A 56,935-nucleotide genomic window follows, 5' to 3' on the forward strand; every position below is an offset into this window, starting at 1 on the left:
GACGGTCCGGCGCACCTCAACTCGCCCCACGGTGAACCCTGGGGTGGTCGTCATGCTTCTGTTCTTCCTGCTGCTGACCCTGGTCTACGGAGTCGGGTTGCTCCGTACGGGCGATGCCCTGGTAGAAGCCAACAAGACCCGGGCGATCATTACCCTGGTCGCAAACGTGGGGGTGGCCCTCTACATTCTCGTGAGAATCGAGAGCACACGGCAGCGGACCATCCTCCTCGGCTGCCTCACCGTGGGTCTGGCATTCGCGTGTTCGGTCGGGCTACTCCAGAGTCTGACCTCGATCGATCTGCGATTCCTGTTCATGCCCCCGGGCTTCGTCGTGAACCTCGATCCGGAGTACCTGCAGTTCACCGAGCGGAGAGGCGCCGTGCGTGTTGTCGGTACCTCCGAGCACGCGATCGAATTCTCCGTTCTGGCGGCAGTGACCGTGCCGATGACCATCCACTTTGCGCGCTACGCCACGCATCGGAGCGCCCGCTGGGCTGCAGTCGCCACGTGCGGTGTGGCGTTGGTGTCCATGCCCGCCGCCATCTCCCGCACCGGCGTGCTCACTCTGCTCGCGTGCCTGCTCGTCTACATGTTCGCGTTCCAGGTTCGGCAGCTGATCCTGGCCGCCGTCGCCGGAGCGGCCGCGATCATGGGCTATGCCGTCGCCTTCCCGGAGACACTCGATGCGCTGTGGAGGACGATCACGGGTTCGGAGCAGGATGACAGTATCCTGACGCGGACAGCCGACTATGCCGCAGTGTCGCAGACCTTTCGCGAGAATCCTGTCTTCGGTGTCGGCCTCGGTGGAGCTCCTCCCAGCGCGTATCAATTGCTGGACAACGAGTGGCTACGGACGATCGTGCAGGGTGGTGTCGTAGGACTCGCCGCGATGATTCTGCTGACCGGAGGAGCAATCTTCGGCATCTCGGCGGGATTGCGCCGAGCCACATCACCCCGCGAACGCGATCAGGCCTACATGATGGGATCAGTGTTGGTGGGCATCCTGGTCTCCAGCACTACCTTCGACCTGTTCTTCTACCAGCAGGCAACCTTCATCTTCTTCATCGTGTTCGGCCTGCTGTGGTCCACCTTCAGCGTTTCGGTGCCGGAAATCGACTCGCCCGACCGACACGACGCAGAACGCGACATTTCCTCGCCCCAGGCGGACGACAGTGTTCGATAAGCGCCGGACAGCACGTTCCCTCGTCGCCCCGCTGCTCATGGCGGTGATTGTGCTCGCGGGATCGTGCATGCAAGGCTCCCCCGAGACGGCCGAACGTTCCGGCTCGCCGGCAGGAAGCCTGTGGTCCGACGAAACCGTCCCGGCGGTCTTCGGCGATCCCGCCGCTCCATCGATCGAAGTCGGCACCGAGTTCACGACGACGAGCGATGGAGTCGTCACCGCCGCGCGGTTCTATCAGGGACCGGAGGACACGGGCGCGGTCACCGCCACCTTGTGGTCGTCCGACGGCACCGCCCTGGGTACCGCCCCGATCACCGCCGGCCCGAGCGGCTGGCGGAACGTACCGTTCGACGCACCGATTCCGATACAAGCGCACGGGAGCTACGTGATCTCCTACCGCGCTTCGAATGGGCACTATCCGACGGAGCCGAACACCTTCGACCGGGGCGCAACCGTGAAGAGCGGATGGTTGACCGCGCGCGACGGACGGTTCACCTACGGCGAGGGAATCCCCGACCAGTCGGGAGACGGTGCCGCCTATTTCGTCGACGTCGTGTTCGAGCCGACGGGTCCGTCGCTGCGATCGGTCGACGGCGGTGAGGACTATTACGACACCTTCGAGAATTCGCTACCCACGTCGCCGGACTACTTTCCCCTCGCAGTATGGTTCGCGCGCGTGACTTCCCCCGAGGAGGCTGCCGCCGATCGGACCCTCGGACTCAATACCTATGTCGAACTGACCGAAGACAGCAACGTGCGGATGATTCGTGACAGCGGGATGTTCGCCCTTCCCAGCCGACCGGACCCGTTCGCGTCCGGTCAACTGACAACAGACGAGGCGGACATGTGGGCGGGTGCCGGAGATGCGCCGTGGACGGGTCGGATGCCTGACGATCGACCGATCTGCGTACCCGAACAAGCGAAGTGCGGTTACACGGTGATGTATGCGTTCAGGAGCAAGGTACCTTCGGGCGTCATGACTTTCACGAATTATGGCAAGGGCGTCACCTTCTGGGAACCCCGGGACGCAGCCGAGCGATTCGTCAACGACTTCCAGGATGTCGTATCCGCAGACAACTACTGGTTCACCGACGATACTATCTGCCAGGCCGACCAGGGCGGTGTCCTCACGACGGACGGGCAGGCCGACCTCTCCCCCGCGGAGTGTCAGCTGGCGGCCAATTACGGCGTGACAACACGATACGTCCGCTCCTTGGTCCAGCCGCGTGCGGCGATGCCGGTGTGGAACTTCGTGGAGGTGGGTCACCCCTTCGAGGAGGACACGGGCGGCACGATCACGGGCCCGCAGATTCGAGCCGCAGTCTGGAGCAGCATCATCAACGGCGCACGCGGCATCGTCTACTTCTCCCACAACTTCGGCGGGCCGTGCCTGTCGTACAACATCTTCCGGGACCGGTGCGGAGACGACATCCGCGACGACGTCAGGGCAGTCAACGATCAGATCAACCGACTGGCCCCAGTTCTCAATGCACCGTTCGTCGACGGATTTGCCAGATCCGACGGACCCGTCGATCTGGCTGTCAAGTATCACGAGGGAAGTCTCTACGTACTCGCCGGATCCACGCGGAACGAGGGCGGAGACGCCACGATCACCCTTGCATGCGGGAATGCGGACCAGGTGGAGGTCTTGGACGAAGGGCGGAGCATACCCGTCACCGGCAACACATTCCGCGACACATTCGACGACGGCAACGCCGTTCATCTTTATCGGATCGACCGGACTGCCGACTGCGACCTCCGGTAGCACCCTCATGAACCCTTCACCGATGCTCTCGACTGCTTTCGTCGCGCTCCCACGGCACGTTCGGATGCAGTGCACCCCGTCGGGCCACGAGCGCCACCGAGATGTACACCGCTGCATCCACAGCCGATCCAGGTCCCCGGATCGACCGCAGCACCGCGCGTGCGGTGGCCGGGCCGGTGCGGCGCACGCGGCTCCGGTCGGCGACGCGAGCTTCGGTGCCGCCCCGATGACTGCGACGCAGAATTGCGAGCAGACTTCCGACATCAGTGGGGGTCGTGACCACGGCCGGCTCCGTATGCACCACGGATTTCTCATCGGCGTCGAACAGAGAGTCGACGAAAAGATCGTCCCCCGTAAGATCCGGGAAGGATCCGAACCTCGCATGCCCCTCTCTGCTCAGGCCGTATACACCGGCACCCCACAGTATGGGCTCTCGCTGCGGAATCCGCTGCCGGGCACGGTAGTAGCTGCGGACCAGTGGACCGGAGCGGTCGAACGCGTAACGGAACTCGGGACGGGCGGCGAGCACGTCACCGCGGGCGAGTCGATCGAGGACGGCTAGTACCGCACCTGCCGAAATCCGGATGTCGGCGTCCAGGTACAGCCGAGGCCACATCGTGGCGATCCGGTCGCCGGTATTCAGTGCCGCGGTTTTGGACCCCTCCCGCAACTCGACGACGTGCACACCCGGGATACGTCGGGCCACCGCGGCGGTGTCGTCGGTACAGCCGTTGGGCACCACAATCAGCTCGATATATCCCTCGGTTGCAGCGTGGCTGAGCGGCAGGAGCGTCCGCTCGATCACCGCGGCTTCGTTGTACGCGGGAACGATCACTGCGCCGCGTCGGTGCGGTCCCGACAGTTGTTCAGCCATGTGAGGTCGCGTGCGGGAGATCTCGCCATTTCCTGCGGTTCAGCACAGCTGCGAGCGTACGTCGGCGCTCCCGGTCGTAGGAGCGCAGCGCTTCGGCCAGTGCCACAGCTCCGCGGAAAAGCACCGCGTACACGACTCCGTGGTGTCGTTTCACATATCGAATACGGTTCACGGCCATGAGCCGTGCGAGAGCAGGCGATGTCCCCGAGCCTCCCTGACGGTGTTGCACTACCGCCGACGGCTCGAACCGAACCAAATGACCGCTCTCGCGGATGCGACGGAAGTAGTCCGTCTCCTCGGAATAGAGAAAGAACTCCTCGTTCCAGGGGCCTACCTCGTGCGCCACCGGGGCTCGAATGAGCAAGGCGGCTCCGGTTGCCCAGTCCACATCGTGCGCTTCGAGGTAATCCGTTGGAAAGTAATCGATTTCGGAAAGCAAGGACGGCCTCTTACGAAGTCTGCGGCCGAGCAATGCGTCCCCGATCGCACGCGAGAGCGAGGGCTCGCGTCGAATCGAGTTGTAGACTGCGCCGTCCGCGTCGAGAATGAGCGGTACCACGGCCCCTATTCGGTCGTCGCCGCTGAGCGAGGTCCTCAAGCGGGTCACCGCTCCCGGGGCCAACGACAGATCAGGATTGAGTATCAGCACGGCCTCGCACGGCTCCACGAACGGCATCGCCGCATTGATGCCACCGGCATAGCCGAGATTCCCCCCGGCCTCGACCAACGTGATGTCGGTGTGCGAGCGCACTACATCGGTTGTGCCGTCGGACGACTGGTTGTCGACGACAACGACGCGGATCGACTGGTCGCGAGCAGCGATACGCAGGTCGTCGATCAGCCCGGGCAGGTCGGACGCACTGTTGTACGTCACAACCACCACGGCGACGGCAGCCCGCCGTCGGGGCCCCACGAAGGTGCCGCGTCCCGCACTCCTATCGGGATGCGCCATCGCTGCTTCGTGCTGGAGGGTCGGGTCTCGGCGCATCAGACGCAGCAATTCCGGCGGATCGTGCACGAGATAGCGACGGCTCAACCGTCGTGGCTCCAACATCAGTCGCCACGTCCACTCGAAGCCGTGGTCCGCCATCCACCTCGGCGCCCGGCTCACGCGGCCGGCGAGGAAGTCCACCACGGCACCGAACGCGAGCAGCACCCGCGCTCCGGTGTCCGGGCCGAATCGCGCAATCCAATTCTCCTGCAGAGGCTTTCCCAACCCTACAATCAGGATTTCCACCTCGGCCGAACGGATGTCGGCGGCGATTCCCGCCGACGTTCGAGAGTCGAGTATCTCGGATCGCGCCGGCGCCCAGGTACCCGCGATCTGCAGGGCGGGAAGGCGCGTCCTCAGCGTTGTGCGGAGGTGCTCGTGTGTCTCGGCGGTCCCGCCGAGAAACCCCACCCGCGTGCCGTGTTTCGCCGCGTACTCCAGAATCGGCCAGATCAGGTCGCTGCCCGAGAGCTTCGGCCAAGGCCGACCGCTGAGCGCCTCGGCTTTCCGGACGAGCGGCACTCCGTCGAGCAGTGTGAGCCAGCGCAGCCCCCTGGACGGCTCTCCGATGGAAACCGCCGGTGGACGGTCCGTCCAGAAGCTGTCGTGTTCGAAGTGATGGAGATGGTCGAGGTTGGCCGATGCCACGGCGAGCGGGTCCGGTAAGCGGAGCGCATCGACGATCAGGGCCATCGCGAGCTCTCGATCGACCAGATCGATCGGAACGGCCTCCACAACCATTCGAGGCCACGGCGTCGGGCATGGGTGCGCCGGACCGCGCAGGTCTCGCTGTCCGTGATCCCAACTCGTCCCACCCAACTCGCACCCCTCGAGGCGTCGTTGTTCCGTCGCATCCTACCCGAGCTGCATGTAGTTCGGGCCCGATACGTGCCTGCGCGACCAGGTCGGACGACGCGGTGACCTCGCCGGCACGTGCCGGCCTTGTCGCGTTCCGTCGGCTCGGTCGCAGTCCTGCCCTTACACCGGGCACGCGCTGAAAATCTCCGCTCGTCGACGAACGAGCGGTGGTAACCTTCGACCCGGTACCGGTTCCGGGTCGAGGTGATCGGTTGGAGGAGTTGCGGTGCGTGCATGTGCCACCCTCTCCCGGACATCACCGGAGCGTTCGGGATCCCCACCGGAGGATCGAGGTGGCCGTGTCGGATACCGACCCCGCACGGGATAGCGTCCATGTCGATTTGTCCGATCGCGCCCCCCGCGTCGGAGGTCGTCATCCCGGGACGAGCTCTTACTCCCTCCCTCGAAGTACCCGGATCTACATCGCGGGTCACCGGGGACTGGTGGGATCGGCGCTGTGGCGCCACTTCGCAAAGCGCGGATTCGAGAATCTGATCGGACGTGGTTCGGCCGAATTGGATCTGCGCGACGCCCGCGCTACCGCAGAGTTCTTCGAGGCGACCCGCCCGCAGGTGGTGATCGCCGCAGCAGCACGGGTCGGCGGGATCGAAGCGAACGCTCGTCGACCCGCAGACTTCATCTCCGATAATGTGCGGATACAGGTGAACCTGCTGGACAGCGCCGTCGCGAGTGGCGTGAAGCGATTCCTCTTCCTGGGGTCGAGCTGCATCTACCCCAAGTTCGCAGAACAGCCGATTCGCGAAGAGGCACTCTTCACAGGTCCCTTGGAGGAGACGAACGAAAGCTACGCGGTCGCGAAGCTCGCCGGGATCGCGCACGTCACCGCCATCCGCCGCCAGCACGGCCTGCCCTACATCAGCGCGATGCCCACGAACCTCTACGGTCCGGGCGACAACTTCAGCCCGCACGACAGCCACGTCCTGCCCGCCATGATCCGTCGCCTCCATGACGCGGCACGGGACAGCGCTCCGCATGCAACGTGCTGGGGCACGGGCCGGCCCCAGCGCGAGTTCATGTATGTCGACGACTTCGCGGATGCCTGCCACTTCCTGCTGGACCACTACGACGACTGCCGGCCTGTCAATGTGGGCACTGGTAGTGACATAACGATCGCCGAGATCGCGCACCTTGTCGCCGGGGTGGTCGGCTACCGCGGGGAGATTCGGTGGGATCCGTCGAAGCCGGACGGAACCCCGCGTAAATTGCTCGACGTCCGACGCCTCACGGAACTCGGATGGACCGCGAAGACCCCGCTCGAGGAGGGCGTCCGCATGACATATGAGTGGTTTGTCGCGCATCAGGGAACCTATCGCAGCTGATCCGGCAGGGTCAGTTCGACGAGGTGCCCCACCCCGGCAGCTCGGGTCTGTCGATCCGGTGACCGCCGCGAGATTCGAGTGCCGAGAGGTCGGCGTCCACCATGATCTTCACGAGTTGGGGAGTGCGCACCTGAGGATTCCAGCCGAGGATCGCTCCGGCCTTCGTTGCGTCGCCGATCACCGAGTCGACCTCCGCGGGGCGAAGGTAGCGTTCGTCGAATCGCACGTACTTCTCCCAGTCGAGACCGGCGTGGTCGAACGCGAGGGCAAGGAATTCGCGCACGGAATAGCCTTCTCCCGTCGCCAGCACGTAGTCGTCCGGGGTATCGGCCTGCATCATCCGCCACATCCCCTCGACGTATTCGGGTGCGTAACCCCAGTCACGGACTGCGTCGACGTTGCCCATGTACAGATGCCGATCCAGGCCGGCCCGGATGCGAGCCACCGCACGCGTGATCTTTCGCGTGACGAAGGTTTCCCCCCGTCTGGGTGATTCGTGGTTGAACAGGATGCCGTTGACTGTGAAGAGACCATATGCCTCCCGGTAGTTGCGTGCCGTCCAGTAGGCGAATACCTTGGCGGTGCCGTACGGCGAGCGGGGATGGAACGGCGTGTCCTCATTCTGCGGCGGCGGCGATGCGCCGAACATCTCCGAACTCGACGCTTGGTAGAAGCGGCAGTCGAGTCCGATCTGGTGAATCGTCTCGAGCAGCCGAATGGTTCCGAGTGCTGTTGTTTCGGCGGTGTATTCCGGCTCGTCGAAGCTCACGCGAACGTGTGACTGCGCCGCCAGGTGGTATACCTCGTCGGGACGAATCTCCGACAGCAGCGCCGTGAGCCGTGCCCCGTCGAGGAGTTCTCCGTAGTGCAGGAACAACCTCGCGCCGGGTACGTGAGAGTCCACATACAGATGTTCGATCCGGTGGGTGTTGAACGTCGAGGCACGGCGGATGACTCCGTGGACCTCGTAGCCCTTGTTCAGCAGCAACTCCGCGAGATAGGACCCGTCCTGTCCGGTTATGCCGGTCACGAGTGCGCGCTTGACCATCAGCGCGACCTCTGCCTGCGCGACTCGCGCACGAGATCCCGGATCCACTCCTCGTAGCGCTCCAGGGCCTCGTATGTGGACAAGGTTGTAGCGCAGTAACGACGTCCCTGCTCCCCCATGTGTGCGGCGAGCGCCCCGTCCGTGCCCAATCGGACCGCCTCACGGAGCAACAGGTCCGGCCGGTCGGCCGGGATACGGATACCGGCCCCTGATGCGGCGATCTCGGTCGCGGTGAATCCGTCCGCGTCGGTCGCCGCGAGGACAGGCTTGCCGGAGTTGAAATAGGACGTCAGCTTGCTGGGTACCGCCATCTGCGCGACGCCGGGTCGTTCGTTCACGAGAAGCACATCCGCGGCTCCGAGCGCCGAAGGAAAGTTCTCTTCTGTGACCGGAGCCAGGAACTGCAGTGTGGGGATCCCGGCGCCCGCAGCCTCCAGACGAACGCGCTGGTTGCCGTCACCGAGCAGGACGAACCGCACACGGCGGCCTTCGCGACCTGCCAGCCGGGCCGCCGCGACAACATTCTCCAAGCCCTGCTTGGTGCCCATGTTTCCGGCATGCAAGATCACCACCTCGTCGGAATCCCAGCCGTGTGCGGCACGGAATGCGGAACTGGCCGCGGGATCCGGTGGTGCGACATGGTTCCAGTTCCGGATCGTGCGTATTCTTCTGCGGTCGACGCCGAGGTGCTCCTCGAGGATCTGCGCGAATCCGTCGTGGATTACCACAATGCTGTCCGCCGACCGAAGGAATGCAGATTCCACCGCCTGTGCCACGGAGGCGGACAAGCCCGACAGCGCCGCCGCCTCCACGGCCCCCCGGCTGTAGAGGTCGTGGACGATGACGCCGATTGCAGGTCGCCGCCATGACAGCCGCGCGCGCACCACGGACAGTCCTGCCGCCAGCAATGGTGGACTCACACAGAGGACGACGTCGGGTCCGTTCCATCGCGCGAGCAGAAGCTGCAGCCCGAAGCTCATCTCCATCAACGCTCGACCGGCTGCCGTGGCACCCCGCGGGACGTGGTGACCGAAGCGACGAATACGAACGCGATCCTCGATTTCGTCGGATCGGAACCGGAAACCTCCGTCGAGGCGCTTCCATTGCGGATAATGAGGGAAACCGGTCAGAACTTCGACTTCGTGCCCGCGCGCGGCCAATCCGGACGCGAGAAGGGTCGTGTAGGGCGCGATCCCGGTCGGCTCGGGGGCGAAGTTGATGCCCAGGATCGCGATACGAACCTTCGGTCCGGTCATGAGAACCGAGCGTAGTACGCACGAACCACGCAAACGGCGCATCGAACCGGATCGAGATCGGCCCTGTCGTCGCACGGCGGTGATAGCATAGGCGTCTTGCGAACGTCGAGAGCCTGATCACCGGAGGGGGATCCGTGGCCGGCACCCAACTGCGACGCATACTTGTGGATTCTCCGACATCTTTGGGCGCCAGAACGAGGATGCGGCGTTGGCAGATGTTTCGTGAGGCATTCCCGGCGATCGAGAACATGCGGGTTCTGGATCTCGGCGGAACGATCGAGGCATGGCGCCGTGCCCCGGTCAGGCCCGAGCACGTTACGGTACTCAACCTCTTCGAGCCCGGTGAGTCCGACGACGGGCGGCTCGTTCCCGTCCTCGGTGATGCGTGCGATGCGACCCGCGTCCTTGCACAGGCGGACGTCGACTCCCGCTTCGACATCGTGTTCTCGAATTCACTCATCGAGCACGTGGGCGGACATGCCCGCAGAGCGGAGCTGGCGCGACAGGTCCGCCGCCTCGCGCCGCACTATTGGATTCAGACGCCGTATCGTTACTTCCCCCTCGAACCGCACTGGCTCTTTCCAGGAATGCAGTTCCTGCCTGCCGCTGCCCGAGTCGCTATCGCCGCACACTGGCCCTTGGTCCACACGAAGCCGGCGAACATCGACGAGGCGCGCAACGAGGTTCTGTGGACCGAACTGGTGAGCATCACAGAGATGCGCGACTACTTCCCCACGGCGACCATTCTGCGCGAACGGATACTGGGTGTCCCCAAATCGATCATCGCGGTGGGCTGACGGATGCCACGCCCGACCCCCGATTCGAACCGAAATCCTGGGGCGCTTTTCGACAGAGCGCTCCGTCCGAGTCGAAGATTCGACGGCAAGGCCGGAGGTAGCATCGAAATGGAACAGGTCCCGATGGCGATCCCGAACACGAATCGCCCGGTAGCGCAGCGCGGAGGACGTCCCGGATCGCTGCAATCGTGGTCCACAGACATCCGACGTGCTGCAGCCCCCGGGAGGGCGCGCTGCAGCCCCCGGGAGGGAAGGAAACACTCACGATGACGAAGTCCGCGACCATTCCGGGCCTGCGCGTCGGCGACCTGGTTGAGGTCCGAAGCGCCGAAGAGATCCTCGCGACGCTGGACGAGCAGGGCGAGCTCGAGAACCTGCCCTTCATGCCGGAGATGCTCGGGTTCTGCGGCCGTCGGCTGACCGTGCACAAGGTTGCGCACAAGCTCTGCGACACCATTTCGGGAAGCGGCATCCACAAGATGGACAATGCGGTCCACCTGACCGATTCGCGCTGTGACGGCTCCGCGCACGGGGGCTGCCAGACAGCGTGTTCCCTGTACTGGAAGGAAGCTTGGCTCAAACGCGTCGGCCCCGGAACGCCGACGTCGTCCGTCTCCGGCCGTATCGAGATTCCATTGCTCGAGGTCAACACCCGGAAGGAACCGGGACCGGACGGCCGACCACGCTATTCGTGCCAGGCTACCGAGTTGATGCGTGCCGCGCCGACGTGCCTGCCGTTCCGCGACCTCGGCCAGTATGTGACGGACGTGAAGACCGGAAACGCCGGTCCCATCGACTCGATCAAGGCCTTTCTCGTAAGCCTGTTCAATCGCCTGCAGGACGCCAGCAGGCGGCGGCTACCGCGCAAGCTGTGGTTCCGCGACGGGCTGCCCTGGGGCTTCGTCGCCGGCAAGGCGGTCGGAAGGACGCCGACCGCCCAGCTGAACCTCCAACGGGGCGAGATGGTACGCATCAAGACCAAGGACCAGATCATGTTGACGCTCAACGAAGATCGGTTGAACCGGGGCATGGGCTTCGAGGAAGAGATGGCCCGCTACTGCGGCCGCACGGCACGAGTGCAGGCCCGGGTCACCAGGTGTATAGATGAGAAGACCGGCGAGTTGCTGACCATGAAGAACCCCTGCATCGTGCTGGAGGACGTCGTCTGCAGCGGCGCGTACAACGCCAACTGCCCCCGCGAATTCGTGCCTTTCTGGCGGGAAATCTGGCTCGAACGTATCTGAGAGCCGGACTCGGTGTCCGGTCCACCGATTACCGGCCCGATCGAAGAAGCCGCCAGGCCTGTCGTCGCCCCGGCCCGAGCATTCCGTCCGAGGCGTGGAGGCGCGGTGTAATGCACGAGCCGAGCGACGAGGGGGTGCCCGATGGGCCACACCGACACGCTGGTGTCCATCGGGTTGCCCGTTCGAGACGGGGCGGATCGCCTCGAGGCCGTGGTGCAATCGGTGCTCGCCCAGGACCACACCGATATCGAACTCGTGATCTGCGATAATGCCTCCACCGACGGGACCGAGGAGCTGTGCCGCAGCCTGGCGGAGAAACACAGCCAGGTCGTCTACCACCGGCACCCCGTGAACGTGGGCCTGCTCAACAACTACATCAGCGCGCTCCGGCTGGCCACCGGCACCTTCTTTCGGTGGGTGGGCGATGACGACTGGCTTGCACCGCGCTGCATCTCCAGGGGTCTGGAGGCGTTCGCAGCCGACGACCGGCTGGTGCTGGTGACGAACCGAATCGAGTACACCGCTCCGGACGGCCTGACACGACTCAGCCCGTACCACGGCACGGCCCTCGCTTCCGACGATCCGGTTACGCGGTTCACCGCGATGCTGGGGATGCTGAACGAGGACATCCCACTGGTCGACCCTCTGTACAGCTTGATCCGACGCGAACCCGCGGTACGCATCGAGCGTCGGAACATGCTGCGCGAAGACGAGGTGTTCGCCGCCAAGCTGGCGCTTGCCGGGCCGTGGGGGCACGTGCCGGAGGTGCTGGCGCGACGGCACCTGACGCATGCGACACCGTCGATGCTGGCATGCAAGCTCGACGTACCGTCGTGGCAGGCGTACATCGCGACCACACTGGAGTGCCGGGAAATGGTGCGATCGCTGGCCGAGTACGACCTGAGCGCCGAGCAGCGGCGCAGGGCCCGGCGCGCGGTGGCTCAATTGTATGCACGGCGCCAGCAGGACTTGCTGATTCGGGTGGGCCGCAAGCTCGCGCGCATGACCCGCCAACGTGCAGGACGTCGCCAGGAAGGTTAGGCCGCGGGCGGCGGGCTGGCGCATCCTGCCGGGTCGGGCGACCCCGACCGGCATCGCCGCTCACGTCTGCGGCCAATACCTGCGCCAGTCGTCGCTCGACAATGGTTTTCGCTCGCCTCGCTCGGCTTCGGCGGCGTCTTCGGCTTTGCGGATCCGGCCGGCGAAAGCCACCACAGCGGTCCGCAGCGTCTGCTCGGCGCTGCCCTCACCGCAGATCCGTACCGAACGGAGCGATTCCGGTATCAGATCCGGCGGAAATCCCGCCTTGGCGCTGCGGGTCAGCACCTTCTCGGTCAGCGCCAGCGCCGGCTGTGCCATCGCGATGCCGTCCAGGCAGGAGGGCCGGGCCTTCTCCGCCGCCTTCGCCACCTCCCACGCCGCCTCCTGCTCGGCCACGTCGATCGGGCCGGTGTGACCGTTGGTCAGGTGTGGGCTGCGCAACGCGAGCTTGGTGACGAGCGTGTCGGCGACATCGTCGACGGTGAACGGGTCGGTGCCGGACTCCTGGGCGATCCGCGAGTGGAACAGCACCTGGAGCAACAGGTCTCCCAGTTCCTCGCGCAGGCCGTGCGGGTCACCTTCCTCGATCGCGTCGAGCAGTTCGTAGGTCTCCTCGAGCAGGTAGCGGCGCAGCGAATCGTGCGTCTGGGTGACCTCCCAGCCGCCGAATCCCCACAGCCGGTCCATCACGTCCACGGCACGCAGCAGGCGCTCGCCCGGCGCGGGCGGGGCGACGATCACGCGCTCGCCCCGCCGTATGCGTTCGCGCACCGCCGCGTGCCCGACGTCGACGGCCACCAACGTCTCGGCGTCGGATCCGGCTGTAGCGCCCAGCGTTTCACGCACCGCCGCGGGCACGTCGTCGGTACAGGCGAGCGGCCCGGTCAGCAGCGGAACCGCCTCGAGCGGCACCGATCCGGGCCGGTACGGGTCGAGCAGAATCACCGCCACGGCCCTCGCCTCACATTCCCCGTCGCTGCACTCGCCCCGGTCACCTTCCCCGTCGCTGCACTCGCCCCGGTCACACGCTCGCGACGGACGGCACCCGCACGTCCACCGAACCCTGCGCCTTGCCGTCGAGGGCGAGCAGGAAGTCCGCGATGTACTGCAGCAACTCGACGTCGCGCACCCGATCGGAGCCCACCCCACCGGTCCGCGGCAACGGCAGCTGCACAAGGCCGCTCGTGGCCCGGTACTGCGCCGCCGGGTAGAGCCGCTTGAGCCGCATCTGCTTCGAATCCGGCAGATGCATCGGCGAGATCTTCAGCTGGGTGCCGGAGACCGCGACCTCCTCGAGGGCGTACTCGCGACACAACAGGCGCAGCTTGGCCACCGACACCAGCCGGCCGACCTCCTCGGGCAGCGGGCCGTAGCGGTCGACGAGTTCCTCGACCACCGCGGCGATCGCGTCGTCGTCGTGCGCCGCGGCGAGCTTGCGGTAGGCCTCGAGCCGCAGCCGGTCGGAGGTCACGTAGTCCGGCGGGATGTGGGCGTCGACCGGCAGGTCCACGCGCACCTCCTTGGCGGCCTCCTCCGTGGCGACGGGCCGGCCGTCCGCGGCGGCCCGGAACGCCTCCACCGCCTCGCCGACGAGCCGCACGTACAGATCGAACCCGACGCCGGCGACGTGACCGGACTGCTCCGCGCCCAGCACGTTTCCCGCGCCGCGGATCTCGAGGTCCTTCATGGCCACGGCCATGCCCGCGCCGAGATCGGAGTTCTGGGAGATCGTGGCGAGCCGGTCGTACGCCGTCTCGGTCAGCGGCTTCTCCGGCGGGTACAGGAAGTACGCGTACCCTCGCTCGCGGGACCGGCCGACACGCCCGCGCAGCTGATGCAGCTGCGACAGGCCGAGCGAATCGGCACGTTCGACGACGAGCGTGTTGGCGTTGGAGATGTCGAGGCCCGTTTCGACGATGGTGGTGCACACCAGGACGTCGTACTCACGTTCCCAGAAGCCCTGCACGGTCTTCTCGAGGGTGTCCTCGTTCATCTGTCCGTGCGCCACCGCCACCCGCGCCTCGGGGACGAGATCACGAATCCGCTTGGCGGCCTTGTCGATCGAGCTGACCCGGTTGTGCACGTAGAACACCTGCCCGTCGCGCAGCAGCTCGCGGCGGATGGCGGCGGCGACCTGCTTGTCCGCGTAGGCGCCCACGTAGGTGAGCACCGGGTGCCGCTCCTCCGGCGGGGTGAGGATCGTCGACATCTCGCGGATGCCGGCCATGCTCATCTCCAGGGTGCGCGGAATCGGCGTCGCGGACATGGTCAGCACGTCGACGTGCGTGCGCAGCGCCTTGATGTGTTCCTTGTGCTCGACGCCGAATCGCTGCTCCTCGTCCACGATCACGAGGCCGAGGTCCTTCCAGCGCACGCCGGTCTGCAGCAGCCGGTGGGTGCCGACGACGACGTCGACCTCGCCGTCGGCGAGCGCAGCGATCGTCTCCTTCGACTCGGCGGGATCGGTGAAGCGGCTCAGGCCCTTGACGGTGACGGGGAACGACGCCATCCGCTCCGTGAAGGTCTGCAGGTGCTGCTGCGCCAGCAGTGTGGTGGGCACCAGCACCGCGACCTGCTTGCCGTCCTGCACGGCCTTGAACGCGGCGCGCACCGCGATCTCGGTCTTGCCGTAGCCGACGTCGCCGATGACGACGCGGTCCATCGGGACCGCCTTCTCCATGTCGGCCTTGACCTCGGAGATGACGGTGAGCTGATCCTGGGTCTCGGTGAACGCGAACGCGTCCTCCATTTCCTTCTGCCACGGGGTGTCCGGGGCGAACGCGTGCCCGGGCGCGGCCTGGCGCGCCGCGTACAGCTGCACCAGCTCCCCGGCGATCTCACGAACAGCCTTGCGCGCCTTGCGTTTCGTGTTGGCCCAGTCGGAGCCGCCGAGCTTGCTCAGGGCGGGCATCTCGCCGCCGACGTAGCGGGAGAGCTGATCGAGGGACTCCATCGGCACGAACAGCCGGTCACCCGGCTGCCCGCGTTTGCTCGGGGCGTACTCGATGACCAGGTACTCGCGGCGGGCACCGCCCACGGTCCGCTCCACCATCTCGACGAAACGACCGATGCCGTGCTGGTCGTGGACCACCATGTCCCCGGCGGTGAGCGCCAGTGGGTCGACCTGGTTGCGACGCTTGACCGGCGTGCGGCGCCCCTCGGCGGCGGCCACCCGGTTGCCCGTGAGGTCGGACTCGGTGACGAGCACCAGGCCGGGCACGTCCCCGCCGTCGCCCGGCAGGACCACGCCGTCGTGCAGCGCGCCGCACAGCACCCCCACCGTGCCGCGCACCGGCTCGGCGCCCGGATCGAGACGCGCGGCGGGCACGTCGTTCTCCTGCAGACGCTCGAGCACCCGCTGCCCGGTGCCGGCACCCGCGACGACGATCGCAGCCCGCCCGCCGGTGGTGACGTGCGCGCGCAGGTTCGCGAAGAGCATCGTCAGCAGTTCTTCCGAGCCGCGCACCTCCGGCACCGACTGCACGTCGAGCACGACCTCGGTGTCGGCGCCCGACGCCAGCGGGCTCAGCGTCCACCACGGCCGGCCGGCCGCCTCCGCGGTCTCCCGCACCCGGGTCAGCGACCGGTACGCCGACGCGGCCAGATCCACGCCCTTCATGTTGGCGGTGTCCAGCGGCGCGGCACCACCGAGCGAGGCCGCGGTCCACGACGCCTCGAGAAACTCCTGGCCGGTGCGCATCAGATCCGCCGCGCGGGTGCGCACCTTCTCCGGATCGCACAGCAACACGTGCGTGCCGGCCGGCACGACGTCGGTCAGCAACTGCAGCTCGCCCGTCTGCAGCACCGGCAGCAGCGCCTCCATGCCCTCGACCGGAATGCCGGAGGCCATCTTGTCGAGCATCTCCACCAGCGCCGCATCGGCCGGGTTGTCCTGCGCCAGCCGGGCCGCGCGCTCCTTGACCTGCTCGGTGAGCAGCAGCTCCCGGCAGGGCGGGGCGATGAGGGTGCCGACCTCGAGTTCGGGGATGGACCGCTGATCGGCGACGGAGAACGGGCGCAGCTCGGTGACCTCGTCGCCCCAGAACTCGACACGCACCGGATGGTCCGCGGTCGGCGGGAAGACGTCGAGGATGCCGCCGCGCACCGCGAACTCGCCGCGCTTGCCGACCATGTCGGCGCGGGTGTAGGCCAGCTCGACGAGCCGCTCGATCAGCCCGTCGAAGTCGTGCTCCGCGCCGACCCGCAGGGTGACGGGCTCGATGTCGCCCAGACGCGGAGCCATCGGCTGCACGAGCGAACGCACGGTCGCGACGATCACCCGCAGCTCGGGGCCGTAGTCGCGGTCCTCGGGGTGGGCGAGCCGGCGCAGCACCTGCAACCGGCGGCCGACGGTGTCGGCGCTGGGCGAGAGCCGCTCGTGCGGCAGCGTCTCCCACGACGGGAACTGCGCGACGACGTCGCCGAGCATCTCGTGCAGCTCGGCCGTCAGGTCGTCCGCCTCGCGGCCGGTCGCGGTCACCACGAGCAGCGGCGTCTTCGCGGCCAGTGCGGCGGCGACGAACGGCCGGGCCGACGGCGGGGCCACCAGGGCCTGTTCGGCGGTCCCGGCGAGGGCGGCCACACGTTCGAGCTGAGCGTCGGCCAGCGCGATCCGCGCCAATCCGGACAGGGGGGTGACGGACACGTCGGACACGGGAAGGGCGCTCCTGGGTTCGAGAAGAGGACCGTCCGAGTCTATGCGGTGTCCGGTTCGGGCTGCCAGGACCACCGGGGGCGTCCGGTCACGGTCGGACCGGGTCCGCGGCCAGCAGATCGGCGCTGTTGTCGCCGAGATCGCGCCGGGCCCACGCGACCAGCCGGGACCGCAGGACGGCGTCGAGGCTCTCCTCGCCGGGCCCGAGCCACCGCCGTCGCGCCATCCGCAGCAGCACGCGCCGGGAACGTTGCGGCTCGGCGTCGAGCACGTACGCGACGAACGCGTCCGGCGTCTGCGGCTCGACCCCGGCCCGCTCGAGCGAGCGAGCGAGACCGGCGTCGGTGGTGACGACGACGTCGGCCTGCGCGAACAGCGCCACCGCGGTCAGGTGCGCGTCGCGTGGATCGCTGACGTACGGCACCTCCCGCAGCACCGTGGCCGGCCAGGTCACCCGGGCCTCCGGGAAGGCGGTTTCGAGTTCGGCGAACAGGAAGTCCCGCGCCGGGCGCGACATGTGCGCCGGCAGCCGCCGCTCCACCTCGGCGACGATGCCGTCGCTCCAGTAGGGCTGGAACAGCGCGTCTTCGGCCAGGGCGAGCATCACGTCGCGCACGCGTGGCGGCGTCAGCGCCGGCGCGTCGAGCACCGCTCGGATCGGCAAGTCCGTTCCCCCTAGAAGTCGTCGTCGTAGAGGCCGTCGCGGCGGCTCAGGTCGGCGACGGTGTCCAGGGCCCGGGTCCGGGTCTCCGCGCGCTGCTCGGCATAGGCGACGACGTCGGCGCGGCGGATGCGGCGGTGCAGGCCGCGGAACCGGGACGGCAGGGTGCCGTCGTCGACGAGGCGGCTCACGTGCCGGCGACCGACGCCGAGCACGTCCGCCGCCTGGGCGGTGGTGAGCATCGCCGGCACCGGGGTGATGGTGACGGCGGCGGCGGCGCCGAGCTCGTCCAGGGTGCGGGCGAGTGCCGCACCGGCCGCGTCCGCGTCGAACGGTCCCAGGGTCACGGCGGCGATCGTGTCAGGCGGAGACACCGAACGCAATCGCCCGGCTACACCCGTAGCCGGCGCGAGACGAACTGCCGGAAGTACTCGACCTTGTCGGCGGGCACCAGCGCGGGCACCAGCAGGCGCCACATGTTCTCGAGGTGCTCGACGAGCTCGTCACGACGATTCAGTGCCGCCGCGACCGCGCGAGCCCCGGTCAGGGCCTGCAGCACGAGCAGGCCCACCGCGTCCGGTTCGAGTTCCTCGCTCAGGTCGCCCTCCGCGAGGGCCCGCTTGGCGAGATCCTGCACCGTCGAGAGCCAGATCGCGAAGACCCCTTCCCCGGACCCGCGGTAGTCGCCGATCTCGATCACCAGCCGGAACATGGCGCGCACGATCGGATCGGCGCGGGACACATCGACCGTGAGGACCGACAGTTCGATCATGGTCTCGAGGGCGGGGGTGCGGTCGCTGATCGCGCTCAGCCCGGCCGAGCCCAGCCGGGCGAAGCCCTCGTCGATGACCGCGCGGGCCAGCTCCTCCTTGGAGGCGAAGTGGAAGTACAGCGCGCCCTTGGTGACCCCGGACTGCTGGATGATCTCGTTGAGGCTGGCGTTGGCGTAGCCGAGATTCATGAACACTTCCGCGGCGCCGCGCAACACGGAATCGCGCGTCACCTCGGCGCGAACCTGCCGGGCCATTCATCCCCCTCGATGCGGGCTCGGCGCCGCCCGGCGACCCGGACGATCGACGCCGATCGCCGCTCCGCTGGGTACCACGATCACCTCGCAATTGCTCGTCGAGTCGGCTGGGCAACGATACCACCTGGTAGGGGCGCGATCGGGAGTTCGCATCGCCCGGTCAGTCGGTCCCGAGCTGCGGATTCGCCTCCAGATGGGTGAGACCGTTCCAGCACAGGTTCACCAGGTGGGCGGCCACGACCTCCTTCGATGGGCTGCGCTCGTCCAGCCACCACGTGGCGGCCGTCGCGACCATGCCCACCAGCGCCTGCGCGTACAGCGGGGCCAGGTCCGGGTCGAAGCCCCGGCGGGAGAAGTCGCCGGCGAGGATGTGCGCCACCTGCCGCACCGCCTCGTTCAGCAGGGACGAGTACGTGCCCTCCTCCGCGGCGACCGGGGAGTCCCGCACGAGGATGCGGAAACCGTCGGTGCGTTCCTCGACGTAGGTGAGCAGGGCGAGCGCCACCCGCTCGACCCGGATGCGCGAGCGGTTCTGCGTCAGGCTCGCGCTGATCATCGACATCAGGGTCGACATCTCCCGGTCCACGACCACGGCGTACAGGCCTTCCTTGCCGCCGAAGTGCTCGTAGACCACGGGCTTGGAGACCTGGGCCCGCTGGGCGATCTCCTCGATCGACGCCGCCTCGTAGCCGCGCTCGGCGAAGATCGCCCGCCCGATCTCGATGAGCTGTTCCCGGCGCTGGGTCCCGGTCATCCGGACCCGGGGGCTGCGGTCGGCGTGGTTCTGCGACGGTTTCGACACGTGTACATCCTTTCCGGCACCCGGCCGGACCCGTGACACCGGAAAACACCGGGGACGACGCGCGGCGGGCTGCGGTCAGCCTATCCGTGGCGGCGACGCGCCCGGCCCCGCGTTCGACTCCGGGTGTGGCGGCATGCGAGGATCACAGACGCATGACCGGGGCGTCGGCGCCGGGAATGCGGCAGTCCGCCGTGGTGTAATCGGCAGCACCTCTGATTTTGGTTCAGATAGTTCAGGTTCGAGTCCTGGCGGCGGAGCAGGGCAGTCGGGGCCGGCGAGCTCCCCTGCCGGTGCCGAACCTGCGCATGTCGAACGTCGAGGGAGCTTCATGCAAGTGCAGACCGCAGTTGTCGTTCTGGCGGCCGGGGCGGGTACGCGAATGCGGTCCAAGACCCCGAAAGTGCTGCACACACTCGGTGGTCGCACGATGCTCGCCCATTCGCTGCACGCGGCCGCCGAGCTGGACCCGAGCCACCTGATAGTGGTCGTCGGGCACGAACGTGAGCGGGTTTCCGCCGCGACCGCCGAGATCGCCGAGACGCTCGACCGCAAGGTGTCCATCGCGATCCAGGACCGGCAGCTCGGTACCGGGCACGCGGTGCAGTGCGGGCTCGACGCGCTGCCCGGCGACTTCTCCGGCGTGGTCGTCGTCACCAACGCCGATGTCCCGCTGCTCGACGGCCACACCCTCGAGGCTCTGGAAGCCGAGCACCTCGCCGAACCGGCGCAGTCCGCGGTGACCGTCATGACGTTCCTCGCCGACGACCCCACCGGGTACGGCCGCATCGTCCGGAACGGCCACGGTGACATTCGCGAGATCGTCGAGGAGGCCGACGCCGACGCCGAGCAGGCTGCCATCAACGAGGTCAACGCCGGCATCTACGCCTTCGACGCGGAGTTCCTCCGCAGTGCGCTGACCCGGCTGCGGGCCCACAACGCACAGGGCGAGCTGTACCTGACGGACGTCGTCACGATCGCCCGGCAGGACGGCCTGCCGGTGTTCGCCGCCCAGCTCGCCGACGCGACGAAGGTCGCCGGCGCGAACGACCGGGTGCAGCTCGCGGCGCTCGCCGCGCAGTTGAACCGGCGCACCCTCGAGCACTGGATGCGGGCGGGCGTGACCGTGATCGACCCGTCCAACACGTGGGTGGACGTCGACGTCGTCCTCGCCCGGGACGTGACCCTGCACCCCGGGGTGCAGCTGCACGGCCGGACCGTGGTCGACGAGGACGCGGTGATCGGCCCGGACACCACGCTGACGAACGTGCGGATCGGCGCCGGGGCGTCGGTCGTGCGCACCCACGGGTCGGACTCCGTGATCGGCGAGGGCGCGACCGTCGGGCCGTTCGCCTACCTGCGGCCGGGCACCGACCTCGGCGAATCCGGCAAGATCGGCACGTTCGTGGAGACCAAGAACGCCGAGATCGGGCCGCACTCGAAGGTGCCGCACCTGACCTACGTCGGCGACGCCACCATCGGCGAGTACTCGAACATCGGGGCCTCGAGTGTGTTCGTCAACTACGACGGCGTGCACAAGTCGCGCACGGTCGTCGGATCCCACGTCCGGACCGGGTCGGACACCATGTTCGTGGCGCCCGTGACGGTCGGCGACGGAGCCTACACCGGCGCCGGCACGGTCCTGCGCCGCAACGTTCCGCCGGGGGCGCTTGCGGTGTCGGGTGCGCCACAGCGCAATATTGAAGGCTGGGTCCAGCGAAACCGACCCGGGACCCCCGCGGCCGAGGCAGCGTCTGCAGCACGGCAGCAGCAAGAGATCGAACGGCATAAGGACGGCCAGGACCAGTGACCTCCAATTGGATCGACAACCAGAAGAACTTGATGCTCTTCTCCGGCCGGGCCCACCCCGAGCTGGCCGAGCAGGTGGCGAAGGAGCTCGACGTCCAGGTCACCCCGCAGACCGCGCGTGACTTCGCCAACGGCGAGATCTTCGTGCGGTTCGAGGAGTCCGTGCGCGGCTCCGACGCGTTCGTGCTGCAGAGCCACCCGTTCCCGCTCAACCAGTGGGTGATGGAACAGCTCATCATGATCGATGCGCTCAAGCGAGGATCGGCCAAGCGGATCACCGCCGTCCTGCCGTTCTACCCGTACGCCCGCCAGGACAAGAAGCACCGCGGCCGTGAGCCCATCTCCGCCCGCCTGATCGCCGATCTGCTCAAGACCGCCGGCGCGGACCGCATCATCACCGTCGATCTGCACACCGACCAGATCCAGGGCTTCTTCGACGGCCCCGTCGACCACATGCACGCCCAGGGCCAGCTCGCCGAGTACATCCGCGACAAGTACGGCGTCGAGAACATCGCCGTGGTCTCCCCCGACTCCGGCCGCGTCCGCGTCGCCGAGAAGTGGGCCGACACCCTCGGGGGCGCCCCGCTGGCGTTCATCCACAAGACCCGCGACCCGCTGGTGCCGAACCAGGTCAAGTCCAACCGCGTGGTCGGTGAGGTCGAGGGCCGCACCTGCATCCTCATCGACGACATGATCGACACCGGCGGCACCATCGCCGGCGCCGTGAAGATCCTGAAGGAGGCCGGCGCGGGAGACGTCGTCATCGCCGCCACCCACGGCGTGCTCTCGCACCCCGCCTCCGAGCGCCTCGCCTCGTGCGGCGCCGAGGAGGTCATCGTCACCAACACGCTGCCGATCGACGATGAGAAGCGGTTCCCGACGCTCACCGTCCTGTCGATCGCGCCGCTGCTCGCGCGCACCATCCAGGAGGTGTTCGAGAACGGCTCGGTGACGTCGCTGTTCAACGGTTCCGCGTAGTCGCGGAAGGCGGTGTACTTTCGGACCGTCACCGGACCGAAAGGACACCCGGCATGTTCACCGGCTTCCCCGTTGCCGCCCTCGACTTCTACGAAGACCTCGAGGCGGACAACAGCAAGCCGTTCTGGGCCGCGCACAAGGGCGTCTACGACGACTGCGTGCGCGGCCCGATGCTTGCCCTGCTCGCGGAACTCGAACCGGAGTTCGGCCCGGGCAAGGCGTTTCGTCCACATCGCGACGTCCGCTTCAGCGCGGACAAGTCGCCGTACAAGACTCATCAGGGCGGATTCGTGCAGACCGGGCCCGGCGTCGGGTTCTACGTGCAGGTCGACGCCGCCGGGCTGCGGATCGCCGGCGGCTTCTACGCGGGCTCGTCCGCGCAGGTCTCCGCATACCGTGCCACCGTGGACGATTCGCGTCACGGTCCCCGGCTCGAGACGCTCGTGCGGCGGCTGCGCCGGGCCGGGTACGAGATCGGCGGCGAACGGCTGAAGACCCGTCCGCGCGGCGTCGCGGAGGACCACCCCCGTCTCGACCTGCTGCGGCACAAGTCCCTCACCGCCGCGCGGGAGCACCCGTCGCCCGACTGGCTCGACACGCCGCGCACCCTCGACGAGGTGCGCACCGCCTGGCGCGACGTCCGGCCGCTCGTGGAGTGGCTGACCGCCGCCACCGCCGCCTGAAAAGCGTTCGCATCGCGGTCGATTCCGAGCCCATCCGGCAAACCGATCGGTATGGAAAGTCGTGTGGCACAAGACTTTGCCGCCCGGACGCCGACGGTTAACATGATCTTCATCACTCCGACATCCCTCAGCCGCAGGTCGTGCAGGACCCACCCGACCGACCCGGCCGGCTCTGACTTAAGGTGGCTCCTCGTGATCGACGCTCAGACCCTCGAGGCCCCCACCGAAAACGCGAAACTCGAGACCGTCCGGCGGTGGAGGCCGGGGGCCTGCGTCTGGTGCGGCGACACCGATTCCGTCGAGGAGTTCCGCAACGAACCCCGTTGCGCCACTTGCCGCACGCACGAGTCGATCATCGACGAGGCGCGCAAGTTCGTCGGCATGTACGGCCTGCGTCCCATCGGCGGCACCCTGCAGTCGGACGACGAGGAGGAGTACGAGCACCGCAAGGCCGCCCGCGACTCACGCCGCGCCCTCAACGACATCCGGCTCGCCGAACAACCCGACCCCGCCCTCGTCCGCAAGGCCCTGCGCCCCCGCGCCGCCGCCGTCGTCGCCGAGACCGCCCCGGCGCGCCGGCCCTCCACCCCGCGCACGTCCTCGACGCGCCCGTCGCAGCGCGCCGCCTCCGAGCCGGCCTCCGCGCCGGTGCGCACCGGCGCCGTCGACGTCGACGAGATCCAGAACCGTGCCCTCGCGCTGCTCGACCAGCTCTCCGCGATCGACGCGCAGCTCGCCCTCGTCGCCGAGCAGTCCGGCCTCGCCGCCCGTGCCCGCCGCGGCGATCTCGAGAAGCAGAAGGCCACCGTCCTGCGCACCCTGGCCGCCCTGGAGAAGGCCCGGCTCAGCGCCACCCGATAGGGAACTTCTCGCCCCGAGGGGGAGGTTGTCGCGGCATCGTTCGAGTGCCGCAGTCGACAACCTCCCCCTCGTCGTACATATCACCCGGTGGGACTACGCATACCGGACATCCCTCCCCTCGATCCGTAAGAGACCAGGTAGTCTGCCCGTGCCGAAGGGTCTGTCGGGGACACCGGAGTATCGGTGGAGCCCGCACATGCAGGCTTGCGTGGACCGACCGATCGAGAGGAGTTGCCGTGAGTGTCCCCGGCGCCGGCCGTACGGGGGTACCGACGTGGCGGGCGCTGGCCACCGCGCTGCACCGTCCTCGCCTGTTCGAGATGCTCGACCGCGGGTCTGCACTGACGGTGGTCCATGCACCGGAGGGGTTCGGCAAGAGCACACTGCTCGCCACCTGGCTGCACGGCGGCGGCGCGCCCGGGCGCGACGTCGCGTGGGTGCCGGTGGCGACGGACGACGGGACACCGGACCGCATCTGGTCCGACGCGTGCGCGGTGCTGGGCGACCGTGTCGTGGGCGGCGACCCGGCCGAGCGGCTCGCCTCGGCCCTCGGCCGGACGCCGTCCCTGCTCGTCCTCGACGGGCTCCCCGGCACTGCGCTCGACGACCTGCTGCCGACGATCCGGCAGCTGCTGGATCGCTGCCCGTCCGTGGACGTCGCCGTCTGTCTTCGCGGCAGCACCACTTCCGCCACCGTGGCCGCGGCGGGCCTCGACTGCACGTTCGTCTCCGCCCACGACCTCCGGTTCACGCCCCGGGAGACGGCGGAACTCTTCCGCGCCGCCGGGGCGGAACTCGGGGCCGACGAGTACGGCGACCTGTGCCGGGCCCTGGGCGGGCTGCCACAGCTGATCTCGGGCGCTCTGAACGTCGCACGGCTGCACCGGGGCGCACCGGTCGACCAGGAGGGCCGGCCGTCCCCCGACCTGGCCGTCGCCATCGCCGGGTTCGCGTCCGGTCTGCTCGACACGCTCACCGCCGAGGAGCGGGCGTTCGCGATGTGCGTGGCCGCCGCCCGCGATCTCGACGCGGAACTCGCCGCCGAGCTCACCGGCCGGCCCGATCCGGCCGCGCTGCTCGACCGCCTCGAGGCGCGAGGCCTGCTCGTCGTCGACGAGGCGGACGAGACACGGACGTGGTCGTGGCCGTCGGCCCTGCGGTCGGCGGTACTGGAACAGGCCCGGCAGGAGGAGCCCGCACGGGTCGACGAGCGGATGACATTTCTCGCGCGCCTGCACCGGGACGCGGGCCGGCCGGCGCAGGCCGCGGTGTACGCGGCGGAGGCTCGCAACTGGACGATGGCCGCGGGCATCGTGGAGCGCAGCTGGGGCGAGATGGTCTCCGAGCACCTGGAGGTGCTCATCCTCGTGTTGCGGACGATCCCGGAGGACTTTCTCGAGGACCACCCGGCGGTGCTCGCCGGACGGGCGCTGTTCGTGCAGATGCTCGCCGACCACCCCATCCTGCGGGCGTCACTTCCGAACGAACCCGACGAGCTGCACACCCTCGGCGCCGGACCGGACGCCGCGAACGTCCTGCACCTGGCGACGGTGCAGTCGCTCGCGCTGCGTGTCGCCGGGGACTTCGTCCAGGGCGCCGACTGCACGCGGCGGCTCGAGCCGCTGGTACAGAGCATGCTCATGCACCAGCCGGACAACATCACCCCGCAGTTGCCGCTGCTGCGCGTCCAGTGGGCGATCACCTTCCAGCTGGTCGCGGAGCTGGCCGAATCCAACCGGCAGTTCGAGCTGGCCTACCGCGGCGGTGTCGCCGCGGACACCCCTTACATCGTCCAGAACGCCGCGGGTAGTTCGGCGCTCAACTGGGCTCTGGTCGGCGACGTCCCGCGCGCCCGCCGATGGCTCGCCCGGGAGGCGACGACGGAACCGTCCGACGGGCTCTTCGGCGAACTCGTCAAGGTCGGCGGCCGGGTCGCCGCGGCCCTGACCCACCTCGACGCGCTCGACGTCGGCGCGGCCGAGTCGATGATCGAGCTGCTCGGCGTGCCCAGCGATCGGGAGGAGCTGTGGGGGTTCGTCGCCTACGCCCACGCCCAGCACGCCCTGCTCACCCTCGAGGCGTACGCGGGTCTGACGTGGTTGCACCACACCGTCGCCGGCCACGCCCACCGGCACGGCGACGGCGCGTTCTCCCGGACGCTGCTCACCGCGACGGAGATCGACCTGCACCTGGCTCTCGGCAACGGCAACCTGGCCCGCGCCGTGGCGGACCAGGAGCCCCGGCACCATCCGATACTCGTCGTCTCCGACGCGCGAGTGGATCTGCTCGGTGGGAGTCCCGGCCGGGCCGCCAAGAAGCTCGCGCGGGTGTCGTGGCCGGACTGTGGATTCCCGCGGGCCCATCTCGAGGCGTTGCTGCTGGACGCCGCCGTGCAGCTCGATCTCGGCAATCCCCGGTCCGCGATCGTGTGCTGGGAGCGCGCCTGCACGCTCGCTCGGACGCTCGGCAATCGGCGCGCCTTCACCACCGTGCCGGACCGGCATCGGCGAGAGCTCGTCGAGCGCAGCGGTATTGCGGTGCCGGACGGTTCCGTCGGGGCGGTGTTCCCGGACGAGGTCGTGCGGGTCGAGCTGTCCCCGCGGGAGAGGCAGGTGCTCGCGTTGCTGGCCGACGGATCACCGCAGAGCGAGATCGCCCGGCTCCTGTTCGTCTCCCCGAACACGGTCAAGACGCAGCTGCGCAGCATCTACCGCAAGCTCGAGGTCCACACCCGGGTCGAGGCCATCACCCGGGCGCGGGAGCTGCGGCTGCTTCCGGTGACCGGTGATCTCTAGGCGCACCTCCGCGCTGGTTCCGGTGCCGACATCCCTCCCGAACCGAGCGAATGTATCGCTCATCTCCTCAGATCGACGCGATGGCACGTTCGCTCGGCTCGGGGGGGAGGTCACGCCGGTTTGTGCGCGAGCACCCGGAACACGATGCCCATCCGCCCGGTGCGGTGCACGTCGTCGACGACGAACCCGGCCTCGGTGAGATAGGGGGCGGGGTCGCGGAGCAGGTGGTCGGCGCCGAAGCGGATGCTGAGCGGCTCGATGCCCCGCTGCAGGGCGCGCAGCGCCCGGTTCGTCGACGGCCCGTGCTCGGCGAGGACGACGCGGCCGCCGGGGACGAGCACGCGGTACGCCTCGGCGGCGGCGCGGGCCGGGTCGGGCACGGTGCAGAACGTGAAGGTCGAGAGCACGGTGTCGGCGCTCGCGTCGGGCAGGTCGAGAGCCTGTACGTCGCCCTCCCGCAGTTCGACGCGCGGATCGGCGGCGGCCTTTGCCCGGGCGAGTTCGAGCATCCTCGGTGAGATGTCGATGCCGACGACGTGCTCGACCTCCGGCCCGTACAGGGGAAGGTTGAGCCCGGTGCCGACGGCGAGTTCGACGACGCGGCCGCGGGCCTGCGCGGCCGCCCAGTGCCGGGCCGGCCCGAGGATCAGCCGCTCGACCAGGCCCATGCCGCGGTCGTAGTTCTTCGACATCTCGTCGAAGATCCGCGATACGCGGGCGTTCTCGTTCTCGACCTTCTCCGAATCGGTCACCGTGCCTCCTCACCGATGGGTCACCGCCGACGTTACCGGCGTACCCTCCCCGCTGTGACCGAACCGATCCCGGAACAGCGCCGCGTCCTGACCGTGCTGGTGGTTGCGCAGACCCTCAGCGGCGCGGGCCTGGCCGCCGGCGTGACCGTCGGCGCGCTCCTCGCGCAGGACATGCTGGGCAGCACGAGTCTCGCCGGGGTGCCGAGCGCCCTGTTCACGATCGGGTCGGCGGCCGCGGCCGTCGCCGTGGGGCGGATCTCGCAGCGCGCCGGGCGCCGCGGGGGCCTGACGTTCGGCTACACCACAGGCGCGATCGGCAGCGCGGGCGTGGTGGCCGCGGCGGCGCTCGACACCGCGGTGCTGCTGTTCGCGGCCCTGTTCGTCTACGGAGCGGGCACGGCGACGAGCCTGCAGGCGCGCTACGCGGGCGCCGACCTGGCGGCCCCGGCGCGCCGAGGCCGCGCCGTGAGCACGGTGCTGGTGGCGACGACCCTCGGGGCGGTGGTGGGCCCGAACCTAACCACCGTGATGGGCGACGCCGCCGAATCGTGGGGCATTCCCCGGCTGTCCGGGCCGTTCGTGCTCTCCGGCGTCGCCTACGGTCTCGCCGCCGTCGTCCTGTGGGTGCTGCTGCGCCCGGATCCGCTCCTGCTCGCCCGCAGCCGGGCCGCCGCGGAGGCCCTGAGCGGCACCGCCGCGGAGACCCTGAGCGGCACCGCGGGCGAGGATCCGACGCCGGCCGGCGACACGCCGGCGCCGGACCGGCAGTGGACCCCCGCGGTGACCGCCGGGGCCGTGGTCATGATCGTGACGCAACTCGTGATGGTGGCGGTGATGACGATGACGCCGATCCACATGCGCGATCACGGGCACGACGTCGGCGCGACGGGCGTGGTCATCGCGATTCACGTTGCGGCGATGTTCCTGCCGTCACCGATCGCGGGGATGCTCGTGGATCGGGTCGGGCCCTACCGGGTCGCGGCCGCCGCGGGCCTCGTCCTGCTGGCCTCCGGGGTGTCCGCGGCGCTGGCCCCGCCGCACTCGGTGGCGGCGCTCGCGTTCGCGCTGGGGCTGCTCGGCTTCGGGTGGAGCCTGGGCCTGGTGAGCGGCACCGCGCTCGTCACCGATGCGGTGCCGCTCGAGTCCCGCGCGGCCACGCAGGGCACCGCGGACCTGTTCGTCGCACTGGCCGGGGCGGGCGGCGGTCTGGGTTCCGGGCTCGTCGTCGCGGCGGCCGGGTTCCCGGCCCTGGCGCTGACCGGTGCGGCGGTCTCGCTGGCGATCCTTCCGGTCCTCGCGCGACGGTCCGCACACGCCGCGCAGCCCGCCGTCCGCTAGCACCTCAGGCCGGCACGGCGACGGCCCGTCGTGCCACCCGCAGATCCGCCACCCACACCAGGGCGGTCACGACGGCCGCCGCGACACCGAACAGGCACACCCCGGTCCAGCCGGCGCTCGTCCACGCGACCGCGCCGAGCGCCGAGCCGGCAGCGGCGCCGATGAAGTACGTCGTCATGTACACCGCGTTGATACGGGAACGCGCCGTGGGAGCCAGCGCGTAGACGATGTTCTGGTTGCTGATGTGGATGGCCTGCAGCGCCAGGTCGATCGCGACCATCCCGATCAGGAACCACGCCAGCGAGTACGCGCCGGCGGCCAGCGCGGCCCAGGACGCGACGAGCACCGCCGCGCCGACGCCCGAGGTGAGCTGCGCGAGTCCACGATCGGCGAGGCGGCCGGTGACGTTGGCCATCACCGCGCCGGCCACCCCGGCCAGGCCTACCAGCCCGATCTGCACCTCGTCGAAACCGTAGGGTTCGCCGGCCAGCAGGAACGCCATCGTCGAGAACAGGGCACTCACGGACGCGAACGACAGGGCGCCGAGCAGCGACCGGGTGCGCAGCCGCGGCTGGGTGCGCACGAGGGTCCCGAGCGAACGCAGCGTGGTCCCGTAACCGATGCGCTCGGCGGGCCGCGACGTCGGCAGCACCCGCCACAGGGCCAGTGCGACCACGACCATCACGGCGGCGCTCACCCGGTAGACGGTGGCCCACCCGCCGACGCCGGCGAGAAGCCCGGCGACGCTTCGGGCGAGCAGGATGCCGAGCACCAAGCCGCTCATCACCGTCCCGACGGCCTGGCCGCTGTGCTCCGGCGTGGCCAGGGTCGCGGCGAACGGCACCAGCACCTGCGCGGCCACCGAGAACAACCCGGCGATCGCCGTGCCGACGGCCAGCACCGCGATGCTCGGGGCGAAACCGCTGAGCGCCTGGCCGGCCGCGGCGGCGAGCATGAGCGCCACCGTGAGGCGGCGCTTGTCGAACATGTCACCGAGCGGCACCAGGAACAGCAGGCCGAGGCCGTAGGAGACCTGGGCGATGGTGACGGTGGCTGCGGCGGCGGAGTGGGAGGTGCCCAGGGCGGCGGCGATCGAGTCGAGCAGGGGCTGGTTGAAGTAGTTGCCGCCCACGCACAACCCGGTGGCCGCCGCCATCAGCAGCAGCACGGGGGTGGTCAGCACGGGCCGGGTCGACGTCACGTCTGCCAGCCTCGCGCGGCCGGGCCGGTGCTGTCCAACCGGCTTCCTGACGTCCGCGGCCGGACCGCCGGTGCGCGACTCAGCCGCGGCTCGCGCCGATCAGCGCGAACCTCCCGTCGGGATCGATCCACTCGCGCCGGACGACGAACCCGGCGTCGGTCAGTTCACGGCCCATCCCGTCGAGACGGAACTTGGCGGAGATCTCGGTGCGCAGCTGCTCGCCCGCCGCGAAGGAGATCTCGAGATCCAGCCCGGGAATTCGGACGGTCATGGGCTCGGTGGCCTCGAGCCGCATCTCGATCCACTCGTTGATCGGGTCCCACACGGCGACGTGCCGGAACTTCCCGGGTTCGAAGTCCGCACCGAGCCGGTTGTTGAGCACGTTGAGCACGTTGCGGTCGAATTCCGCGGTGACCCCGGCCGCGTCGTCGTAGGCCGGCACGAGCACGTCCGGATCGGTGACGAGGCCGATGCCGAGCAGCAGCCACTCCCCCGGCTCGAGCACGGCGGCGAGATCGGTGAGGAACGCGGCGCGCTCGGCGGGCGCCAGGTTGCCGATCGTGCCGCCGAGGAACGCGATCATGCGGCGTCCGCCGCCGGGCAGGTGCGCAAGCGAGCCGGTGAAGTCTCCGACGACGCCCCGCACCGTCAGGTCCGGGTACTCGGCCGAGAGCCGGGTCACCGCGGGCTGCAGGGCGGCCTCCGACACGTCCTGCGGTACGTACGTATGGATGTAGGGTCGCAGCGCATCGAGCAGGATCTCCGTCTTCTCGGAGGAGCCCGACCCGAGCTCGACCAGCATCTCGGGACGGGCCTCGTCGGCCAGTTCCGGTGAATGCTTCTGCAGCAGAGCCCGTTCGGTGCGCGTGGGGTAGTACTCCGGCAGGCGGGTGATCCGGTCGAACAGCTCGCCGCCGCGCGCGTCGTAGAGCCAGGTCGGCGAGAGCCACTTCGGCGACGACGTCAGCCCGCGGCGCGCGTCGGCCCGCAGCGACTCGTCGAGCTGCTCCGGGGTCAGGTACACGTCCACCGTCATGAAACGGCCACCTCCATGGGGGACACGATGAGGTGTCCCGGTCGGGCGCTGACCAGGTGCCGGTCCGGCACCTGACGCCAGCGCGGATCGTCGTCGTACGGTTCCGAGGACACCACGGCGACGTCCTCGTCGACGAGGGTCCACAGCGAGTGGTACCAGGCTGTCGCCCACAATCCGGAACCGTTGCCCAGCAACAGGTTCAGGCGCGAACCCGGGGCGACCGCGAGCACGTCGTGCACGAGCCGCATCAGCGCCTGCTCGGGCCGCGAGGAACGCAGCCGCGAGTACAGCAGCAGCCACAGCGCGGCCGCGTCGGTGGGCGACTCGAGCTGCAGCAGTTCGGCCACCGGCAGGCGCTGGGCCAGCGAGACGAGCGAACCGGGCCATCCGCGGACCAGCCCGTTGAGGCTGAACGCCCAGCCGTCGCGGGTGAACGGGGCGCAGGCCGAGCGCTCGACGGGCATGCCCTCCGTCGCCGAGCGCAGCGACGCCATGACGGCCCCGGCGCTGATGTGCGAAAGGCCTTCGGCGACAAAGGAGTCGGACCAGATCGGAGCGGGGTTCCGGTAGCGGCCGAAGCCGTCGGCACCCCACCAGGCCACCCCGAACCCGTCGGCGTTGATGGTGCCGCCGCCGCGCATGTCCTTCGGCGCCCACGACTGGCGCATCAGCGACCGGGGTCCCTCGGTCACCAGGGAACTCACCGAGCGGACCGGCCCGAGATATCCCAGGTGTCTACACATCCGGCACGTCCCGCGCGCAGCGGAAGCCGGCGAAGATCTGCCGGCGGATCGGCAGGTCCCAGTTGCGGAAGGTGCCGCGGCAGGCCGCGGGGTCGGTGCCGAACGAGCCGCCGCGCAGCACCCGGAAGTCGCCGCCGAAGAACACCGCCGAGTACTCCCGGTACGGGAAGGCGGTGAACCCGGGGTACGGCTCGAACCCCGAGGCCGTCCATTCCCACACGTCGCCGATCAGCTGGTGCACGCCGAGGCGCGACGCACCCGCCGGATAGGCGCCGGCGACGGCCGGCTCGAGGTGCCGCTGGCCGAGGTTGGCGTGGGCCTCGGTCGGTTCCTCGTCGCCCCACGGGTAGCGCCGGCTCGCGCCGGTCAGCGGGTCCCAGCGGGCGGCCTTCTCCCATTCGGCCTCGCTGGGCAGCCGGCGCCCGGCCCAGCGGGCGAACGCCTCGGCCTCGTGGAAGCACACGTGCACGACGGGCTCGTCGGGATCGAGCGGCACCACCGCCCCGAACCGGCGGCGCCACCACGCGCCCGAGTCGTCGCGAGTCCAGAACTGGGGGGCCTCGAGACCCGCCTGCTCGCGGTGCACCCATCCCTCCGGGCTCCACAGTTCCCGGCGGGCGTAGCCGCCGTCGGCCAGGAACTCGAGGTAGCGCCCGTTGGTGACCGGCACCGTGTCGATCGCGAACGCCGGCACGTACACCCGGTGCGCGGCGCGCTCGTTGTCCAGCGCCCACGGATCGGTCGAGGTCCCCATCTCGAACTCGCCGCCCGGGATCAGCACCTCGTCCGCGGCCGGCGACTCGGCGCGCCGCGGCGACGGCGGGGCGCCGAGCACGGGCGATCCCGCCCGCAACTGGTGCGTGGCCAGCATCGTCTCCGCGTGCTGTACCTCGTGCTGGACACTCATCGCGAAGACGAATCCGTCGCGGGTGAGGTCGGTGTCGAATTCGCACTGCGCCAGCACGTCCGCCGCCCGCGCGCGGACCTCCGCCGCGTAGCCGCGCGCCTCCGCCGGCCCGAGCAGCGGCAGCGCCGGACGGTCCGCGCGGGGATGCCGGAAGGCGTCGTAGAGGTCGTCGACATCCGGGCGCACACCGTCCTGACCGCCGGCCGCCCGGAGCAGCCAGCGTTCCTCCTGGTTGGCGATGTGCGCGAGATCCCACACGAGGGGGCTCATCAGCGGGGAATGCTGGGCCGTGAGCTCCGCGTCGTCGATGTCTGTCAGCGCGAGGACCCGTGCCCGCGCGCGGGCGAGATCCCGGCCGAGCCGGGTACGCAGACCGCTCACCGGTCCTGGACCTCCGGGGTGCGACCGCGGCAGCACCGCGCCGCCGCCGCGTCCAGCACCGTGGTGAACCGCATGTCCGGCGACGCCTCCGCGGCGAGGGCGAGCAGTCCGACCGCCGCGGCCCGGATCTCGAGGTCCGCGAGACCGAACTCGGCGGCCTCCTGCCAGCGGTCCACGACGGGTGCGGCGACGGCCAGGGCCTCGTCCATCACGGCCGGCGAGGTGAGCAGCGCCTCGACCGCGGCGACCGGGACCTGCCAGAGGGCACCCGGCTGGGCGTCGATGTACCGGACCTCGAGATGGCCGGCGGGACGCACCGGCGGGAACAGGGTGGTCAGGTGGTAGTCCAGGTCGGCAACGGTGGGCCGGCGCCCGATCTCGTCGTCCAGATCGCCGCGGAGCCAGTCCGCGAACGACGCGCCCGGCGGCGCATGCCAGTCCCCGTCGGACGCGCGCACGCACAGCAGCGGCGCGTCGAGCGCCCAGGCCGGATAGTGCGCCGGATCGGGGACGGGCGTGGTGCGGTCGACGTCCAGCGCCAGCCAGGTCCGCATCCGCTGCGACGCCCAGGTTCCGTCCGGGGCACCGCGCAGCGAGGGGGAACACGCGAACGCGGCCACCAGCGCCGGTCCGACGGCGTGCAGCACCCGCCACCGGCGGGCCAGCTCGTCGTCGTCGGCGCCGGCGTCGACGCTCACCTGAGTGGCGGCGGTGCTGTTCATCATCAACCGGCCCAGCGGCCCGATCCGGTCGAACCGCAGCTCCATCGCGCTGTAGCGGGGGGTGCGCAGCAGCCGCTGCGGTGGGCGCAGTTCGTCGGCGGCCGCGTCGATCATGTCCACCGACCGGCGCGCCAGCAACGCGCGGAGCATGCGCGCATCGGCGGTCAGACGGTCGCAGACCTGCCGCGCCGAGCCACACGGCACGCTGGACAGTTCGACCTGCCCGCCGGGCTCGAGGGTCACGGCGCTGCCCGACGGCAACGGCCGCGCCGAGGAGCCGGGAGCCAGCTGCCGGGGGGCGTGCGGACCGAGGGCCTCGAGGATCGCCTGTAGCTCCGGACGGGCGCTCGTGCCGTCGGCCCGGGCGGTGAGCCATTCCAGTTCCACGCCGATCAGCCGCGGCGGCCCGAAGCGGAAACTCACCCTCCGCACATGCAGTTCGGCGGCGGTTCGTGAGGCGATGCCGGCGTCCGCGCGCGGCACCGCCGTGTCGACTGTGATCACCACTCGGTCCGCCCCTCCCTCGCCTGTGGGCCAGCTCACGGACGAGCCTAACGTCAACCGGCGACAGGATGCGGGTGAACGCTCACGGCACGGCCCGGCGCGTCGCCCGTGCGAGGACACCGACCGCCAGCACGGCGGCGCCGGCCCCGACGGCGGCCGGCGGCAGCGTCAGCGTCAGCACGACGCACCCGACGGCACCGATCACCTGCAGGAATCGGGGGTAGCGACGGTGCTCGTCCCGCTGGGTGAAGGCGGACAGGTTCGCGACGAGGTAGTACACGAGCACCCCGAAGGATGAGAATCCGATCACTCCGCGCAGATCGACGGTCGCGACGAGCAGGCACACCACCGCGGCGACGGCGAGTTCGGCCCGGTGCGGCACCGCGAATCGCGGATGCACCGCCGCCAGCGGCCGCGGCAGATCGCCCTGCCGCGCCATCGCGAGTGCGGTGCGGCCGACGCCCGTCACGAGGGCGAGCAAGGCGCCCAGCGACGCGAGCGCGGCCCCGGCCACCACGACGGGCGCCGCCCACGCCCAGCCGCCCGCCCGGACCGCGTCGAGCAGCGGCGCACTGCTCGACGCCACCCGGTCCGGCCCGAGGCACGCGAGCAGGGTCACCCCGACGACGGCGTAGAGCAGCACCACGAATCCGAGGGCGCCGACGATCGCGCGCGGGATGGTCCGGCGCGGCTCGCGCACCTCCTCACCGAGAGTGGCGATCCGCGCGTAGCCCGCGAAGGCGAAGAACAGCAGACCGGCCGCCTGCAGCACCCCGTACGCGCCGCCGCCGACGGGGCCGAACGGATCGGCGGGCTGCGCCCCGGGCCCGGCCCAGCTCGCCGTCACCGCCACGGTGAGGGCGACGAGCACCAGCGCCACGATGACGCGCGCGAGCCGGGCCGTGCGGGTGATGCCCCGGTAGTTCACGGCGGTCAGGGCGAGGACCGCGGCGACGGCGACCGGCCGCCGCCACGGTTCCGGCACGGCGTAGGCGGCGAAGGTCAAGGCCATCGCCGCGCAACTGGCGGTCTTGCCGATCACGAAGCCCCAGCCCGCCACGAAGCCCCACCACGGTCCGAGCCGTTCCCGGCCGTAGACGTAGGTGCCGCCGGACGTCGGGTACTGCGCGGCGAGCTGCGCCGACGACGTGGCGTTGCAGTACGCCACGACCGCGGCGAGGGCCAAGCCGACGAGCAGGCCCGCGCCGGCCGCGGCGGCGGCCGGCGCGAACGCCGAGAACACCCCCGCCCCGATCATCGCGCCGAGTCCGATGGCGACGGCGTCGCCGGTGCCGAGCCGGCGTTGCAGGGATTTCGATTCGCTCACGTATACATTCCAAGCACGCAGACATGAACGGGAGGTACGTCCTCGATGCTCGACCTGCAGCGCGCCCGTCGGGACACCCCCGGCTGCTTCGACCGGGTCTTCCTCGACAGCGCGGGCTCGTCGCTGCCGCCCACCGCGGTGCTGGAGACGACCGTCGCGCACCTGCGGCGCGAGGCCGAGGTCGGCGGGTACGTCGCCGCCGCCGAACGCGCCGGCGACCTCGCCGCGGTGAAGACCTCGATCGCGCGACTGATCGGCGCGGAGGCGTCGTCGATCGCGCTGGTCGAGAGCGCCACCCGGGCGTGGGCGAGCTTCTTCTACTCGGTGCCGCTCGGTGCGGGCGACCGGATCCTGCTCACCCGCTCCGAATACGCCAGCAACGCCGTCTCCGCGCTGCAGCGCGCCCGCGCGACGGGCGCCACGGTGGAGACGATGCCCACCGACGCCCTCGGCCGGATCGACGTCGACGCCCTCACCCGCACCCTCGACGAGCGGGTCAAGCTGGTGTCCGTCGTGCACGCCCCGACCAACGGCGGACTCGTCAACCCGGTGCGGGAGGTGGCCGACGCCGCGCACGAGGTCGGCGCGCTGGTACTGCTCGACGCGTGCCAGTCCGTCGGCCAGCTGCCGGTGAGCGTGCCCGAGTTCGACGTCGACGCCCTCTCCGCGACCGGTCGCAAGTGGCTGCGCGGGCCGCGCGGCACGGGCTTCCTCTACGTCCGCCCCCGGCTGATCACCGAGCTCGAACCGGCCGTGCTCGACCTGCACAGCGCGCAGTGGACGGCCCCGGACGAGTACCGGCTCGCCGACGACGCGACGCGGTTCGAGCTGTGGGAGACGAACGTCGCCGCCCGCCTCGGGCTCGGGGCCGCCGTCGACTACCTGCTCGACCTCGGTGTCGATGCGGTGACCGAGGCGGTCGCCTACCGGGCCGAGCACCTGCGCGACGGGCTGGGCCGGATCCCCGGCGTGGCCGTGCGCGACCTCGGCAAGGAGCACAGCGGCATCGTCTCGTTCACCGTCGACGGCTGGGATCCGGCGCACCTGCGGGAGACGCTGGCCGCCGAGGCGATCACGGTCACGGTCAGCGGGCGCGGCTCGACGCTGCTCGAGATGTCGGCGCGGCGGCTCGAGTCGGTGGTGCGGGCCTCCCCGCACTACTTCGTCTCCCCCGCCGACGTGGACCGGTTCCTGGCAGCCGTGCGGTCGCTCACCCGCTCCTGACCGTCCCGGCAACCGGGACAGCCGGTACCGCTCCTCCAGGTCGCGCGGTCAAGGTGTGCGAATCCCCGCACCACTTCGAGAGGATCGCGATGACCGAGACCAGTCCCGTCCGTCCTGTTCCCGTCGACCGGATCCCCGCCTGGGATCTCGAGGCCGACGTCGTGATCGCCGGATACGGCATCGCCGGTGTCTGCGCGGCCGTCGGCGCCGCCGACGCCGGAGCCGACGTGCTGGTGCTGGAGCGCACCGGCGGGTGGGGCGGCGCGGCCGCCCTCGCCGGCGGGTTCGTCTACCTCGGCGGCGGCACGGCCGTGCAGCAGGCCTGCGGGTTCGAGGACTCGGTGGACGACATGCGCGCGTTCCTGACCGCGGCACTCGGACCGGGCGTGGACGAGGAGAAGATCGCCGCGTACTGCGAGGGCTCCGTCGCGCACTTCGACTGGCTCGTCGGGTGCGGGGTGCCGTTCAAGCACGAGTTCTGGGGCGAGCCCGGGTGGGAGCCACCCACCGACGCGGGCCTGCAGTACACCGGCGGGGAGAATGCGGCGCCGTTCCACACCGTCGCCCGGCCCGCGCCGCGCGGTCACGTGCCGCAGATGAGCAACAAGCGCACCGGCGAGCAGGGCGGCGGCTACATGCTCATGAAGCCGCTCGCCGAGAAGGCCGCCGCGCTCGGGGTCCGTGCCGAGTACGACGTGCGGGTGCGGACCCTCGTCACCGATGCGTCCGGACGGGTGGTCGGGGTGCTGGCCAAGCGGTACGGCACCGACCTGGCGATCCGGGCGCGCCGTGGGGTCGTTCTCGCCACGGGCAGCTTCGCCTACAACGACGACATGGTGCGGGCGTACGCGCCGCACCTGGTGGGCCGTCCCGCCGCGTCGATCGAGGAGCACGACGGCCGGGCGATCCGGATGGCGCAAGCCCTCGGTGCAGACCTCGCGCACATGAACGCGACCGAGGTGGCGTTCTTCTGTGATCCTCAGCTGATCGCGCGCGGAATTCTCGTCAACGGGCGCGGCCAGCGATACGTGCCCGAGGACACCTACCCGGGCCGCATCGGTCAGCTGACCCTGCTGAAGAACGACAACGAGGCGTTCCTCGTCATCGACGAGGAGTCGTACGAGGCGGGGATCGCCGCCCCGACGTCGTCGGAGCAGCTGCGGCATCAGCCGAAATGGGTGTGCGGGACCGTCGCCGAACTCGAGGCCGAGATGGGTCTGCCCGAGCAGGCGCTGCAGTCCACGGTGCAGCTGTACAACCGGCACGCCGCACGGGGCGAGGACCCGCTGCTGGGCAAGAAGCGCGAATGGGTGAAGCCGATCGGCTCGCCCGTCGCGGCGATCGACCTGCGCGGCATGACCGGCGGGTTCACGCTCGGCGGCCTGCGCACGAGCCTGGACTCGGAGGTGCTGCACGTCGACGGCGCGCCGATCCCGGGGCTGTTCGCGGCGGGACGGGCGGCGGCCGGACTGTCGGCGTGGGGATACTGCAGCGGCATCTCCCTGGGCGACGGCAGCTTCTTCGGCCGGCGGGCGGGCACCACCGCCGCCGGCGGCTGAGCGCAGGGGCGGCGTTCGACTGGCTCGGGCGGATCCGGTAGAGTCGTTCGAGTTGTCTCGGCGAGGGTGAACCGCGAAATCGCTGGCTCACCGTGATCGACGCGGCTGCGGCTCCGCTCGAGCGTGTTTACGCTCCTGGCCGCGCGCGTCGCCCCTCGCCGGGAAGACCGCCCCAGTTCGAGCCATATGCGTAGGAGCCTTTCAGCATGTCCGACGAAAACCGTCTCGTAGCCGCCGTCCGTACCGAGTTCGGCAAGGGTGCCGCCCGCCGCGCCCGCCGCGACGGTCAGGTCCCCGCCGTCCTGTACGGCCACGGCACGGACCCCAAGCACCTCGCCCTCCCGGCCCGCGAGTTGGCGGCCGTGCTGCGCGCCCACGGCACCAACGCCCTGCTGACCCTCGAGGTCGACGGCGCCGAGGAGCTGGCGCTGACCAAGTCGATCGTCGTGCACCCGATCCGCAACTACATCGAGCACGCCGATCTGCTCGTCGTGAAGAAGGGCGAGAAGGTCACCGTCGAGGTCCCGCTCGTGGTCACCGGTGAGGCCGCCTCCGGCACCCTGGTCGTCAACGAGGTCAGCACCGTCCAGCTCGAGGCCGACGCCCTGAACCTGCCCGAGCAGGTCGAGGTGTCCATCGAGGGTGTCGAGGCCGGTACCCAGATCCTCGCGAACGACGTGCAGCTGCCCGCCGGTGCGACCCTGCAGGGCGACCCGGAACTGCTGCTGGTGAACGTGGTCGCCGCACCGACCGCCGCCGCGATGGAGGGCGAGACCGCGGAGGGTGAGGCTGCCGAGGCCGAGGAGGCCTGAGCCCCCACCGGCTCCGCGTGACGTGACGAGCGGCGCGTCATCCCACGGGATGACGCGCCGCCGTCGTAGCAACACCCGCCGCAACGGAAGGACACCGCCAAGTGAGCGACGGCACCGCCCTCGTCGTCGGGCTGGGCAATCCCGGCTCGCAGTACGAGAAGACCCGCCACAACGTCGGCTGCATGGTGGCCGACACGCTCGCCGCCCGCGTCGGCGGGAAGTTCAGCGCGCACAAGCGCAGCAACGCCGACATCGTGCAGGCCCGCCTCGACGGCCGGCAGGTGGTCCTCGCCAAGCCCCGCACCTACATGAACCTCTCGGGCGGCCCGGTCGCGGGACTCGCGCGGTTCTTCTCCGTCGAGCCCGCCGACGTCGTCGTCCTCCACGACGAGCTGGACCTGGACTTCGGCACGATCCGGCTCAAGCTCGGCGGCGGCGAGAACGGCCACAACGGGCTGCGGTCGATCTCGAGTGCCCTCGGCACCAAGCACTATCTGCGCACCCGCATCGGGATCGGCCGCCCGCCGGGCCGCATGGACCCGGCCGACTACGTGCTCAAGCCGTTCTCCGCGACCGAACGCAAGGAACTCGACCTGATCCGGGAGCAGGCCGCGGACGCGGTGGAGCTGTTGCTGCGGGTCGGCCTGGAAGAGGCGCAGAACAGGCTGCACTGAGCGCGGGCGTCAGCCGCCCAGCAGGTGGACGGAGCTGCCGCGGCGCAGCTTGCCCGACGACGTCTTCGGGATGCTGCCCGGCCCGAGCACCGCGACGGTGCGCGGCCGCACCCCTACCTCCGCGACGACGGCGTGCACGACGTCGTGTTCGATGCGGCGTACCTCCTCCGGATCGTCGATCCGGTTGGTCTCGACGGCGACCGCGAACGACTCGCGTTTGTCGCCGGCGTCGAGGCGGATCGCGACGGCGTTGCCGGGGCGCACGCCGTCGACACTGCACGCGGCCCGTTCGATGTCGGTGGGATAGACGTTGCGCCCGCCCATGATGATGACGTCCTTGACGCGTCCGCACACCACGACCAGGCCGTCCTCGGTGAAGTAGCCGACGTCGCCGGTGTCGAACCAGCCCTGCGAGTCCTGCGCGGGCACCGGACCGTCGACGGTGAGGTAGCCGTGGGTGACCGCCCTGCCGCGCAACTGGATGATGCCGACGCCGCGGGGCGGCAGCACCTCCCCGTCCTGGCCGACGACCCGGCCCTCGAGGCCGGGCACGAGGTGGCCGAGGGTGGGCAGGCGACGGGCGTTGGACCGGCTCGACGGCACCGCCATCCCGCCGGCCTCGAGCAGGTCGGGGTCGACGAGATCGAGGATCTGCCCGCGTCCGGGATCCGGCACCGAGACCGCGAGGGTGGTCTCGGCCATGCCGTAGACCGGTGCGAGCGCGGCGGGGTCGAGGCCGAACCGGGCACCGGCGGCGGCGAGGGCCTCCATGGTGTCCGGGTCGACCGGCTCGGCACCGTTCCACATCCACCGCACCGACGACAGGTCGACCGCACCGTCGGGCGCCTGCGCAAGTTTGCGCGCCAGCAGTGAGTACGCGAAGTTCGGTGCGGCCGTTACGGTTCCGCGGTACTTGCTCATCAGCTCGGCCCACAGCAGCGGGGACCGCAGGAAGTCGAGCGGGGTCACGGAGACGACCTCGGCACCGACCTGCATGGGCACGCTGAGGAACCCGACCATCCCCATGTCGTGGAACAGCGGCAGCCAGCTGACCATCACGTCGTCGTCGAGGGAGAACTTGATCCGCTCGATCATCGCGTACGCGTTGACGTAGAAGTTCTCGTGCGTGATCTGCACGGCCTTCGGGGATCCCGTGGACCCGGAGGTCAGCTGCTGCAGCGCGATGTCCTGTTCGTCGGTGGGCAGCGGGTCGACGGGCGCGCCGGTGTCCATCTCGGCGATCGTGACGACGGGGATCCCCCGCTCGGCGAGCAGCGGCGCGGCGATCTCGAAGGGGTCGCCGAGCACCACGGTGCGGGCGCCGATCATGCCGATGACGACCTCGGTGTCGCGGGCCCACAGTGCCAGGTCGGTGCGCGGGGTGGGCTGGTGCAGCATCGTCACCGAGGCACCGCGCATCCACGCCGCCTGGCAGGCGGGTGCGATGTCCACCGGATTCCCGGCGAGGATGCCGACGGCGTCACCGTGGCCGATGCCGGCCGCGGCGAGGGCACCGGCCATGCGCCGGGCCTGCTCGTGGATCCGACCCCACGTCTGCCGCAGCGGGGCGTCCGGCTCGCCGGTGACCAGAGCATGCGGCGAGCGAGCCGCGGTCTCGTACATCTCGTCGGTGAATCTGCTCACGAAACCACTCCTTACGCCGGATACGACCACGCCCAGGGTGCCCCCGATCCGCGCCGAGGGGGAGTCTCTTCGGCGAATGTGACCGAATCTGACGGAAATCGACATTCAATCGCCGAGTAACATGGACGAGTTGTCTGCGATGTGCGAGCCGCCCGCGCGCGCATCCACGAGCCGCACATCCGCTTCGAGAGGTTCCCCCGCGTTGACTACCCCGCCCGTCTCCACCGGCAACGACGCCGGCAATACCGCCGTGTCGTCGAAGGAAGTGCTCGCGGAAGCGGGTCGCCGCCGCACCTTCGCAGTGATCTCCCACCCGGACGCCGGCAAGTCCACGCTGACCGAGGCGCTGGCCCTGCATGCGAAGGTCATCGCGGAGGCCGGTGCGGTGCACGGCAAGGCCGGGCGCAAGTCCACCGTGTCCGACTGGATGGAGATGGAGAAGGCCCGCGGCATCTCCGTCAGCTCCACGGCGCTGCAGTTCAACTACCGCTCCGAGGAGTCCGGCGACGACGTCGTCAATGTGATCAACCTCGTCGACACCCCGGGCCACTCCGACTTCTCCGAGGACACCTACCGGGTGCTCACCGCCGTGGACGCGGCGGTGATGCTCATCGACGCCGCCAAGGGCCTCGAGCCGCAGACGCTCAAGCTGTTCCAGGTGTGCCGCCACCGGGGCATCCCCGTCATCACTGTGATCAACAAGTGGGACCGGCCCGGCCGGACCCCGCTGGAACTGCTCGACGAGATCGACGAGCGCATCGGCCTGACCCCCACCCCCCTGTTCTGGCCCGTCGGCATCGCCGGCGACTTCCGCGGCCTGCTGCGCCGCGGCGAGGACGGCGCACCCGTCGAGTACGTCAAGTTCACCCGCACCGCCGGCGGCGCGAAGATCGCCCCCGAGGACCGGCTCTCCCCCGGCGAGGCCGAGGACCGTGAGGGCGAGGCGTGGGTCGAGGCGGCCGAGGAGTCGGAACTGCTGTCGGCCAGCGGGCAGGACCACGACCAGGAGCTGTTCCTGGCCGGGCAGACGTCGCCGGTGATCTTCGCGTCGGCGATGCTCAACTTCGGCGTCCGGCAGATCCTCGACACCCTCGTCGCGCTGGCGCCGCCACCGCGCGCCCGGCTCGACGTGAACGGCAACTCCCGCAACGTGGACGACCCGTTCAGCGCCGTGGTGTTCAAGGTGCAGGCGGGCATGGACACCGCGCACCGCGACCGCCTGGCGTTCATGCGGGTGGTGTCCGGGGTGTTCGAGCGCGGCATGGTCGTCACGCACGCGCAGACGGGCAAGCCGTTCGCCACCAAGTACGCGCTGACGGTGTTCGGCCGGGAACGGTCCACGGTGGAGAACGCCTACCCCGGCGACGTGGTCGGCCTGGTCAACGCCACGGCCCTCGCCCCCGGGCACACCCTGTACGTGGACAGGAAGGTGGAGTTCCCGCCGATCCCGTCGTTCGCGCCCGAGCACTTCTCGATCCTGCGCGCCGAGAGCGCCTCGAAGTACAAGCAGTTCCGCAAGGCCGTCGATCAACTCGACTCCGAGGGCGTGGTGCAGATCCTGCGCAACGACATCCGCGGCGACGCGTCCCCGGTGATGGCGGCCGTCGGTCCCATGCAGTTCGAGGTGGTGGCGGCCCGGATGAAGGCCGAGTACAACGTCGAGCCGCGGATGGAACCGCTCGGCTACGCACTGGCCCGCCGTACCGACGCGGCCTCGGTGGACGAGCTGAACCGGCAGCGCGGCGTCGAGGTCTTCACCCGCTCCGACGGGGTGCTGCTGGCACTGGTGAGCGACAAGTGGCGGCTGCAGTACATCCGGAAGGAACTGCCCGAGCTCACCCTCGAGCCGCTGGTGGCCGCCGCCGATTAGGGACGCCCGTGGTGCATGGGGCTGGTGTTACTGGTAGTTTGCTGTGCCGTCGAGCCGACCGAGCTCGCGGATCTCAGGAGCGTTCATGGACGACGACTCGGCCGCACCGACCGACGGCACGCCGCTGCGCGACCGTTCCGACCCGCCGGACGAGTCGCCGGGTCCCAAGCGGGCGGGTACCTTCGTCTATCCCCTGCCGGGCACCCTGACCGGTAACGGCTCGTCCGCCCCGCACTCGGTGGGAAGCCACGCGGCGGACCACGACGTCGCCGACGAGGCCGGTGGCAACGGCAGCGATCCGCTCTCGCTGCCGAGCTTCGACGAGATCGTCGCCGGCACGAACGGCGTCGCCGCGGACAGCACGCCGACCGCCGCGTCGCGCCGCAACTCGATGGGAGTGGCATCCGTGCGGATCGCGGCGCGACTGGCGCACACCGAGCTCGCCGCCCGCGCGCAGCGTCCCCCCGCCTCCGACCCGACGATCGGCACCGACGAACTGCTCACCCTGCTCGGCGAGTACCTCGTCGCGGGCGGGTTCGAGAACCCGGAGATCCGCGCCGTGCTGGGCGGCCAGGAGATCGTCGTCGACCTCCTCGCGCCGCAGCGCACCGCCCGCTGAGGCCCGCATCCGCGCACCCGCCGGTCAGACGCGAACGAAACAACCTGTGCGGCTGACGATTTCGTGCGCGGATGCATCGTCTCGCCGAGCGCGCCTACTCCCGGAACAGCCCCGCGACGACGGCAGGGTCCACCTCGCCGATCCCCCGCGGCGACCACGACGGGTTGCGGTCCTTGTCGACCAGCACCGCGCGCACCCCCTCGGCGAAGTCCGGCTCGGCGGTGATCCGCACCGCGACCTCGAGTTCCCGTGCGAAGCACTCGCCCAGGGTGCTCTCGGCGCCGCGACGCAGCAGCTCCGCGGTGGCCCAGAGGCTCGTCGGGGACGCCGCGCCCAGCGCCGCGCGGGTGGTGACGGCCCACTGCTCGTCGAGGTCGTGGTCGCCGGAGAGTCGTTCGACGGCGTCGGCGACGGTGCCGTCGCCGAACACCGCGTCGATGTCGGCGTACCGGTCGGCGATCGCCGATGCCGGGGCCGCCTCGGCGAACTCGTCGAGCGCGAGCTGCCAGTGTCCCTCGCGGATCCGGTCGGCGAGGGCTTCGACCCGGTGACTGGGAACGAAGTGGGTGGCCAGGCCGACGGCGATGGCGTCGCCCGCGTCGGCGCGGGCGCCGGTCAACGCCAGATACAGTCCGACCGCGTCGCAGCGGGCGGTGGTGCCGCGCAGCCGCGGCAGGAAGTGGCTGGCGCCGACGTCGGGGATGAAGCCGATCGCCGTCTCCGGCATCGCCAGCATCGCCTTCTCCGTCACGACGCGCACCGCGCCGTGTACCGAGATGCCCAGCCCGCCGCCCATCGTGACGCCGTCGAGGAGCGCGAGGTACGGCTTGGGGTAGGTGGCGACCAGTTCGTCGAGCCGGTACTCGTTCGCGAAGTAGTCCCGCACCGCGGCGGTGTCGCCGGTCACGGCGGCGTCCCGCACCGGCTTGATGTCGCCGCCCGCGCAGAACGCCCGGTCGGATGCACTGGTGACCAGCACCGCGGTGATCTCGGGGTCGTCGCGCCATGCCAGCAGGGCCTCGTACATGTCGCGGATCATCGACGAGTCGAGGGCGTTGAGCGCCACCGGCCGGTCGAGCACCACCTCGCCGATGCCGTTGGCGACGCGGGTGCGGATGAAGGTGTCGGTCACGGGGCGGAGCCTACCGGGCCGCTCCCCCGACGGCCGATCGTGTGAGCCCGGCGGCGCGCGTGTCGAACTCGGCGCACCGCGGCCTACCGTCCGGTACCGGCGGTGCCGTCCTGCCGGCGACCGGTCGGGGGGCCGATGAGCAGCCAGCGGTGCCCGAACGGATCGAGCAGCGTGGCGTTGCGGTGACCGTGGCTCTCGGCGATCCAGCGCTCGACGGTGCCGCCGGCGTCGTGGGCCTTGGCGAGAACGGCGTCGGTGTCGGCGACCGGCAGCATCAGACTCACCGACGTCGCGCCGGCCTCGGGCGCGGACAGGCCCATCTCGGGGAACTCCTCCGCGAGGTAGACCATTCCGGTCGGAAAGACCAGCTCGGCGTGCCCGATCCGGCCGTCCTCCAGCACCACGGGGTCCGCCGCCAGTGTCGCACCGAACACCTGCCGGTACCAGTCGATGGCGCTGCGGGCGCGCGCCACGATGAGGTACGGGAGCGCACCCGCCCGGGGGAAGACTTCGGTGTCGGTCGCGGTCATCGGGCGGGGTCCCTCCTCTCGGGTGTTCAGGACGCGCGGGGCGGCTGCTGCAGCAGCGACCACCGGTTCGACGTGAGCCGGAAGCTGGGCATGTCGGCGACGGATGTGACCGTCTCCCAGTTTCTTTCGTATCCGGTATGGGAGATGCGCCAGTGCCCGTCCGGGCAGCGCACATAGCGGTCGTGGTAGTAGGCGGACCCGCGCATCACCAGCCCGTCCTCGGGCACCACCACCGTGTCGGCCAGGAACCAGATGCCCGTGGCCGTGTCGCCCTCGACGTCGATCTCGGGATGGCCACAGTGATGTTCGGTGATGACGTGGGATCCGAGGGTGTTCTCGAGGAAGTTCAGGAACGCGTCGCGCGACTCGAAACTCAGGTGCTCGCCGTAGACGGCGGTGGCCTCGGGAACCATGGTGTCGGCCAGTTCGATCCACGACTTCGTGTCGAGCGCCCGCGCGTAGCGGTACTTCAGCCGCTCGATCTCACCTATCGCCTGCAGATCCATTCTCGCGCCTCCCACCACAGGTAAGACCTGTCAGCCAGGCTAGCCGGGATCCCCCTCGGAGGGTATCGATTTCGGCGGCTCGCCGGGCAATTCGATTGCAGTTAGGTCACGGCACCTGGATCGTGTTCCCGTTCCGCGACCAGCGCCCGGATCGCGGCCTCGACGAGCGTGCGGGCATAGGCGTCGTCGTCCGCCGCCGATCCCGGGTCGGCGAGGGAGAACAGCACGTGACTGAGTGCCGCGCCGGTGACCATCTCGAGCAACAGGGTCACCGAGACCGCGGGGGGCAGTTCGCCGCGCTCGACCGCCCGCAGCACGATGGTGCGGGCCGCGACGAGGCGGCTCCGGTTGAGCGTGGTGGTCAGGTTGGCCAGCAGGTCCGGGTGCACACGGGCGTCGAGCGCGACGCGCAGGCTCACCAGTCCGGGCGTGGTGCGGTAGCCGCGCAGCAGCTGGGTGACGAGCTCGACCAGGTCCGAGCGCAACGACCCGGTGTCGATCGGCACCGGCAGCGGGCTGCGCGCCTCGAGGGCCTGCACGAGCAACTCGTCCTTGGTGGCCCAGCGCCGGTACAGCGCCGCGCGGCCCACCCGGGCGCGCCTGCCGACCGCGTCGATGGTGAAGCCGCGCCAGCTGGTCTCGGAGTAGACCTCGATCACCGCGTCGTAGACGCGGTCCTCGAGGTCGGCGTCGCGGGGTCGGCCCCGGCGACGGACGGTCGGCTCGGTCACGGTCTGCAGTGTGCCAGACGCCTCACCCTATTTACAGACTGAATCGGTCCGTATTAGTGTGCGGGTGACCGATCCCAGGACCACTCCCCCGAGGACCGCCATGACCGACCCTGCCCGGGTACCCGTCGTCGTCGGCGTCGGCGACCTGCGCTCCGGACGCGCCGGCGCCCCCGCCGACCCCCGCGAACCGCTCGACCTGATCCACGGGGCCGCCGTGGCCGCCCTCGCCGACTCCGGCATCGACGGACTCGCCCGGCGCATCGACTCCGTGTACGCCGTCAAGACCGTGAGCTGGGCGTACGACGATCTGCCCGCCCTCCTCGCCGCGCGCCTCGGCGCCGTCGCGGTCCGCACCCACACCAGTCCCATCGGCGGGCACTGGCCGGCAGCCCTGCTCGACCGGATCGCCCAGGAGATCGCCACCGGCGCCGCGGGCGTCGCGCTCCTCGTCGGCGGCGAATCCCAGGCCTCGGTCACCGCCGCGACGAAGACCGGCACCGATCCGGCCACGCTCGGCTGGACCACCGACCCCGGCGGGCCGCCGGCGTTCGACCCCGACGACCTCGGCAGCCCCGCCATGCAGCGCGCCGGGATGATCGCACCCACGCGCGTCTACCCGCTGTTCGAGAACCGGCTCAGCCACGAACTCGGTCACTCCCGCGACGAGTCGCTGGCCTGGTCCGCGCAGCTGTACGCCGCGTTCTCCGAGATCGCCGGCCGCAACCCCGCCGCCTGGAACCCGGACCTGCGCACCGCCGAGGACATCACCACCGTCGGCCCGCGCAACCGGATGGTCACCGCTCCGTACCCGCTGCTGCTCAACGCGATGCCGTTCGTCGACCAGGCGGCCGCCGTCGTCGTCACCTCCCTCGCGACCGCCCGCGAGCTCGGCGTCGCCGAGGACCGGATGGTGTACGTGTGGGGCGGTGCGGGCGCAACCGAACCGGCCGACATCCTCGCCCGCGCCGATTTCGGCCGGTCCGCGGCGCTCGCCGACGCCCTCGCCCGCACGCTCGAACGCACCGATCTCCGGCCGGCCGACCTCGACCTCGTGGACGCCTACAGCTGCTTCCCCGTGGTACCGAAGTTGCTCGTCGAGCACCTCGGACTGCCCCGCGAGACCGTCCCGAGCGTCACCGGCGGCCACTCGTTCTTCGGCGGGCCGCTCAACAGCTACACGCTGCACTCGCTCGTCGCCGTCACGCGCCGGCTGCGGACCGACGGCGAGATCGCGCTCGTCCACGGCAACGGCGGCTACCTGACCTACCAGCACACCGTCGTGCTCGCCGCCGCCCCGCACACCCGCGGGTACGTCGGTGACCCCGAACCGCACGTGCTGACCGCCACCGCACCCGAGCTCGCCGCCGACTACACCGGCGAGGTCGAGATCCACACGGCCACCGCGGAGTACGGGCGCGACGGCCATCCGGCCATCGGGTTCCTGGTGGGCACCACCCCGGACGGCCGTCGTGTCGCCGGCTACACCGATGCCGCCGGCGCGGCGGTGCTCGCCGGCGGCCCCGACCTCGCCGGCCGCACCGTCCACGTCGTGGACCGAGGTGGCGCCCTCACCGTCACCGTGACCGACCCCGTCACCGAGGAGACCGCCCGATGACCCAGCCCGTCGTCCTGGTCGAGCAGCGCGGCCACACGCTGCTCGTCACCATCAACCGGCCCGAGGCCGCCAACAGCATCAACGCCGACGTGCACACCGGCCTCGGCGAGGCGTGGGAACGCGCCGGCAAGGATCCGGACGTGCGCGTCGTCGTCCTCACCGGCGCCGGGGACAGCGTGTTCTGCGGCGGCGCCGATCTGAAGGCGCTCGGCACCGCCGGCCCGGGTGGGGTGACCCCGCCCGAGACCGCGCACTGGGGCTTCGCCGGCGTCGTCAAGCACCACATCACCAAGCCGGTCGTCGCGGCGGTCAACGGCACCGCCCTCGGCGGCGGTACCGAGCTCGCCCTCGCGAGCGATCTCGTCGTCGCCGCCGACACCGCCGAGTTCGGGCTGCCCGAGGTCCACCGCGGCCTCATCGCGGGCGCCGGCGGCGTGTTCCGGATCGTCGAGGCCGTCCCGCGGGCCGTCGCGCTGGAACTCGTGCTCACCGGCAAGCCGATGGCCGCGGCCGATGCGCTGCGCTGGGGTCTGGTCAACCGCGTCGTTCCACGGGCCGACGTCCTCACCACCGCGCTCGAGCTCGCCGACCTCGTCGCCGCCGGCGCACCCCTGGCCGTGCAGACGAGCAAGACGATCGCGCGCGGGATCGTCGACGGCATCGTCCCGTCCGAGGAACGGGCCTGGGCCGCGACCGACGCCGCCCTGGCCCGACTGACCACCAGCGCCGACACCCTCGAGGGCGTCTTGGCCTTCTTGGAGAAGCGCACACCCGTCTGGAGCGGACGATGACCACGACGCTGAACAGGGAAACCTGGGACACCCCCGAGCGGGCCGCGCTGCGCCGGCTCGCCGCGGACTTCACCCGCAAGGAGATCCTCCCGCACCTCGACACCTGGGAGCGCGAGGGCGCCGTCCCGCGCGAACTGCACCACAAGGCGGCCGACGCCGGGCTGCTCGGCGCCTCGGTCGCCGAGGAGCACGGCGGTTCCGGCGGCAACCCGCTCGACATGCTCGCGATCCTCGAGGAGATCATCCTCGCGGGCGGCTCGTCGGGCCTGATCTCCGCGTTGTTCAGCCACGGCATCGCCACCCCGCACATCGTCGCGTCCGGGAACCGGGATCTGATCGAGCGGTTCGCCCGGCCCGCCCTCGAAGGCCGGACGATCGGCGCGCTGGGTATCACCGAGCCGGGCGGGGGTTCCGACGTCGCGGGCATCCGGACCACCGCCCGTCGAGACGGCGACGAGTACGTGATCAACGGCGCCAAGCTGTACATCACCTCCGGCACGCGCGCCGATTTCGTCACCACCGCCGTCCGCACGGGCGAGACAGGAGCCGGGGGCCTCTCGCTGATCGTCGTGCCCACCGGCACACCGGGATTCACGGTCTCGCGCAAGCTCGACAAGATGGGCTGGCTGTGCTCGGACACCGCCGAGCTGTTCTACGACGACGTGCGGGTGCCGGTCGCGAACCTGATCGGCGAGGAGAACAGCGGGTTCGCACAGATCGCGCAGCAGTTCCAGGGCGAGCGGCTCTCGCTCGCGTTCCAGGCCGTCGCCACCGCACAGCGCTGCTACGACCTGGCGGTGGAGTGGGTCCGTTCACGCGAGACGTTCGGCAGGCCCCTGTCGAGGCGTCAGGTGGTGCGCCACCGGCTCGCGGAGATGGCGACCGAGATCGCTGCGGCACACACCTTCTGCCGCTCCGTCGCCGAACGCTGGGTGAACGGCGAACCGATGCTGCTCGAGACGTCGATGGCGAAGAACTTCGCCGTCCGGGCGTGCGACCACGCGGTGATGGAGTCGGTGCAGTTGTTCGGCGGCCTCGGCTGCATGCGCGAGAGCGAGGTCGAACGCCACTTCCGCGATGCCCGCGTTCTCGGCATCGGCGGCGGCACCACCGAGATCATGAACGAGATCATCGGCAAGCTGCTGGGGTTGTAGGCGGCTCGCGGCGGGTCGCCCGCGCTCTCACCAGCGCAGACGGCCCGCAGCGATGTCGTCGGCGAGCGCACGCACGTAGCCGAGTTCCGCTGCCAGCACGGCCCGCCGGTACTCGTCCTCGACGACGAACAACCGCGGCAGGAACGCGGCCGCGTCTGCCAGGCCGGCGGCCAGCGCCTCCAGGCTCCGCTCGAGCGCCGCGACGCGCGCCCGCAACGCTGCGGCCGCCTCGTCGGGGGTGAGACTGGGCAGAAACGCCAGAGCGGCCGGGAACTCCGGGAATTCGCGTGCCGGTTCGGCGAGCATCGTCGTCAGCCATTGCCGCAGGATCACGCGCCCCGGCTCGGTGAGCCGGTAGGTGGTGCGCTCGGGGCGGTTCTCGGCCCGCTCGGTGGTCTGCACTTCGATCAGGCCGTCGCGCAGCAGCCTGTCCAGTGTCTGATAGACGCTGTTGCGCTGCGCGACGTTGACGACGTCGTCCTTGTGCCGCTCCTTGATCAGCTGCTGGATCCGGTAGGCGTGCATGGGTTCCTCGGAGAGCATCGACAACAACGCCATGGCGAGGACCGATCTGCGCGGTGTGGCCATCGGTGGAGCATATCCACCTGCCCGGCATAGTCATTTTATGTATAGTGTGAGTATGACTAACACCGTAGCGATCATCGGAGCGGGCATCGCCGGACCGGTCACGGCGATGGCGCTACAGCAGGCGGGACTCCACCCCGTCGTCTACGAAGGGCACGACCGGATGGCGGACGGTGTGGGCGCGTTCCTCACCGTCGCCACCAACGGCCTCGAGGCGCTGCACCTGCTCGACCTCGACCTTGCCGGCTTCGGCATGGAGACCCGCCGGATGCACATCTGCAGTGGCACCGGGAAACTGCTGGCCGAGTTCGACAACGGCGGCGTGACCTCGTTCGGCGCGACAAGCCGCACCCTCCGGCGCGCCGACCTCTATCGAGCGCTCCGCGACGAGGCTCTGCGTCGTGGCGTGCGAATCGAATACGGCAAACACCTGGCCGGCGCCCGCCCCCGCGGCGACGGTGTGCGGGCCGACTTCACCGACGGCACGTCGGCCGAAGCGCACCTGCTGATCGGGGCGGACGGGCTGCACTCCCGCACGCGCACCATCCTCGACCCTCACGCTCCCGAGCCCCGCTACCTCGGCCTCCTCAACACCGGCGGGTTCGCGAAGGGCCTGCGGCTCGACGTGGAGCCGGGCACGGCGCACTTCGTCTTCGGCGCGCGGTGCTTCTTCGGGTACCTCGCCCACCCCGACGGTGACGTGTGGTGGTTCGCCAACCCGGGCCGGCGCACCGAACCGGCCCCCGGGGAACTCGCTGCGCTCACCCCGGATCGGTGGCGCGACGAACTGCGCACCCTCTTCGCCGACGACGCCGGTCCCGCGCTGCGGATCATCGATGCCACCGAGGAGATCGTCCGCGGATGGAGCACCTACGACCTGCCCACCGTCCCCACCTGGCGCACCGACCGGATGGTGCTCGTCGGCGACGCGGCGCACGCCGCCTCGCCGTCGTCGGGACAGGGTGCATCCATGGCCGTCGAGGACGCCCTCGTGCTCGCCCGGTGCCTGCGCGACATCCCCGGCACCGCCGACGCGCTCTCGGCCTACGAGCGCCTGCGCCGCGGCCGGGTCGAGCGAATCGTGGAGCAGGGCAGGCGCAACGGCAGCTACAAGTCCGTGGGCCCGGTCCGCCGGATGCTGCGCGACGCGGCCCTGCCGGTGATCCTGCGCGCGGCGTCCCGTCGAGACAACCAGCGCTGGATCTACGACTATCGCGTCCCGGAGACCGTCCGGTAACCGGTCCCTATTCCAGTTCTCCCGCCAGCTCCATCCACTGCTCCTCGGCGGCTTCCTTCTCCGCGACCACGCCGCGCAGCTCGGCGTCGAGCTTCTGCAGGCGATCGGGGTCGGTGGCCGCGTCGGCGAGGTCGTGGTGCAACTTCGCCTCGCGCTCGGTCAGCTTCGCCACGCTCCGCTCGAGCCGTGCCAGTTCCTTGCGGGCGGCACGCTCGGCCGCGCCGTCGCGCTTCGGTTGTGCCGCAACCTGATCCGAAGTCGGTGCCTTCGCCACGGTGGAGGCCGACGACGGGATGTCCCCGTCGCCCAGCACCGCGCGACGGCGCAGGTACTCGTCGATCCCGCCCGGGATGTTGGTGAGCCTGCCGTCGCCGAACAGCGCCCACGTCGAGTCGCAGATCCGCTCGATCAGGTACCGGTCGTGGGAGATGACCACCATGGTGCCCGCCCAGCCGTCCAACAGGTCCTCGAGCTGCTGCAGGGTGTCGATGTCCAGGTCGTTGGTGGGCTCGTCGAGCAGGAGCACGTTCGGCTCGGCCATGAGCACCCGGGTCAGCTGCAGCCGCCGACGCTCGCCGCCGGAGAGGTCGCCCACGGGGGTGCGCTGCCGCGCCGGGGTGAAGCCGAGTCGTTCGGCGAGCTGGCCGGCGGAGATCTCCTTGTCCCCCAGGGTGATCCGTTCAGCCACGTCCTTGACCGCGTCGAGCACCCGCAGATCGGTGGGCAGGTCGTCGAGTTCCTGTCGCAGCCAACCGATCTCGACGGTCTTGCCCTGGATGCGACGACCGGCCGCCGGTTCGAGTTCGCCGGCGAGGGTGCGCAGCAGCGTCGTCTTCCCGGATCCGTTGACCCCGACCAGGCCGATCCGCTCACCCGGGCCGAGCCGCCACGTGAGGTCGTGCACCAGTTCCCGGCCGTCGGGGGTGGTCAGCGTCGCGTCCTCGAGCTCGATGACCACCCGGCCGAGGCGGCGTTTGGCGAACGACGCCAGCGCCACCGTGTCCCGCGGCGGCGGCACGTTCGCGATCAGCGACTCCGCCGCCTCGATGCGGTAGCGCGGCTTCGAGGTGCGCGCCGGAGCCCCGCGCCGCAGCCACGCCAGCTCCTTGCGCGCGAGGTTGCGGCGCCGTTCCTCCATCGCATCGGCCTGCCGGGCCCGCTCGGCGCGGGCGAAGATCCAGTCGTTGTAGCCGCCCTCGTAGCTCTCCACCTGCCCGTTCACGACCTCCCACGTGCGGGTCGCGACGGTGTCGAGGAACCACCGGTCGTGGGTGACGACGACGAGGGCGCTGCGCCGGGCGAGCAGGTGCTCGGCGAGCCACTGCACGCCCTCGACGTCGAGGTGGTTGGTGGGCTCGTCCAGCACGAGCAGGTCGAGGTCCTGCACGAGCGCGGCCGCGAGCGCGACGCGCCGTCGCTCGCCGCCGGAGAGACCGTCGACGAGCGCGTCGAGGCCGAGGCGGTCGACGCCGATGCCCGCGAGGACGGAGCGGATCCGGGCGTCGCCGGCCCACTCGTGCTCGGCGACACCCAGCGGCCCGAGCACGACCTGTCCGACCGTGGACCCGGGCGGCAGAACACCGCGCTGGGTGACGACCGCCATGCGCAGCCCGCCCACCCGGCTGACCCGGCCCGAGTCGGGCTCCTCGAGGCCGGTGAGGACCTCGAGCAGGGTGGTCTTGCCGCCGCCGTTGAGGCCGACGACGCCGATGCGTTCACCTTCCTGCACGCCGAGGGACACCGAGTCCAGCAGCGGCTTGATGCCGAAGGACTTCGAGACCTGTTCGAGGTTGATCAGATTCGCCACGCGGAGCAATGCCTTCCGAGAGATCAGTGGTGGGAGTTGTCGACGACGCGCGCGCCCGGGACCGGCCCGGAGGCCACGCGCACCGTCCGGCACACGCCGGCCCCGGCCAGCTCGGCGCTCACCGTCACCGCCGCGGCGGCGTCGGCACACAGGAACGCGCAGGTGGGTCCGGACCCGGAGACGATGCCCGCCAGGGCCCCGGCCTCCACGCCCGCGCGCAGGGTGCGCCGCAGCGCGGGCTCGAGCGACAGGGCCGCGGCCTGCAGGTCGTTGCCCAGCAGCGGCGCCAGCGCGTGGGGATCGCCGGCGGCGAGCGCCTGCAGCAGGCTGTCGGGTTCGCCGACCCGGGGCGGGGAACCCTCGGCACGGAGCCGGTCCAGCTCGCGGAACACCACCGGGGTGGACAGGCCGCCCTTGGCGAGGGCCAGCACCCAGTGGAACGTGCCGCGGGAGAGCACGGGCACCAGGCGCTCGCCGCGCCCGGTGCCGATGGCGGTGCCGCCGTGCAGGCAGAACGGGACGTCGCTGCCCAGTTCGGCGGCGAGCTCGTCGAGGTCGTCGCGGGTGAGGCCGAGCCCCCACAGTGCGTCGAGGGCGACGAGCGTGGCGGCGGCATCGGTGCTGCCGCCGGCCATGCCACCCGCCACGGGAATGCCCTTCTCGATCGTGATGGCGACCTCGGGTGCGCGTCCGGCGCGCTCGGCGAGCAGGGCCGCCGCCCGCCACGCGAGGTTGCCGGCGTCGGTGGGGACGGCCGCGGCGTCGGCGCCGCGTACCCGCAGGCTCAGCGTGTCGGCGCGGGCGACGGACACCTCGTCGCTCAGCGACAGCGCGTGGAAGACCGTGCGCAACTCGTGGTATCCGTCGTCGCGCAGGTCACCGACGGCGAGGTGCAGATTCACCTTGGACGGTGCCCGCACGGTGACGGGGCTCGGAACGACGGACAGCACGGATATACAGCTTACGCACCCGCGCGGGACCGATTGCGGACGACGGCTGTCCTCGTTCGCTGGCATGCTCGGGCCATGCGCGAAACGTCCGCTCGCCTGCTGCGCCTGCTGTCGCTGCTCCAGACCCGGCGGGACTGGTCCGGCACCGAACTCGCCGACCGCCTGCAGATCACCACCCGTACGGTGCGCCGCGACGTCGACAGGCTTCGCGACCTCGGCTACCCGGTGGACGCGACCGTCGGAGTCGGCGGCGGGTACCGCCTCGGTGCGGGTGCGGAGATGCCGCCGCTGCTGCTCGACGACGAGGAGGTCGTCGCGGTGGCGGTCGCGCTGCAGTCCGGCGCGACCGGCTCGGTGACAGGCATCGGGGAGGCCTCGGGCCGCGCCCTGGCCAAGCTGCGGCAGGTGATGCCGTCGCGGTTGCGGCACCGGCTCGAGGCGCTGCGGGTGGACGTCGTCGAGCAGGCTCCGGCCGCGTCCGCGATCGACGCGGGCCTGCTGTCCGCCGTCGCCGCGGTGTGCCACGCACACGAGCGGCTGCGCTTCGACTACCGCACGCACGACGGTGGATTCTCGCGGCGGGAGGTGGAGCCGTACCGACTGGTGCGCTCCGGGGCACGGTGGTATCTGGTGGCGTGGGATCTGCACCGGCAGGACTGGCGGTCGTTCCGCGTCGACCGGATGGAACCGAAGATCCCCACCGGTCCGCGGTTCACCACCCGCGGGCTGCCGCCCGGCGGGGCCGCGGAGTTCGTGGCCCGGGGCATCGCGCGCGGGTCGGTCCGGGCCCGGGCCCGGGTGCTGCTGCACGCGCCGTTCGAGTCGATCGCGCCCATGGTCGACGAGCAGTGGGGCACCCTCGAACCGGTCGACGACGACCATTGCGCGGTGGCGCTCGGCGGGTCGTCGCTCGGATCGATCGCGGGCTGGCTCGCGGCGTTCGACGTCGACTTCACCGTGCTGGATCCGCCGGAGCTACGGGACGCGTGCCTGGGGGCGGGACGGCGCCACGAGCTGCTGGCCCGCCGATACGAACGCGCCGGCTCCGTCGCTGTGAGCGACTGAGCCGGCGCGTGCGGTGACCGAATGTCACACGTATTCGATCGAACCGAACTCGTGTGACATCCGGCCGGTGAGGCGGGTGTGTCAGCCGATGACGGTGACGCCGGTGGCCTGCGGGCCCTTCTGGCCCTGGCCGACCTCGAAGCTCACGCGCTGGTTCTCCTCGAGGGTGCGGAAGCCGCCGCCCTGGATCTCGGAGAAGTGCACGAAGACGTCCGCGGAGCCGTCGGCGGGGGCAATGAAGCCGAAGCCCTTCTCGCCGTTGAACCACTTCACGGTACCTTCAACCATGTTCATTCCTAAGAAGATTCGGGAAGCGCCAGGCTTCCCCACTCGTCGAGCGACACATCGCCGCTCGGGTCTGTCACTCGACGGTAGAAAACGATTCCGTGTGGGCTATCGCATCCGCTCGCGACCAGAAATGCGCGAGGGGTGAACCACGAACACTACCTAACGACCGAGTGCAAGTAGATCACATCGGCGCCCGCACCGCCAGCGATATCGCCGGAACGGGCACGAAACAGCGTTGTGCCGAAGCATTTTCGCAGGACACGACGGCCGGCCCCGGACGCGACGACGTCGCCCACGGACGCGAAGAGGGGCCGGTCCCTGCGGACCGGCCCCTCTTCACTGCTCGGATGCGCCTCTCTCGGCGGCACTTCCACGACGACCTCACGAGACCGTCGGAGAAGGCACTTGCCCGGGGAACGCGCAGCGAGCGTTCGACCTACGTCAGCCGATGACGGTGACGCCGGTGGCCTGCGGGCCCTTCTGGCCCTGGCCGACCTCGAAGCTCACGCGCTGGTTCTCCTCGAGGGTGCGGAAGCCGCCGCCCTGGATCTCGGAGAAGTGCACGAA

50 protein-coding genes and 1 tRNA gene (1 of these 51 only partly in view) are annotated in these 56,935 nt (G+C 70.4%); 24 read left to right on the forward strand and 27 right to left on the reverse strand.

The window, feature by feature from the left end; translation table 11 throughout:
* Positions 1-1,183, forward strand: partial view of an O-antigen ligase family protein gene (locus G6038_RS07405; RefSeq protein WP_165037056.1) — the 3' portion only. The gene continues 227 nt to the left of window position 1, outside the view; only the last 1,183 of its 1,410 coding nucleotides appear in the window; the start codon falls outside the window, past its left edge; its stop codon occupies positions 1,181-1,183.
* 37 nt (positions 1,184-1,220) lie between these two features.
* Complete coding sequence (locus G6038_RS07410; protein WP_165037058.1) at positions 1,221-2,948, forward strand: DUF4082 domain-containing protein; 1,728 nt, start codon at positions 1,221-1,223, stop codon at positions 2,946-2,948.
* Between the two features lie 16 nt (positions 2,949-2,964).
* On the opposite strand, the gene G6038_RS07415 is transcribed toward G6038_RS07410, so the two are convergent.
* Complete coding sequence (locus G6038_RS07415) at positions 2,965-3,822, reverse strand: glycosyltransferase (RefSeq protein ID WP_165037060.1); 858 nt, start codon at positions 3,820-3,822, stop codon at positions 2,965-2,967.
* Positions 3,815-5,554, reverse strand: coding sequence for a WecB/TagA/CpsF family glycosyltransferase (locus G6038_RS07420; RefSeq protein ID WP_165037061.1), 1,740 nt, complete (start codon positions 5,552-5,554; stop codon positions 3,815-3,817). The genes G6038_RS07415 and G6038_RS07420 overlap by 8 nt, the downstream gene beginning before the upstream one ends.
* Before the next feature lie 533 nt (positions 5,555-6,087).
* Here G6038_RS07420 and G6038_RS07425 point away from each other — a divergent pair.
* On the forward strand, positions 6,088-7,011 hold the full coding sequence (locus tag G6038_RS07425; RefSeq protein ID WP_165037106.1) for a GDP-L-fucose synthase: 924 nt from the start codon (positions 6,088-6,090) through the stop codon (positions 7,009-7,011).
* 10 nt (positions 7,012-7,021) lie between these two features.
* Here G6038_RS07425 and gmd read toward each other — a convergent pair whose 3' ends face one another.
* Both gmd and G6038_RS07435 read right to left on the reverse strand, forming a co-directional pair.
* Positions 7,022-8,059 (reverse strand): GDP-mannose 4,6-dehydratase, encoded by a 1,038-nt coding sequence (gene gmd / locus G6038_RS07430; protein WP_165037062.1) that lies wholly within the window; start codon positions 8,057-8,059, stop codon positions 7,022-7,024.
* On the reverse strand, positions 8,059-9,357 hold the full coding sequence (locus G6038_RS07435) for a glycosyltransferase family 4 protein (RefSeq protein ID WP_346772767.1): 1,299 nt from the start codon (positions 9,355-9,357) through the stop codon (positions 8,059-8,061). The genes gmd and G6038_RS07435 overlap by 1 nt, the downstream gene beginning before the upstream one ends.
* 92 nt (positions 9,358-9,449) lie before the next feature.
* Between G6038_RS07435 and G6038_RS07440 the strand changes: the two genes are divergently transcribed.
* The 3 genes from G6038_RS07440 (at position 9,450) to G6038_RS07450 (ending at position 12,397) form a co-directional block, all read left to right on the forward strand.
* The gene (locus G6038_RS07440; protein ID WP_165037064.1) at positions 9,450-10,112 is read left to right on the forward strand and encodes a methyltransferase type 11; all 663 of its coding nucleotides are present in this window, start codon (positions 9,450-9,452) and stop codon (positions 10,110-10,112) included.
* A 266-nt stretch (positions 10,113-10,378) separates the two neighbouring features.
* A complete protein-coding gene (locus tag G6038_RS07445; RefSeq protein WP_165037065.1) occupies positions 10,379-11,356 on the forward strand; it encodes a hypothetical protein in 978 nt (325 codons plus the stop codon).
* Between the two features lie 141 nt (positions 11,357-11,497).
* Positions 11,498-12,397, forward strand: a complete 900-nt coding sequence (locus G6038_RS07450; protein ID WP_165037066.1) for a glycosyltransferase family 2 protein — start codon at positions 11,498-11,500, stop codon at positions 12,395-12,397.
* A 60-nt stretch (positions 12,398-12,457) separates the two neighbouring features.
* Here G6038_RS07450 and G6038_RS07455 read toward each other — a convergent pair whose 3' ends face one another.
* The 6 genes from G6038_RS07455 to G6038_RS07480 form a co-directional block, all read right to left on the reverse strand.
* The gene (locus tag G6038_RS07455) at positions 12,458-13,348 is read right to left on the reverse strand and encodes a MazG family protein (protein WP_165037067.1); all 891 of its coding nucleotides are present in this window, start codon (positions 13,346-13,348) and stop codon (positions 12,458-12,460) included.
* Positions 13,349-13,418: 70 nt separating this feature from the next.
* Complete coding sequence (gene mfd, locus G6038_RS07460) at positions 13,419-17,051, reverse strand: transcription-repair coupling factor (protein ID WP_165037068.1); 3,633 nt, start codon at positions 17,049-17,051, stop codon at positions 13,419-13,421.
* A gap of 88 nt (positions 17,052-17,139) precedes the next feature.
* Positions 17,140-17,715, reverse strand: a complete 576-nt coding sequence (locus G6038_RS07465; RefSeq protein ID WP_165037069.1) for a PIN domain-containing protein — start codon at positions 17,713-17,715, stop codon at positions 17,140-17,142.
* Positions 17,716-17,726: 11 nt separating this feature from the next.
* Positions 17,727-18,059: a helix-turn-helix domain-containing protein gene (locus tag G6038_RS07470; RefSeq protein ID WP_165037070.1), complete on the reverse strand. Its 333-nt coding sequence runs from the start codon at positions 18,057-18,059 to the stop codon at positions 17,727-17,729.
* 44 nt (positions 18,060-18,103) lie between these two features.
* A complete protein-coding gene (locus G6038_RS07475; RefSeq protein ID WP_029542131.1) occupies positions 18,104-18,739 on the reverse strand; it encodes a ScbR family autoregulator-binding transcription factor in 636 nt (211 codons plus the stop codon).
* Positions 18,740-18,899: 160 nt separating this feature from the next.
* Entirely contained in the window at positions 18,900-19,493 is a 594-nt protein-coding gene (locus tag G6038_RS07480; RefSeq protein ID WP_037201479.1) for a TetR/AcrR family transcriptional regulator, read from the reverse strand.
* Between the two features lie 233 nt (positions 19,494-19,726).
* Here G6038_RS07480 and G6038_RS07485 point away from each other — a divergent pair.
* From G6038_RS07485 to G6038_RS07510, 6 genes are all read left to right on the forward strand, one after another.
* Positions 19,727-19,798: transfer RNA gene (locus G6038_RS07485), tRNA-Gln, on the forward strand.
* A 71-nt stretch (positions 19,799-19,869) separates the two neighbouring features.
* On the forward strand, positions 19,870-21,348 hold the full coding sequence (glmU, locus tag G6038_RS07490) for a bifunctional UDP-N-acetylglucosamine diphosphorylase/glucosamine-1-phosphate N-acetyltransferase GlmU (RefSeq protein WP_165037071.1): 1,479 nt from the start codon (positions 19,870-19,872) through the stop codon (positions 21,346-21,348).
* The gene (locus G6038_RS07495; protein WP_165037072.1) at positions 21,345-22,325 is read left to right on the forward strand and encodes a ribose-phosphate diphosphokinase; all 981 of its coding nucleotides are present in this window, start codon (positions 21,345-21,347) and stop codon (positions 22,323-22,325) included. The genes glmU and G6038_RS07495 overlap by 4 nt, the downstream gene beginning before the upstream one ends.
* Positions 22,326-22,378: 53 nt before the next feature.
* On the forward strand, positions 22,379-23,008 hold the full coding sequence (locus tag G6038_RS07500; protein WP_165037073.1) for a DUF2461 domain-containing protein: 630 nt from the start codon (positions 22,379-22,381) through the stop codon (positions 23,006-23,008).
* Between the two features lie 192 nt (positions 23,009-23,200).
* On the forward strand, positions 23,201-23,869 hold the full coding sequence (locus tag G6038_RS07505; RefSeq protein WP_165037074.1) for a hypothetical protein: 669 nt from the start codon (positions 23,201-23,203) through the stop codon (positions 23,867-23,869).
* Positions 23,870-24,105: 236 nt separating this feature from the next.
* Positions 24,106-26,664 (forward strand): LuxR C-terminal-related transcriptional regulator, encoded by a 2,559-nt coding sequence (locus tag G6038_RS07510; RefSeq protein ID WP_165037075.1) that lies wholly within the window; start codon positions 24,106-24,108, stop codon positions 26,662-26,664.
* Between the two features lie 110 nt (positions 26,665-26,774).
* Here the strand turns inward: G6038_RS07510 and G6038_RS07515 are convergent, their stop codons facing one another.
* The gene (locus G6038_RS07515) at positions 26,775-27,416 is read right to left on the reverse strand and encodes a methyltransferase domain-containing protein (RefSeq protein ID WP_100058496.1); all 642 of its coding nucleotides are present in this window, start codon (positions 27,414-27,416) and stop codon (positions 26,775-26,777) included.
* Between the two features lie 54 nt (positions 27,417-27,470).
* Between G6038_RS07515 and G6038_RS07520 the strand changes: the two genes are divergently transcribed.
* The gene (locus G6038_RS07520) at positions 27,471-28,754 is read left to right on the forward strand and encodes an MFS transporter (protein WP_165037076.1); all 1,284 of its coding nucleotides are present in this window, start codon (positions 27,471-27,473) and stop codon (positions 28,752-28,754) included.
* A gap of 4 nt (positions 28,755-28,758) precedes the next feature.
* On the opposite strand, the gene G6038_RS07525 is transcribed toward G6038_RS07520, so the two are convergent.
* The 6 genes from G6038_RS07525 to G6038_RS07550 all read right to left on the reverse strand — a co-directional run bounded on the left by G6038_RS07525 (position 28,759) and on the right by G6038_RS07550 (position 35,575).
* Positions 28,759-29,955 carry an MFS transporter gene (locus G6038_RS07525; RefSeq protein ID WP_346772768.1) on the reverse strand — a complete coding sequence of 399 codons (1,197 nt, stop codon included), beginning with the start codon at positions 29,953-29,955 and terminating at the stop codon, positions 28,759-28,761.
* Positions 29,956-30,034: 79 nt separating this feature from the next.
* Positions 30,035-30,991 carry an L-histidine N(alpha)-methyltransferase gene (gene egtD, locus G6038_RS07530; RefSeq protein ID WP_165037077.1) on the reverse strand — a complete coding sequence of 319 codons (957 nt, stop codon included), beginning with the start codon at positions 30,989-30,991 and terminating at the stop codon, positions 30,035-30,037.
* Complete coding sequence (gene egtC / locus G6038_RS07535; protein ID WP_165037078.1) at positions 30,988-31,734, reverse strand: ergothioneine biosynthesis protein EgtC; 747 nt, start codon at positions 31,732-31,734, stop codon at positions 30,988-30,990. The genes egtD and egtC overlap by 4 nt, the downstream gene beginning before the upstream one ends.
* A complete protein-coding gene (egtB, locus tag G6038_RS07540; RefSeq protein ID WP_165037079.1) occupies positions 31,727-33,022 on the reverse strand; it encodes an ergothioneine biosynthesis protein EgtB in 1,296 nt (431 codons plus the stop codon). The genes egtC and egtB overlap by 8 nt, the downstream gene beginning before the upstream one ends.
* Positions 33,019-34,251: an ergothioneine biosynthesis glutamate--cysteine ligase EgtA gene (gene egtA / locus G6038_RS07545; protein ID WP_165037080.1), complete on the reverse strand. Its 1,233-nt coding sequence runs from the start codon at positions 34,249-34,251 to the stop codon at positions 33,019-33,021. The genes egtB and egtA overlap by 4 nt, the downstream gene beginning before the upstream one ends.
* 79 nt (positions 34,252-34,330) lie before the next feature.
* Positions 34,331-35,575 (reverse strand): APC family permease, encoded by a 1,245-nt coding sequence (locus tag G6038_RS07550; protein WP_165037081.1) that lies wholly within the window; start codon positions 35,573-35,575, stop codon positions 34,331-34,333.
* Positions 35,576-35,620: 45 nt separating this feature from the next.
* Here G6038_RS07550 and G6038_RS07555 point away from each other — a divergent pair, with 45 nt between their 5' ends.
* From G6038_RS07555 to pth, 4 genes are all read left to right on the forward strand, one after another.
* Complete coding sequence (locus G6038_RS07555; protein ID WP_165037082.1) at positions 35,621-36,799, forward strand: aminotransferase class V-fold PLP-dependent enzyme; 1,179 nt, start codon at positions 35,621-35,623, stop codon at positions 36,797-36,799.
* Between the two features lie 89 nt (positions 36,800-36,888).
* Positions 36,889-38,358 carry an FAD-dependent oxidoreductase gene (locus G6038_RS07560; RefSeq protein ID WP_165037083.1) on the forward strand — a complete coding sequence of 490 codons (1,470 nt, stop codon included), beginning with the start codon at positions 36,889-36,891 and terminating at the stop codon, positions 38,356-38,358.
* Positions 38,359-38,564: 206 nt separating this feature from the next.
* Positions 38,565-39,170 (forward strand): 50S ribosomal protein L25/general stress protein Ctc, encoded by a 606-nt coding sequence (locus G6038_RS07565; protein WP_165037084.1) that lies wholly within the window; start codon positions 38,565-38,567, stop codon positions 39,168-39,170.
* Between the two features lie 101 nt (positions 39,171-39,271).
* Positions 39,272-39,844, forward strand: coding sequence for an aminoacyl-tRNA hydrolase (gene pth, locus G6038_RS07570; RefSeq protein WP_165037085.1), 573 nt, complete (start codon positions 39,272-39,274; stop codon positions 39,842-39,844).
* Positions 39,845-39,853: 9 nt separating this feature from the next.
* On the opposite strand, the gene G6038_RS07575 is transcribed toward pth, so the two are convergent.
* Complete coding sequence (locus G6038_RS07575) at positions 39,854-41,488, reverse strand: fatty acyl-AMP ligase (protein WP_165037086.1); 1,635 nt, start codon at positions 41,486-41,488, stop codon at positions 39,854-39,856.
* 202 nt (positions 41,489-41,690) lie between these two features.
* Between G6038_RS07575 and G6038_RS07580 the strand changes: the two genes are divergently transcribed.
* Together G6038_RS07580 and G6038_RS07585 are read left to right on the forward strand one after the other, a co-directional pair.
* A complete protein-coding gene (locus G6038_RS07580) occupies positions 41,691-43,358 on the forward strand; it encodes a peptide chain release factor 3 (protein WP_165037087.1) in 1,668 nt (555 codons plus the stop codon).
* 85 nt (positions 43,359-43,443) lie between these two features.
* Positions 43,444-43,977 (forward strand): hypothetical protein, encoded by a 534-nt coding sequence (locus tag G6038_RS07585; protein ID WP_165037088.1) that lies wholly within the window; start codon positions 43,444-43,446, stop codon positions 43,975-43,977.
* A 94-nt stretch (positions 43,978-44,071) separates the two neighbouring features.
* Here G6038_RS07585 and G6038_RS07590 read toward each other — a convergent pair whose 3' ends face one another.
* The 4 genes from G6038_RS07590 to G6038_RS07605 form a co-directional block, all read right to left on the reverse strand.
* A complete protein-coding gene (locus G6038_RS07590; protein WP_165037089.1) occupies positions 44,072-45,109 on the reverse strand; it encodes an enoyl-CoA hydratase/isomerase family protein in 1,038 nt (345 codons plus the stop codon).
* Between the two features lie 83 nt (positions 45,110-45,192).
* A complete protein-coding gene (locus G6038_RS07595) occupies positions 45,193-45,639 on the reverse strand; it encodes a VOC family protein (protein ID WP_165037090.1) in 447 nt (148 codons plus the stop codon).
* Between the two features lie 26 nt (positions 45,640-45,665).
* Positions 45,666-46,145 carry a nuclear transport factor 2 family protein gene (locus G6038_RS07600; RefSeq protein ID WP_165037091.1) on the reverse strand — a complete coding sequence of 160 codons (480 nt, stop codon included), beginning with the start codon at positions 46,143-46,145 and terminating at the stop codon, positions 45,666-45,668.
* A gap of 101 nt (positions 46,146-46,246) precedes the next feature.
* Positions 46,247-46,876, reverse strand: a complete 630-nt coding sequence (locus G6038_RS07605) for a TetR/AcrR family transcriptional regulator (protein WP_165037092.1) — start codon at positions 46,874-46,876, stop codon at positions 46,247-46,249.
* Positions 46,877-46,976: 100 nt separating this feature from the next.
* On the opposite strand from G6038_RS07605, the gene G6038_RS07610 reads away from it, so the two are divergent.
* From G6038_RS07610 to G6038_RS07620, 3 genes are read left to right on the forward strand one after another with little or no spacing between them, the layout of a single operon-like run.
* Positions 46,977-48,491, forward strand: a complete 1,515-nt coding sequence (locus G6038_RS07610) for an acetyl-CoA acetyltransferase (RefSeq protein WP_165037093.1) — start codon at positions 46,977-46,979, stop codon at positions 48,489-48,491.
* Positions 48,488-49,282: an enoyl-CoA hydratase-related protein gene (locus tag G6038_RS07615; RefSeq protein WP_165037094.1), complete on the forward strand. Its 795-nt coding sequence runs from the start codon at positions 48,488-48,490 to the stop codon at positions 49,280-49,282. The genes G6038_RS07610 and G6038_RS07615 overlap by 4 nt, the downstream gene beginning before the upstream one ends.
* Positions 49,279-50,436: an acyl-CoA dehydrogenase family protein gene (locus tag G6038_RS07620; RefSeq protein WP_165037095.1), complete on the forward strand. Its 1,158-nt coding sequence runs from the start codon at positions 49,279-49,281 to the stop codon at positions 50,434-50,436. Before G6038_RS07615 ends, G6038_RS07620 begins: the two co-directional genes overlap by 4 nt.
* 27 nt (positions 50,437-50,463) lie before the next feature.
* On the opposite strand, the gene G6038_RS07625 is transcribed toward G6038_RS07620, so the two are convergent.
* Positions 50,464-51,024 carry a PadR family transcriptional regulator gene (locus tag G6038_RS07625; RefSeq protein ID WP_165037096.1) on the reverse strand — a complete coding sequence of 187 codons (561 nt, stop codon included), beginning with the start codon at positions 51,022-51,024 and terminating at the stop codon, positions 50,464-50,466.
* Between the two features lie 52 nt (positions 51,025-51,076).
* On the opposite strand from G6038_RS07625, the gene G6038_RS07630 reads away from it, so the two are divergent.
* Complete coding sequence (locus G6038_RS07630; RefSeq protein ID WP_165037097.1) at positions 51,077-52,258, forward strand: NAD(P)/FAD-dependent oxidoreductase; 1,182 nt, start codon at positions 51,077-51,079, stop codon at positions 52,256-52,258.
* Positions 52,259-52,265: 7 nt separating this feature from the next.
* Here the strand turns inward: G6038_RS07630 and G6038_RS07635 are convergent, their stop codons facing one another.
* Complete coding sequence (locus G6038_RS07635) at positions 52,266-54,065, reverse strand: ABC-F family ATP-binding cassette domain-containing protein (protein ID WP_165037098.1); 1,800 nt, start codon at positions 54,063-54,065, stop codon at positions 52,266-52,268.
* Between the two features lie 23 nt (positions 54,066-54,088).
* Positions 54,089-55,015: a 4-(cytidine 5'-diphospho)-2-C-methyl-D-erythritol kinase gene (locus G6038_RS07640; RefSeq protein ID WP_165037099.1), complete on the reverse strand. Its 927-nt coding sequence runs from the start codon at positions 55,013-55,015 to the stop codon at positions 54,089-54,091.
* 75 nt (positions 55,016-55,090) lie between these two features.
* Between G6038_RS07640 and G6038_RS07645 the strand changes: the two genes are divergently transcribed.
* On the forward strand, positions 55,091-56,080 hold the full coding sequence (locus G6038_RS07645; RefSeq protein WP_165037100.1) for a YafY family protein: 990 nt from the start codon (positions 55,091-55,093) through the stop codon (positions 56,078-56,080).
* An 81-nt stretch (positions 56,081-56,161) separates the two neighbouring features.
* Here G6038_RS07645 and G6038_RS07650 read toward each other — a convergent pair whose 3' ends face one another.
* Positions 56,162-56,368: a cold-shock protein gene (locus G6038_RS07650; RefSeq protein ID WP_003937833.1), complete on the reverse strand. Its 207-nt coding sequence runs from the start codon at positions 56,366-56,368 to the stop codon at positions 56,162-56,164.
* 441 nt (positions 56,369-56,809) lie between these two features.
* Positions 56,810-56,935, reverse strand: a 126-nt coding sequence (locus tag G6038_RS07655; RefSeq protein WP_165037101.1) for a cold shock domain-containing protein, incomplete at its 5' end; no start/stop codon positions are given.

Origin of the sequence: Rhodococcus sp. 14C212 (assembly GCF_011058195.1) — a bacterium.
Lineage (GTDB): Bacteria > Actinomycetota > Actinomycetes > Mycobacteriales > Mycobacteriaceae > Rhodococcus > Rhodococcus aetherivorans.

Coding starts and splice junctions, on each gene's coding strand:
- G6038_RS07410 (WP_165037058.1), top strand. CDS start 1,221: ATGGCGGTGATTGTGCTCGCGGGATCGTGCATGCAAGGCTCCCCCGAG.
- G6038_RS07415 (WP_165037060.1), bottom strand. CDS start 3,822: ATGGCTGAACAACTGTCGGGACCGCACCGACGCGGCGCAGTGATCGTT.
- G6038_RS07420 (WP_165037061.1), bottom strand. CDS start 5,554: ATGGTTGTGGAGGCCGTTCCGATCGATCTGGTCGATCGAGAGCTCGCG.
- gmd (WP_165037062.1), bottom strand. CDS start 8,059: ATGGTCAAGCGCGCACTCGTGACCGGCATAACCGGACAGGACGGGTCC.
- G6038_RS07435 (WP_346772767.1), bottom strand. CDS start 9,357: ATGCGCCGTTTGCGTGGTTCGTGCGTACTACGCTCGGTTCTCATGACC.
- G6038_RS07445 (WP_165037065.1), top strand. CDS start 10,379: ATGACGAAGTCCGCGACCATTCCGGGCCTGCGCGTCGGCGACCTGGTT.
- G6038_RS07450 (WP_165037066.1), top strand. CDS start 11,498: ATGGGCCACACCGACACGCTGGTGTCCATCGGGTTGCCCGTTCGAGAC.
- G6038_RS07475 (WP_029542131.1), bottom strand. CDS start 18,739: ATGGCCCGGCAGGTTCGCGCCGAGGTGACGCGCGATTCCGTGTTGCGC.
- G6038_RS07480 (WP_037201479.1), bottom strand. CDS start 19,493: ATGACCGGGACCCAGCGCCGGGAACAGCTCATCGAGATCGGGCGGGCG.
- glmU (WP_165037071.1), top strand. CDS start 19,870: ATGCAAGTGCAGACCGCAGTTGTCGTTCTGGCGGCCGGGGCGGGTACG.
- G6038_RS07500 (WP_165037073.1), top strand. CDS start 22,379: ATGTTCACCGGCTTCCCCGTTGCCGCCCTCGACTTCTACGAAGACCTC.
- egtD (WP_165037077.1), bottom strand. CDS start 30,991: ATGACGGTGGACGTGTACCTGACCCCGGAGCAGCTCGACGAGTCGCTG.
- egtC (WP_165037078.1), bottom strand. CDS start 31,734: ATGTGTAGACACCTGGGATATCTCGGGCCGGTCCGCTCGGTGAGTTCC.
- G6038_RS07555 (WP_165037082.1), top strand. CDS start 35,621: ATGCTCGACCTGCAGCGCGCCCGTCGGGACACCCCCGGCTGCTTCGAC.
- G6038_RS07560 (WP_165037083.1), top strand. CDS start 36,889: ATGACCGAGACCAGTCCCGTCCGTCCTGTTCCCGTCGACCGGATCCCC.
- G6038_RS07565 (WP_165037084.1), top strand. CDS start 38,565: ATGTCCGACGAAAACCGTCTCGTAGCCGCCGTCCGTACCGAGTTCGGC.
- G6038_RS07585 (WP_165037088.1), top strand. CDS start 43,444: ATGGACGACGACTCGGCCGCACCGACCGACGGCACGCCGCTGCGCGAC.
- G6038_RS07595 (WP_165037090.1), bottom strand. CDS start 45,639: ATGACCGCGACCGACACCGAAGTCTTCCCCCGGGCGGGTGCGCTCCCG.
- G6038_RS07600 (WP_165037091.1), bottom strand. CDS start 46,145: ATGGATCTGCAGGCGATAGGTGAGATCGAGCGGCTGAAGTACCGCTAC.
- G6038_RS07610 (WP_165037093.1), top strand. CDS start 46,977: ATGACCGACCCTGCCCGGGTACCCGTCGTCGTCGGCGTCGGCGACCTG.
- G6038_RS07615 (WP_165037094.1), top strand. CDS start 48,488: ATGACCCAGCCCGTCGTCCTGGTCGAGCAGCGCGGCCACACGCTGCTC.
- G6038_RS07620 (WP_165037095.1), top strand. CDS start 49,279: ATGACCACGACGCTGAACAGGGAAACCTGGGACACCCCCGAGCGGGCC.
- G6038_RS07625 (WP_165037096.1), bottom strand. CDS start 51,024: ATGGCCACACCGCGCAGATCGGTCCTCGCCATGGCGTTGTTGTCGATG.
- G6038_RS07630 (WP_165037097.1), top strand. CDS start 51,077: ATGACTAACACCGTAGCGATCATCGGAGCGGGCATCGCCGGACCGGTC.
- G6038_RS07645 (WP_165037100.1), top strand. CDS start 55,091: ATGCGCGAAACGTCCGCTCGCCTGCTGCGCCTGCTGTCGCTGCTCCAG.
- G6038_RS07650 (WP_003937833.1), bottom strand. CDS start 56,368: ATGGTTGAAGGTACCGTGAAGTGGTTCAACGGCGAGAAGGGCTTCGGC.